Origin of the sequence: Leptospira soteropolitanensis, from assembly GCF_026151655.1 — a bacterium.
Lineage (GTDB): Bacteria > Spirochaetota > Leptospiria > Leptospirales > Leptospiraceae > Leptospira_A > Leptospira_A soteropolitanensis.
In genome coordinates this window covers 57,672-115,342 of the sequence record NZ_JAMQPN010000001.1, presented here as the reverse complement: position 1 = coordinate 115,342, position 57,671 = coordinate 57,672, and the positions used below count along the sequence as shown (strand labels likewise).

The following is a 57,671-nucleotide window of genomic DNA, read 5'->3' as shown; positions in this document are numbered from 1 at the left end:
ACCAAATCATATCTCCATAGAAAAATCTATTGCCTAGGGATCGATTGAAATTTATTTTTCTCTTACCGAAAGGAAACTTGTGGGAGGGTATTGCCACTGCACGCAGGAAGAGAAATATCATCGAAACGTGTTTCAGGACTTGTGCAGGTATATCAACGTGAATATCATCTACCAAGACATACCAACCCGTTTCCAGAAATTTTAGATGATACCATCTACAATCGAATTCTAAAAGATCCTAACTATTGGATCTCACAAGAATTAGAAGATAAAATCATTCAAACTGTCTCCCAGTCCCTCGATATATCTGGGATTTTATACCATTTAGGCACAGAAAGTCTCATCACCAATGCTTATGAATTGCTTCCTTTAGATGATTCTAGGATTGATTTGGGGGAGATGATCGAAAGACTCCCTATTTTAATTGGTCGCCTAACGAGAGTAGTTTATTTAAACGTAAAACCAACTTCAAATCAAAAAGTAATATTTGTATTTAAGTATTTACCGGAATACCAGGATAAATGGTATGATGCAGTCTTTTTTCAAGGTATGTTAAACGGCCTTGCCGTACTTTTTGAACTAAAAACTTTTACGATCCGAATGACTAAAACCAAACTTTTTGGAATCCATGTTTCTCACAAAGAGTTAGGAGAAGATATCCTTTTTGGTGCTGAGTCCAATGAATATGAAATGGAATGGGAAGAAGATAGTTTGTTTTTATCTCGTTCCCGTTTGACCAAGGATGATGTGAATCACCGGCATAGAGTTATGGTCACCTCCCGTATGGATTCCCAGTTGGAAGAAATTTCGATTGTGGATGTCAAAGATGTTGTTGGAAAGTCCCGTGAGTTAGCGATTGAAAATCGTGATTTGGAAGCTGCTGTAGAAGTATTAAAATCTTTCAAACAAGAGTTGGAGAAAAAACAACTTTCAATGGCAAAGGACTTAAAACTTGCCAAAAACATTCAAAAAGGTCTTATCCCAGAAATCATTCCGGACTGGAATGGAATCCAATTTTGGACTGCCTTTACTCCTATGCAAGAGGTAAGTGGCGATTATTATGATTATTTTCCATATAATATGGATAAGTTGGGAGTTGCGGTTTGCGATGTTTCAGGGCATGGAGTCCCTGCTGCTTTTATCACCGCCTTATCTAAGTTATTATTTTCCAATTTTAAAAAACCAAAACCTTCAGAAACTTTCAAATTAATCAATCGGGAACTTTTGGATTTGGTGAAACAACAAGGGTATACAACTTGTGTTTATGTTTTGATTCACGATGACTATAAAGTTTTGTATTCCGTAGCTGGCCATCCAAGACCTATTCTTTACCGAGCAAAAACCAAACAAGCTGAGATCTGCGAAGGAGATGGAACATTTCTTGGAATGTTTCCCGATGCCGGTGATACGTTCCGAGACCTTCAGATCCAACTAGAACCTGGTGATAAATTATTTTTATACACGGATGGCCTCACGGAAGCAGAAAATGATAAGGGAAAAGCTTTTGGAGAAGAGAAACTCATTCATATCATTGAATCTTGTGCAGAGAAATCCATTCAGGAAACTGTAGAAACCATTCTAACCAATCACAAAGAATTTACAATGGGCACAGACCCAATGGATGATATCACTTTGCTTGGACTTCAACTTTCTCCTATGCTTCCCGAATTTAATTTGATTAAGGCTAAGGGAGATGAGGCCTATCGTAAAAAACAATTTTCAGAAGCAGTCGTTTTTTATGAACAAGCGCACCAGATTTTGCCACGCGAATTAGACACACAACTTTCTTACGGGAAAGCGCTTGCATATAGTGGAAACTTTGAAAAAGCCATTAGTTTGTTGGAATCATACAATAAATTCAAAACCAATCATTTTAAATCACATTCCGTTCTTGGTTATTGTTACTACCAAGTCGAAATGTATGAAAAAGCAGAAATCGAATGGAAAAAAGCACATTCCATTAATGACTCTAACCTATCTAATTTATATAACTTGGCTCAGTTGTATCGAAAGTTAAATCAAAAGAAAAAAATGAAAGATGTAATTGAAAAAATGAAACGAATTGAAGAAACATATCTTCATATCCTACCACTTGAGAAGAAGTGGGAATCTTTACCTGATGAATAGAGTAAAAATTTTAATCCTTTCTTTTTGTTTTTTTCATTTTACCTTTCCCAAAGACCATAGTTTTCATTCTGATTTCGGATTGGAATGGTGTTACTTTGTTGGTTTTCTGGAGTCTGCTTCTGGGAATCAATATGGATATGAATTGTCTTTTTTTCGTTTAAAACTTTCTGATGATTCGGATTGGAGAGCGGAAATTTTTCCTGTTCATTTTGCAATTTCCGATTTTTCCAATAAAAAACATCAATCCTCACAGACCATTAAACGGAGTATAGGTGACTTAGCTGGTTATTCAGATCAATCCATTTATAGTGGAGACTATCATTTAAATATTATTTCCAAAGATAAGTTTCAGATTACAGCTAGGTCAACATCTAAAAATTTGAGTATCAATTTGGACTTACAAGGAAACGGAAAGGTTTTAGTTCATGGCAAAGATGGTATTTCGATTAAGTCGAACAGAAACCCCAATATCTTTTCGTATTATTATAGTTATCCGAGACTTATCACAACAGGACATTTAGTTCTGAACGGAAAACAGGAAACCATTGTTTCTGGAACTTCTTGGATGGATCACGAATGGAGCGAAAAAAAATCAAAGTCCTTACCTACACTTGCTACAGGCGAAACAGGTTGGGATTGGATTTGTCTCTCGGACAGTTTCGGTGGAGATTATGTTTTTTTTCGGTTTCGAGAATCTGACACATCTTTTCCTGAAATTTTTGGAACCTATCGAAATCCTGAAGGAAAAACTACTTACTGGAAAGAACCTGGTCAAATTCAAATGGAACCCATTGGGCCTTATTGGAAAAGTCCAGTTACAAAAATAGAATACCCACTCCACTGGAAAATCAAATATCCTGGTGGGGAATGGAAGGTTTCTCCCATTTTCAGTGAACAAGAGTTTGATGGAAGTAAAACCACGTCCACAATCTATTGGGAAGGTGGAGTGGAGGCCGAAGATCTAAGTCAAAAAAAATCAGCCAAAGGATATTTAGAATTGAAAGGTTACAAAAAGTCGAAAGACTGGTGGGAGTTTTAAGACATGTGGAAATATTTTCTAAAACGTTTTTTGCTTATCTTTCCTACTTTACTTGGAATCACTTTCCTTGTATTTTTGATCTCCCATTTTGCACCGGGTGGTCCACTCAATAGCGAAATTGCAAAACTAAAAGGTTCTGGTAATTTAGCTGGTGCTTCTACCAAACAAATTTCTCAGGAAGAAATTGAACTCATCAAACAAAGACTCCACCTAGACAAACCAGCACCAGTGGCCTATTTACTTTGGCTCAAACAAATTGTTCAATTTGATTTGGGTGAGTCAAGATTACACTCACGTAAGGTATCCGACCTCATTGTAGAAAAACTTCCCATTTCATTGTTCTTTGGTTTATCAGGTTTCTTTTTGACTTATTTAATTTGTATTCCTCTTGGAATTCAAAAAGCATTAAAGGAAGGGAGTCGATTTGATTTTATTTCTAGTTTTATAATCTTTTTCACGTATTCACTTCCTGTTTTTGCGTTTGCGATGTTACTTTTGTATTTATTTGCATCGGGAGAAGTTTTTTCTTTTTTCCCATTGGGCCACGAAGTTTCAGACTTTTACGAAGAATTGAGTTATTGGGGAAAGGTAAAAGACCGAATAATGCATATGTTTTTACCTGTGATTTGTTATGTGGTCGGAAGTTTCGCTGTTCTTACTCTACTCATGAAAAACAGTCTACTCGATCAAATTGCTAAAGAATATGTTAGGACCGCTGTTTCGAAGGGACTAAGTTTTTCGGATTCCATTTTTCATCATGCTTTTCGTAATTCACTCATTCCTATCGCGACAGGTTTCGGAAGTAATTTAACTTTAATTTTCTCTGGATCGTTGTTCGTTGAGTTGGTTTTTAATATCGATGGGATGGGTCTTTTAAGTTTTGAAGCTGTAAGAGAAAGGGATACAGATCTTATGATGGGGTTACTTTTAACTCAAAGCTTTCTCGGCCTAATAGGAAAGATAGTTTCTGACTTTTGTTATATACTCATTGATCCGAGGATTGACTTCGAATGAACTTTATTTCAAACCCGGCAAACGTTCGTAAGTGGGAAAAGTTTAAAAAAAATAAACGAGCTTATTACTCGATGTTAATACTTTTTTACACTTATATTTTGTCTTTGTTTTCTCCATTACTCATAAACAACAAACCGCTTTTTGTGGTATTTGAAGGAAGTGTTTCTTTTCCTATTTTTAGTTTTTACCCAGAAACAAAATTTGGCGGAAATAATTTAACAGAACCGAATTATAAAAAATTAAACAGACAAGAACAATTTACAAACACTTCAAACTATATGGTATTCCCACCCATTCCTTTTGGAGTCAATGAAGACAACTTAGATAGTTTAGAAGAAGGAACCAATCCTCCATCGAAACCAAACTTACGCCATTGGATGGGTACAGATGATAGGGGTAGGGATGTTTTTACGCGAATCATCTATGGGTATAGACTTGCGATGACTTTTAGTTTAATTCTGATCATTGTTGAGATTCTTTTAGCTTCCATTATCGGAGGGATCCAAGGATATTTTATGGGCAGATTGGATTTATTTTTACAACGAATCATCGAAATACTTTCTGCGATTCCATTTTTATATCTGATTCTAATCATGGGTTCTTTTTTTGGAAGAGGGTTTATGGTCCTTATTGTTACCTATGGTTCGTTGAGTTGGATAGGGTTAAGTTATTATATGAGAGGTGAGTTTTTAAAACTTCGTAATCAGCAGTTTGTTGATGCAGCAAAAACTTTAGGTGCCTCTTCGTTTTCCATCATTATGCGACATTTGTTGCCAAATTCGATTACACCACTTGTCACCTTCTTACCTTTTATTTTAATCTCTGCCATTTCCGTTCTTTCTGCTTTGGACTTTTTGGGATATGGTATTCCCGCACCGAATCCTTCCTGGGGTGAGCTGATCGGGCAAGGAAGAGAGAGGTTAACGGCATGGTGGTTGATCACCTTTCCTTCTGTGGCATTATTTTTAACGATTTTGTTTTCAGCATTTGTTGGGGAAGGACTCCGCGATGCATTTGATCCCAAAGATAAGGTGGCTTACGAATGAAAGAAATTGATAAAGCCATCCAAGTAAATGACCTTTCCATCCAAATCAAAACTGACGATGGAATTTTACCTATAGTTGATAATGTTAATTTTTATCTGGCAAAGGGCGAAACCTTAGCTCTTGTCGGTGAATCTGGTTGCGGAAAATCGATTACAAGTTTGGCACTCACAAAGTTGTTGCCATCCAATACCACATTGTATCCGACCGGATCAATTTTATTTGAAGAACATGATTTACTAAAAATGTCTTCTGAACACCTAATGTCTGTCAGAGGAAAAAAGATTTCTTATGTTTTTCAGGAACCTTTTTCAGCATTAAACCCACTTCATAAAATTGGGACTCAACTCACTGAAGGTTTTTTATTACATGGTCTTGGCACCAAAAAACAAGCAGAAGAAAAGGCAATTTACTTATTGGAAAGAGTAGGGATTACCGATGCCAAACTTAGATTAGGACAGTATCCAAATCAATTTTCTGGTGGTATGTTACAAAGAGTTTGTATTGCAATGGCACTTATGTGCGATCCTAAAGTTTTAATCGCAGATGAACCAACGAGCGCCATCGATGTTACCATCCAATTACAATTGATAGAACTACTAAAAGACTTACGAAAAGAAAATGGGATGTCAGTACTGTTTATTTCCCATGACATTGGACTTGTAAGTCATATAGCCGATCGGATTGCCGTGATGTATGCAGGACGGATCATTGAACAAGGAAGTGTAGGTCAAATCATTGATAACCCGAAACATCCTTATACACAAGCATTAATCGCTGCTTACCCAACACATGAAAACATTGGCAAAAAACTTGTGACCATTGAAGGAATTGTTCCTTCTCCAAAATCTTATCCAACTGGTTGTCGATTCCATACTCGCTGTAATGATAAACTTCCAATTTGTAGTGAGTCGATTCCAAAGGTTATTTCTTTATCTGATAACCAGTCAGTAGAATGTTTTTTATATGGAGGAAATGAAAGTGCTTAATGTAAAAGATTTGGTAGTTTCTTATAAACAATCCCAATCACTTTCTTTTTCTACTAAGCGTCTTGTTGCTGTGGAAGGAGTAAGTTTTACAATCCCAGAAGGAAAAATCTTAGGACTAGTTGGTGAATCAGGGTGTGGTAAATCCACAATAGGAAGGGCCATTTTGTCCTTATTACCTTTTGATTCAGGATCCATCCAATTTGAGAATCAGGAAATTAAAAACATTCCCAAAGAAAAATTAAAAGCACTCAAAAGGAAAATCCAAGTTGTTTTTCAAGATCCTTATTCTTCGCTAAACCCTCGTTTTACGATCGAAGAAATTCTTACGGAAGGTCTCCAAATACATTTTTCCAATCTTACGGCTTCGGAAAAAAAAGAAAAAGCAGTAAAGGCACTTGCAGAAGTCAATTTGCCTGCAGATATTTTACATCGTTATCCTCATGAGTTTAGTGGTGGGCAGAGACAAAGGATTGCCATTGCTCGCGCTTTAATTTTAGAACCAAGTCTAGTTGTTTGCGATGAAGCAGTTTCTGCTTTAGATATTTCTACCCAAGCACAAGTAATTAATAATATTTTGTTATTACGTGAGAAATTTGGTCTATCTTATTTGTTTATATCTCATGACTTGAACATAGTAAAACATGTATCGGATCGAATCGCTGTCATGTATTTAGGACAAATTGTAGAGGAATGTAGTCGTGACGAGATCTCACAAAAACCATTACATCCTTATACAAAGGCATTGTTCTCAGCTAGTTTTGATCTTAAAGATAGAACCAAAATTTCTCATCCTTTAGTTGGTGAAATTCCTAGTTTGATGAACAAACCACGTGGTTGTAGATTCCATACAAGATGTCCTATTGTTCAAGATATTTGTAAAATGGAAGAACCTGTGGAAACATTTCCTACACCAACACGTAGAGTAAAATGCCATTTCCCCTTGTTATAAAATTCTAATGAAATTAAGCTTTCGTGACAAAATCAAAGGCGTTGTCGGAAAAATTTTGCTGACTTCTATTTTTGTCGTTTCGATGACTATGTTTTTTATTCTGTATCCTCTTTTGGCGGATCCAGATTATTATAAAAAATTAATTCTGGATACAACAAACCAACTAACAGGACTAGAGGTGAACTACCAATCTTCGGAACCGGTATTTTTCCCTTTTCCTGGAATTGAACTGGCAGAAGTTACGGTTTCAAAAAATAACGACGAGTTGATTCAAGTTCACAAACTAAGGATCGAAGTTTATTATGGAGTTTTTGTTGGTAAACCTCTAGAAATAAAAAAGATATATCTTAACACGGGGACTGTCGAAATTGTCCGAGAAAAGGACGAATCCTTTCCACTTTTTGAACGAATTCTTTCTAAATCGGAATCTCCCCAAATTGAATCCCAAAAGCCTTCAGAAGAAGTAACAGACCAAAGAACTAAGTATTATTTCTCGAAAGTTTTTGCAAATTTTGTAAACCAAATCGAAATAAAAAACATTACGATTCTCTTTGAAGACAAATTATATTCTCGTAATGTCAAATTGTATCTTTGGGAAACCAGTTTTCAATTGGATCGAGAGATTAGAAATTTAGATGTTTATATCTATGGTAAGTTAAATGACGAGCCAATTTCTTTCAGTACAAATATGTCTTTTGTTACCGAAGAAATGAATTATGAATCGGCAAGATTGGAAGGTGAGTTTTCTTTTCAAAATTTAAAAGGAACAGATCTTCATGATATATTGATTATTTTTACTTATGGAGATCTGCGTTTTGTAAAAACTACAGGGAATATTCCTTTTTATAAAAGAGACGATGCAAAAATCTATGCAGTTGTAGATCGAATGCATATTAGAGATTTAGCTTTGAGAGATGGTAAAACTTTCGCTGATGGACAAGTTTCAACGATTATGAATTATGATATTCGCGAAGATAAGTTGTCTTTCGCAAATATTGTTGTAGATTGGAAAGGTAAATCAAAGTTAAACGGATCTGGTTATGTAAACTTTTTAAAACCACCTCTGTCGCCAACCATCTCATTTGAAGGAACTTCCGACTATCTGGATGTCCCTAGTATTATTAAAGTAATAAAAATCTGGATAGATCCTGATTTTGAAAAATCAATTTTAACAAGAGGTATTCCAAGTACTGGTTATGTGAACCGGATGAATGTTTATTTGAATTTTAATTTAAGAAATTTGAATGCTGGAGACTTTCATGCTGATTCTCTAAAATTAAATGTTCATTATGCTAAAAGAAAACTGAATATCACAAAATATGAATTAAAAGCTTATGAAGGATTTGCAACCGGAACCGGGCATTATCTTTGGGGAAAGAATGCGGGCCTCGAACTCAAAGGAAACATTAAAAATTTAGCAATAGCACCGATTTTATCCGATCTTTTTAAAATATCGCCAATTACTGGAAAATTAGATTCCGAATTTGTTTTGAATTCTCCTGCAGATACAGAAGATGCCCTAGTTAATAACTTACAAATTACTGGTAATATCAATGCCAAGAATGGTGAGTTATTAAGTTATACAAATATTTTGAAACCAATTAGTTCGATAGGAAGTGTAATTAATTTAAAAAAAGTGGATTTTAGCCGAGCGACACCGTATAACGAGTTAAAGTTTGATTTCCGTTACGCAAAAGAATCCATTGAAGTAACTAATTTTACTTTAAAAGCGGATGGGATTGCCGGTTCTGGTGTTGGCAAAATTGGTTTCAATAAAAACATCGATATGAAGTTCACCGTTGGTTTTCCAGGAGTGGCCGGAAGAGCGTTAAAACTTCCCATTATTTATAGAGGAACCTACGGAGTTTCAACCCCATTTATTGATCCTATTTGGCTTGGTTCAGTGTATGCAGGAACTATTTTTTTAGCAAGTCCCGCTGGTGCTGCTGTAGGTGGAATTGCTGGATCAGCCATGTCGGAGTATGTAAACAAAGCAGTGGATAATGTCACTGGTGGCGTGCAAAAAGGTTGGAATGGAATTAAATCTCTGTTTGGCGGAAAAGGCGAGGAAGGAAAAACGGAGGAATAAACTTATTTTGTTGATTGATAATGGTATTTAAACCTAAACTTTTATTCCTCTTCATTGCGAATAGGAATTCCTTCTTTTTTTAGAATTTTAAGTGCATTGGTAGAACCTGAGACCCCATCTCGAATTTTGTAATCAAAATCCATTTGTCCACCTACTTCTAATTCAGTGAAATGAAATCGTTTGGCCCAGGGAATCTCTGCAAGTTTCAAATCATGTGTTGTTAAAAATACAATAGTCTGTTTCTCCCGTAATACAGAAAGTATCTCTCTCGTGGCAATATAACGCTCTTTCGAATTAGTCCCTTTCAAAATTTCATCTAAAAATAATATAGGTACTTGATCTGAATGTTCCGCAGTTTGAATGATGGAAGACAATCTTCTTACTTCACTATAAAAAAAGGAAACTCCATCTTCCATAGAATCTTGAGAACGAATCAGCGTATGAATTTTGAATTTAGGAAATTTAAAATTCGAACCAAGCACTGGTGCACCAGAACCGGCAAGTAACAAAGACATGGCGATAGATCTAAGGTAGGTTGTTTTGCCACTCATATTTGACCCAGTAACAATCATTAAATCTCCTGGTTCCATTTTGGCGAGAGGATTGAACACACGACTGGATTTAGGAAGGAGGGGATGGACTAAACTATCGGCACAAAGGGGACCAGAATTGGATAGTTCCGCAAAACGAGCTTCCGGAAACAAAAATCCAAAATTCACAAATGGTAAAATGGAATCTGTCCTTACCATTTGAACTTGCAGTTCATTCCAAAGTTTTCCAAATTTATTTTTCCATTTCTCAAGTGCTTTTATTTTCCAAAGATCCCATAAACACAGAATGTTTAAAATAAGATGAGGTAAGGGAGAAATTAGTAACTCAGAAGAATCTCCGAGCGAGGAAATTAGACCAATCATTTGTTTGGTGGACTTTCTTTCTTTTGCCAAATAAATAAAGGTTTTTTGAAACCTGGAAGCGGCAGAAGATAAAGCTCTAATTTCTTTCCATTGTTTTAAGGAGTCGCGACGATAACTCACAAATAAAATTCCGTTGGTAAGAAGTAGGAATGGAATGAGTGGTAGGTCAAATAACAATCCCAAAACAATATAAAAGGGTGAAAGGAATCCCCAAATCGGGAAAAAACCCTTTAAAAACCTCCTTTTTTTCCAAAACGAATCTTCTGCATGTACTTGCGGTAAAGAAAACTTTTCATTCGGTTCCCCGTCCGGTACTAAAAACTTACGTAAGAGGTGGTAACCATAGGAAGATTTTTTTTTAAGAATATGTTGAATCTCCGAAGGATCTGAATGGAGACTTGTATTTTCGATTGGTTCTTGTAAAAATCGTTTGAGATAAGTTTCAAATCCAATCTCTGTGATGGTAGTATCATAAATTCCCAAAAAGCCTTGTTTGGTGCAAAGATCCAAATCAATCGAAAGAGGATGGTTCCGTACCGTTTCAGGGTACTCCCAAAGTTCTCTTGTTTTAATTTTTTTGAACTCACCCCGGAGTCTTGAAAGTTCTTCTAAAATAAAAAAGTTAGTTTTTTGGGCGTATTGGATTTGGTTTTTACGTTTGGAATATAACTGAACCAAATAAGAAAAAGGCAGTAGAATTAAGAGCGAATATATATACTCTTTCCAGGATTGGTGACTGAGATAACAAAATAGAAGTGTTGCTACAAATGAAAAAAAAGTTACAAACCTGAGAACAGAAACTTTCCTTAATCTTTGCGACAGGAATTGAATTTTGTTTTGGTAACGTTTGTTCCTGTGAGTTAGGAACAGGAAAGTTGGATTAGTGGAAAAGAGGTCGTTCGTAATTTTCTTCTTCCCTGCGAGAAATCTCTGTGTCGAGAACACGAATGAGACTTCCTAAGTCATTTAATCTCCATTTGTCGATGAGACGACCTTTTTCCCGACCAGAAAATTTATTCAAATACAGAGTCCCAAATAGGTCTTCCCCGTACTCATAAGCAACGAAACGCCCGCTTCGTCTGCCAGTAGAATTTTCTAATCGAATCGTCATGGACGAATACCAATAATCAGAGAAAAAAAAATAGTACAAGCAAAATTTTTTACTTCAGGATATTCATTTTCCGGCGATACATATATTGGGGAAAGGCTACTTACCACGGATGGTGGGAAACCTTAATAGACAAATACCCCAGAAACCGGAAAGCACGGAGGCTTGTATGGATTTCTATCCCGATATGAATTTGGAGTTTAAAAGCTCCTTTGTGAAGACCAACCAGTTTTTAGCCAATACACAAGACGAAACATTGCTCCCGCAAATGGGACTTGCGGCTCGTAATCTACTCAATCTCGAACAAATGACCAAACTCCGCGAAATTCGCAAACGACACCTGAAAAAAGGACGCCAACGCGAAGGGTTCCACTGGGATTAAATGCCTAAATTTCTCTTGACCATCTGAAAGTAGGGCCTATCATAAAGACCGCTTTTAGATGGAGAGATATGGCAAATAACCTAGCAGAAGTTTATAAGGAATCCGCAGAAAAATTCGGTCCAAGACCCGCATTCTGGTATAAGAATGCTCAAAAGGATTACCAAGCCTTAACTTACAAGGAACTTTACGAAGATGGGCTCGCATTGGCAGAAGCCCTCATTGAATTAGGCGTAAAGGCTAGAGAACACGTAGGTGTTCTTGCTGACAATCGTATGGAATGGATCATCGCCGATTGTGCGGTGTTAACTGCAGGAGCAGCCAACGTTCCAAGGGGCTCAGACATTACTGATTCTGAAATCGTTTATATTTTGAATCATTCTGAAGCCAAAGTGGTTTTCGTCGAAAATGATAAAGTTTACGAAAAATATAAAAACAACAAATCGCAACTGAAGTTGGTGAAAACCGTAATTATTATGGATAAAGACACCAAACTAAAGTCAGGTGCTGGAATCCTTCATTTTTACGATCTCCTGGAACAAGGGAGAGATTTGCGTGCCAAAGGGAAACGTGAAGCAGAGAAACGAATGGCCGGAATCAAACCGGACGATTTGTACACTCTCATTTATACTTCTGGTACCACGGGAATGCCAAAAGGGGTTATGCTCATGCATTCCAATATGATTCACCAAATGCATTATGTGGTTCCACGTGTTGCTAAAGTATCACCGGATGATCGTCTTTTGTCTATTCTTCCTGTTTGGCATATCTTTGAACGAGTTGTGGAATACTTTGCCATCATCAACGGTGGTTCTACTTACTACACAAAAGTAACGGAACTTCGTAATGATATCCAAAAAGCAAGGCCAACCTTTATGGCTTCTGCTCCACGTGTTTGGGAAAGTATTTATAACGGAATTTATACTCGTATCAACGATCCAAAACAAACTCCTCCTGTAAGAAGAGTTTTGTTTAAAGTTGCCTACTTTTTTTCAAAACATTACCATGCCGCTGTTCGTTTCCTCAAAGGTTGGGAAGTGGATTATGTAGGAAGAAATATTTTTCAATCCTTAGTGTTGTCTCTTTTATCTATCGTTAAGCTTTTGTTAACTGGTCCATTCACGGTAACTATCCTTTCGTTAATTGCTGCACAGTTTGGATTACCTGAAGAAAGTCCCCTTAAGACTCCACTTTATGTTCTCGCTGGACTAGGAGTTTTATTTAATTCCTTTACCTTAGATCGCATTGTGCTCGCAAAAATTCGTCAAGCGACAGGTGGGCATTTACGTGCTACTCTCTCTGGTGGAGGAGCACTTCAAAAACACGTGGATGCTTTCTTTATGGATATTGGGATTACAGTTCTTGAAGGTTACGGTATGACCGAAACTGGGCCTGTGATTTCCGCAAGAACCTTTGATCGTCCCATTATGGGATCTGTGGGTGATATTGTTCCCCTTAGCCAAGTGCAACTTCGTGATGATGCGGGAAATGTCCTTTGTCATATCGACGACAAAAAAAATATCATCTTCGGTAAGTTAGGTGTGAAGGGTGTGGTCCATATCAAGGGACCTCAGGTAATGAAAGGGTATTACAAAAATCCAGAAACAACTAAAAAGACTATCGTAGACAATTGGTTGAACACGGGTGATATTGGAATGATTAACTTCAAAAAGACACTGACTCTTACGGGTCGTGCGAAGGATACAATCGTTCTACTCGGTGGAGAAAACGTAGAGCCTGTTCCAATTGAAAATAAGATTGATGAATCACCGTACATCAAGCAGTCGATGATTGTGGGCCAAGACCAAAAAGTTTTAGGAGCCATCATAGTTCCTGACTTTGATGCACTCATTCCTTGGGCGGAAGAAAACGGAATTTCGGAAAAAGATCCCGAGAAATTAATCACCAATCCACGTATCGTTGACTTCTATAAAAAGGAAGTTCGTAATTTTAACAGTGTTAAAACAGGCTTTAAAAATTTCGAACAAGTCCAGTATGTAACACTCATCACGAAACCATTTGAAGTGGGAGATGAGCTTACTAACTTAATGAAAATGAAACGACATGTGATTACCGAAAAATACAAAGACAGAATTTTGGAACTCTACAAAAACAGTTAATATGACTCCTTTTGCAGAGATCTTTCATGGAGACCGCATCTTGGAAATCAAGATGCAGTCGAATGAAAAGAATACTTTTGATTTCGAAGCTTTTGTATTATTTGAACAAATTTTAAACAAACATGCAAACAATCCCAATTTGCGTGTTTTGCTTTTTACATCCGCACAAACTCAGTTTTTTTCGAATGGGATTGAACCCACTCTGATGTATGGAAAAACAGAATCCGATGTGCGTAAGTCCGTTGAACAACTGTTACGAACAGCCCAAACTTATTTCCACTTTCCTGTTCCTACTATTGCAGTGGTGAATGGGCATTGTATGGCGGCGGGCGCAGTGTTTGCGTTGTTCTCTGATTATCGGTACATGGTTGATAAAGGGGCAAGGATTGGGTTTTCGGAAGCAATTGTGGGACTCAACTTTCCTTCCATCCCAACCATCATTTTACAGGACTTGGTGGGTGTAAAAGTCACTCGAGACCTTTTATTCACTGGAAAACAAATCAAAGGCCCTGAAGCAAAAGAAATCGGACTTGTAGATGAATTATTTAGCGCCGAATCATTGTTTGCTGAATCCTTGAAGTTTGCCGAGTCACTTGCCAAACTCACAAACAATTCTAGCCGTGGAATGAAAACAGCTTTAAGAGAACCTTATAGAAAAAAGATGGAATCTTTATTCCAAATAGATGCTGACCTTTTTACAAAAGTCATTTTATCGCCTGATGGCCAAGAAGGATTTTTGTCATTAATTGAGAAACGTAGACCTAAGTTCATTACTTGAATTTAGGTTCTTACTTTGTTTGATACTTTCTACATTCTGAGTAAAATTCTAGTCGGGAAATTGGTTTCTTAAAACTACCCCATTGACTCCATCATCATATTAAAAAGTCTAATGATAGGGAGTTATATTTATGGCAGAAAATCATTATTACAACGCAAAAGATTTAGGAAAGTTTGGAGAAATTGGAAGAACCAATCCTGCCCTTGCTGATAAATTTTTTGGATATTACAATGCAGTGATGGCAGAAGGTGCTCTTTCCGAAAGAGAAAAAGCCCTGATTGCACTGGCGGTTGCTCATGCATTAAAATGTCCTTATTGTATAGATGCGTATACAACCACCTCACTTCAAAAAGGCGCAGATGAAGCACAAATGAATGAAGCCGTTCACGTGGCAGCTGCGATGGCCGCAGGTATCAATTTGGTTCATAGTGTCCAAATGCAAAACAAAATTGATGAACTTTCTTTTTAGTTTATGGATGTAACTGAACAACATTCCACCTTACGTTCATATAGTGGAAAATCGTTTCTTGAAACTGTTGGAAAATCTATTCCTGCAAGATCTTTGAAGGTTTTCCAAATCAATGTAGGACGTTGGTGTAACCAAGCTTGTCGGCATTGCCACGTGGATGCCTCCCCTATACGAACGGAAGTGATGGATAAAACCACTGTAGATCTATGTTTGAATTTAATATCCAAAATTCCTGAAATAGAGACAGTCGACATCACAGGCGGCGCTCCTGAAGGAAATCCAAATTTTAAATACCTTGTAGAAGAAGTCACTAAGCTCGGCAAACGAATTATGGATCGTTGTAATTTAACGATTTTAGAGGAACCTGGTTACGAGTGGCTATATGATTTTTTAGTATCTCATAAGGTAGAAATCGTCTCCTCTCTTCCTTCGGTAATAGAAAGTACCACTGACAACCAAAGAGGAAAAGGTGTATTTCAAAAATCTATCACCGCCTTAAAGAAGTTAAATGCACTTGGTTATGGAGCCACACTTCCAATTAACTTAGTTTATAATCCCAATGGACTTTTTTTAAGTTCAGGACAGGTGCAATTGGAAAGAGAATATAAGGAAACTCTATTTAAAAAATATGGAATTGTTTTTAACCAGTTGTTTTGTATCAACAACCTTCCCATCAATCGATTTCTAGCCTCTTTGGTAAGGGCTGGTAAATTTGAAATGTATATGGATACTTTGGTTAATGCTTACAATCCCGCCACTGTGTCAGGACTTATGTGTTTGGACCAAATTTCCATTGGTTTTGATGGTTCAGTTTATGATTGTGATTTCAACCAAATGTTAGATTTGAAATCGAGAGAAGTAAAACATATTAAGGATTTCGATTTGCAATCTTTCCTTAGCCGAGAGATTGTAGTAGCAAATCATTGTTACGGGTGTACTGCCGGTGCGGGATCCAGTTGTGGTGGGGAGATTGTTTAGATGTCGATTCAAAATGAAAAAGACCTTCAGGGCATTTTAAAAGCAGGGAAGTTTGTTGCAAAGGTTCGTGAACTTTTAAAACTTCTGGCAAAACCTGGAGTGTCCACTTTAGAGCTGGACAACGCAGCCAAACTGGAATTTGAAACCGCAGGTGCCTTTTCGGCACCTAAGTTTGATTATAAGTTCCCTGGGTATACCTGTATTAGTACCAATTTTGAAATCGCACATGGAATTCCCAAAAAAGAAATCATCCTAAAAAATGGCGATTTAGTTAATATCGACGTTTCTGCCAAATTAGATGGATATTATGCCGACACAGGAATTTCTTTTATTGTGGGAAGTGCAAATGAAACACTTCACAAGTTATGTGAAACAGCTATTGAAGGAACTATGCGTGCCACAGAACAGGCGTTTACTGGAAATTATCTACGAAACATTGGAAGAGAAATTCATTCTGCTGCTGTAGAAAACGGATTTACTGTTATTAAAAATTTAGCAGGTCACGGTACTGGAAAAAAACTCCATGAAGAACCACAAGTTTTGGTTTATGAAGAAAAACGCGACCAAAGGAAATTGGGAAACGGTCTTGTCCTTGCTATTGAATCTTTTATTTCTACGGGAAGCCAAACTGCCTACGAAGAGGAAGATGGTTGGACACTTGTGGCAAGTAATCGTCGTGGGGAGCTAAGTTACGTGGCACAGTGTGAACATACAGTTATAGTCCAAAATGGTAGGCCCATCATCGCAACACTTTGACTTTAGAAATCATAGAATCGGGTGCTCCGCTAGAAAATGCTAGAGGTGCCATTATCCTTTGGCCGAGCACCGGTGGCAATGCAAGATCCTTTCGGATACGGGATGGTGAGCTAGAAACACTGGGCCTTCGGCTAATCAGGTTTAATCCCCCTTCCCACGGAAATTCAAAAGGAGTTTATGATCCCAAAACCGCCATACAGTTGATAGATGGTTATGTGAAGAAAAACGGATACAAAAACAAAGATTTGTATGGAATCGGGCATAGTGGGGGAGGGGCAGCCCTTATGATGTATGCCAAAGAAGTTCGTTTTCAAAAGTTATTTTTACTATCTCCTATTTTGGATAGTGTTCTTAGTCTTCGGCATTTGTATGAATCAAATTCGATTGAAGAGTTTAGTCGGCTTCTTCTTTTGCCTGGACTTTCCGATGATTTGGCTCCCAACAAACAAATATTAGAGACTCTATCGAGTCCTGAGTGGTTAGAAACCGAAAAAGTAGGCCATCTTAAGGTTCCCATCCAAAACTCTAGAATCCGGTTAGAAGATTTATCTCTTTTTTTAAAGAATCTTTTTTTACCAGGATTTGTGGTAGATCCTTCCTTGATCCAGAAAAGAACCGATTATACAATCTTTCTTCCGAATGAGGATAAGTGGTTTCCCAAAGAATACACAACTAGATTTGCAAAAGAGAACGGACTTAGTTGTATCGAAATCTCAGAAGCACCGGACCATTTTTTTTCTAGTTCCTGGCTTAGGGTTTGGAAACAAATCAAAACAATTGGTTTTGAAAAGAAAGCTTCTGATTAAGGTTTTAAATTCTATTTAATTCGTTTACAAATGAACTAGAGTCATTTAGAATCTCCTTCTGTATCTTTAAACCAAGAGAATTAGGTTAGGTACAAAAGGAGGATTTGTGGAAACCATTTACTTTACACTCATTGGGTTTGCGTTATGGACTCTCGGTCTCGGTGTGTTTTTAACTTCTTATCGAAGTGTTTTGGTGTTAATTGGCAAAAAGAAATCGAATGAATTCCCTGCGGGGATCCAACATGGAACAGACTTTAACTGGAGATTGAATCGTGCCCATCTCAATAGTTTGGAAAACCTTCCAATTTTTCTAACGGTTGTGTATTTAACTGCAAGTTTTGGAAAAATAGATAGTTTTGCCAACCAAGCTGGAATTGTGATTATAGGAGCAAGGGTTTTACAATCCCTCACTCATCTAACATCTACTGGTGTTCTGGCAGTGAACATTCGGTTTACATTTTATATGATTCAAATTGTAACCTATATTGTTCTGTTGGTGCGTTTATTTTAAACACCTTCCCGTTTTAAATCTCGGCTCATTAAAGCTTTGACTACTTCTTTCGGATCTTTGTCTTCGTATAACATTCGATAGACTTCTTGGGTGATGGCCATTTCCACACCCAGTTTGTCAGAAAGATTTTTTGCAGAAAGAGTGGTTTTGACACCTTCTGCCACTTCATTCATAGAAGCTAAAATATCTTTTAGTTTCTCTCCCTTACCCAAACGAAAGCCAACGGTACGGTTTCTTGATCCTTCCCCACAACAGGTAAGTACCAAATCTCCCATTCCCGATGGTCCAAGGAAGGTCATAGGATCTGCACCCATTTTGATCCCCATCCTTGTGATTTCGTTTAACCCACGTGTGATGAGAGCAGCCCTAGTATTTTGACCAAAACCAAGGCCGTCGGCAACTCCTGCTGCTATGGCGATTACGTTTTTCAATGAACCACCCACTTCGACCCCAACCACATCGGGGGTCCAATACGTCCGGAAGTATGTAAAACTAAAGATCTCTTGCACTCGTTTGGCGGTAGCCTCGTTTTTGGAAGCAATGGATACTATCGTTGGAACCCGCCTCACCATTTCTTTAGCAAAACTAGGTCCTGAAAGATAAGAAAGCTGGGAGTGGAATTGGCCCGGTAGTTCTGATTCAAAAATTTCTGACACAAGTCTTAAGCTTTCGTTTTCGATCCCTTTGGAAGCAGAAACAATCGGCACTTTGGGAGGAATATGGTCTTTTATTTCTTTTAGAATCCCCGAAAGAGCATGGCTTGGGGGAGCCGAAACGATCATGTCCTTATCTTTTACAACATGTATGAGATTGGTATCCGCCTTTAATTTCTCAGGGAGCACCAAATCAGGCATATGTTTGGTGTTCATATGTTTTTCGTTGATGGATCTTGCTTGATCTTCACTTCGTGTCCAAAGGGTCACGTCATAACCCTTGTCCGCTAAAATACTACCTAGTGCAGTGCCAAAACTTCCGGCGCCAATGATACCAATCTTCATGAGTTCAGTATTCTAAATCTGCTTTCCAAAAAGGCAATAGAAAATAAAATTAAAATATGCTTTTAACGGATCTTCTCCGTTTCAATCCACTGAATCTCTTTTTGCCACCCAAAGTGGTCCCAAAGAGTAATTATAAAGTTACCTTACTTCTTGGTAGCTTACGAAAGGTCATAGCCACTGAGATCATTGCCGAAGATCCCGATTTAGAGAGTTTGGATGTTTCTTCTGCGAAGGGAGAAGTCATATTGACCGGAGTTTACCGAATGGGTTGGCTATGGATTGCTCGTTTTTTGAACGTAGAATCCATTCATTACCGGGTTCGTTTAAAACCAGTTTCCGTGAAAGATAACAGAGCCCGCTTAAAAATTGTCGGTTATAGGGTTTGGGATACCAAACCAAGGCGATTTGATTTTGTTAGGTGGTTTGGTAAAGTAGATCCTTTCCACAAAAAAAAGGTTTTTGAATCCATTTTGAATGCTGCCCCACATCTTTTATCGATTACTGGACTCCAGTGGGAAATTCTGTTTGATCTAAATTATTTTTTGAATTTGGTTCCTACCATTGCGGGCAAAATTGATATCCAATACATCATTGGTGACAACAACGAATTGTATATTTTTGTAAGATCTTCTACCATCCTAAAACCTCTCGTTGATTTTTTTGGACCTGAATATTTAAAGATCGATTATATAGAAGAAGATCGAGACATTCAGATGTTACTTTGGGAAAATGAATAAATGAAAATCATTTATCTAACGGATATCCATGATGGACTTCATGGTCTAAAACGAATTCTGCAAACTACTGAGGCAGATTTGTATTTGTTTTCCGGAGATATTATTTATAAGGCATTTTTTTCTTTTGATCGTATCATCGATTTTTGTGGAGTCCAGGAAGAATTATATTATTTGTTAACGGAAAGAAAAGACGATTCCACTCCTTTTGATTTCACAACACACGCCATTCGTTTTCCTGAAAAGTATTCCACGGCAGTTGTAGAAAAATCGCAAAAGTATCGAGATTTGTATAAACTCGCTGCCAAAACGATGAAAGAAAAATATGAAATCATCGAAAAACTAATCATTAAATATGCAAAGTCGCCTGTTTACTGTTTACCGGGAAATTATGATTTAGACCTGCAATACACTGAACTTTACCAACGCGAAGTTCATAGAAAAAGTTTTGACTTTGCAAATTTAAAAGTATCCGGTTATGGTGGTGCTCCCATTTGGACCTCTGGAATTCCTGAAAAACTAACCGTTGTTTTTCATGAGTATACAAAGAACGGAAAAAACTATAGTGAACCAGAAGATTTTTTCCGAGAAGAACTCCCTGATATTTGTTGGATTCATAATCCAGCCTATGGATATTTTGATAACATTCCTGGAGTAGGGAAATGTGGAAGCCAAGGGATTCGTCGTTATTTAGATGATGAATCACCTTCTCTTGTGGTTTCTGGCCATGTCCACGAAGATCAAGGAATTAAAAAAACTAGAAATACTGTTTTTATTAATCCATCTAACTTTGGTGCTGTGGACTCTTTACATGGATTTCAGGAAGGAGGATATTATGCTGAAATCATTATGGAAGGAAAAAGTGTGGTTCAATCCAATCTTTGTCAATTGAGGGGAGAAGATTGGCACACTCTCATTGAAGTGGATTGTTCAGAAAAAGATTTGAAGTTAATTTCACAAAATCCCATTTCCACAGTGAGTTCCGAAGATTACATTAGAGGTAATTAAATGGTTACCTTTCTTACGATTTGTGGAGTTCTGTTTACAGTAGCCTTTTTTTTGTATGCACTTTCTGCCGTTGACAACCAAAGTTTAGATAAAAAAGAAAAGGAACGTCTTGCCAAAGAAGGAAATTTACGGGTCGGGGATCCTAGAAAAGTTTATGGCAAAGAAAAAGATCCCAATCTTCCTAGGCTTCGCCTATGTCCTGTTTGTGGGACTGTATTAAACAAAAACGAATTTTTATATGCTGCCATTTCTGCTTATACTAACAGTGAAGGGAAAAAACAGGCCCAAATTTACGGATGCAAATATTGTTATTTGATTTTGGATTCAGAAAAAAATACAAACAATTCTTCTGAAACAAGTGACCACGGATTTGGACCTCCAAAACCCACGGATGAATTATGAAACAGGAACTTGATTTATCACAAAGTCTGTCTTCGTTAAAAGGGATTGGACCAAAAAGAAAATCTGTCCTTTTAGAACATGGAATCGCAACTTTTTTTGAACTACTGACATATTTTCCACGTCGTTACTTAGATCGTAACTTTACAAAGGATATTATTTTAAAACAAGGAGATATAGTTACTCTCCTAGGAACCATCGCTGATAGTTATATTGTTCATGGAAAAAAAAGCAGGTTACTTGTTGGATTCAGAACTTTAAACAATGAACGTATCAATTTGGTATTCTTTCGTGGTGTGAATTTTTTTCATAAGATTTTCACCGTGGACAGGAAAGTGGTGATCTCAGGAAAACTGGAGTATTTTAAAGGATATCAAATTGTCCACCCTGAGTATGAATTTTTATCAGACAAGGATGATCCAGAAGATTCCATTCATGCAGGACGTATCATTCCCCTTTATCCATCCACAGAGGCTTTGAAAGAAGAAGGTCTTGATTCTAAGGGACTACGAAAATTGATGTTTCAAGTTTTGGAAGGAGGCAATATCATAGAAAACCTCCCTTCAAAATTAATCAAAAAACGATCGTTAATCGGTCGTGATAAAGCCTTTCATGAAATACATTTTCCTGAAACTATGGAAGCTGTGCAAATTGCACGGAAAAGGTTTGCTTACGAAGAATTCTTTTATTTTCAACGACTACTTCTATACAAACAAAGAGAAAGACAAAAAATAAAACGGATGCTTTGGCCACTTCCCCAATCTCCCTCAAGAGAAAATTTGGAAAAAAATCTTCCTTTCGAATTGACGGAAGACCAAAAACTGGCTGTAAATACAATTCTCTCACAAACTAGTTCGGATTCTCCTGCCGCATTTTTGTTACAAGGAGATGTAGGTTCAGGAAAAACAATAACGGCCTTACTCATTGCTCTTCACTATATTGATAACCATATCCAAGTAGTATTTTTAGCTCCTACGGAAATTTTAGCCCGCCAACATTATCAAACTATTTATAAATTTATGGGGAATATGCCTTTTCTTGGCATTGAACTACTGCTTGGTGGAGAAAATAAAAAAACTCGTTCGGAAAAATTGGCCAGAATCAAAACAGGAGAGTCGAATATCATTATTGGAACACACTCCCTATTGCAAGAAGATGTAGCTTTTTCTGATTTAGGACTTGTTGTGATTGATGAACAACATAAGTTCGGTGTGGACCAAAGAGAAACCATACGCTCCAAAGGAAAAAATCCAGATATATTGGCGATGACGGCCACACCGATTCCACGAACCCTTTGTCTAACCTTATATGGTGATTTAACCTTAGTAAATATCAAAACAAAACCCAAAGGCCGTAAACCCATTGACACTCGTTGGTACAAGGAAGACCGAAGAAACGGAGTTTATAATTCGATTCGTAAGTATGTGAGTTCAGGAAGACAATGTTATATTGTATATCCATTAGTGGAGGAATCAGAAAAGGTAGACTTAGAATCCTGCACAGTTGCTTATGAGAACTTAAGTACCAATGTATTTCCTGATCTCAAAATTGGTTTGTTACACGGTAAAATGAAAAGTGCAGACAAAGATTCTGTGATGGAAAAATTCAAATCAGGAGAAATCCAAATCCTTGTTACAACCACAGTAGTGGAAGTAGGAGTTGATGTTCCCAATGCCACCATTTTGGTAGTAGAACATGCGGACCGATTTGGAATTTCCCAATTACACCAGTTACGTGGTCGCGTGGGCAGAAGTGATATAGAAAGTTTTTGTATATTGATGACTGGTGATTTTATCAGTGACGAAGGAAGAGATCGTTTAGAAGCACTTGTTGCATCTAATGATGGGTATTATTTAGCTGAAAAAGATTTGGCAATTCGAGGTCCAGGAGAACTGCTTGGTGTCAAACAAAGTGGTCTTCCTGAGTTTAAAATTGCCGATTTAGTTTCTGATCGGAGTTTGCTTGACGAAGCTAAGGAAGATGCATCCTCTCTTCCTTTAGATGATCCCAATGAAGCCGCAGAATTGAGTACAAGATTCAGCGAAGGCAAATTTTTATTTGCGAATTAGTCGTAAAAATTTTAATGAACTTAATTATGTTACGAACTAAATACATTACTTTGTTATTCGTTTCTTTATTTTTAGTATGCGGTGAAAAACCGGTTAAAACTACCGATTCTGATTTGTATTTAGGTATTGATAAAAGATCATATTTAACCGGAAAATTTAATTCTCCCGGGCCGTTAATGCCTGTTATATTAGAAGAAAATGGAAAGGACCATTTTCTTCGGCCTGACGTAAAAAAAGCCCTCCATCAGATGATCAATGACTTTGAAGATTCAAAACCATCCACATACAAACAACATATTTTTTTGGTTTCTTCCTTTCGAAATTTTAATCATCAAAAAGGAATTTGGGAATCCAAATTCACTGGTAAAAAAACAATGCGTGTTCCTATTAAAGGAAAATCTCCAGAAGAAATTATCAACTTGATATTAGAATTTTCTAGTGCACCAGGAACTTCTCGCCACCATTGGGGAACCGATTTTGATATCAATGCTTTGGATAACGCTTATTTCGAAGAAAATGGAAAAGGAAAAATTCTTTACGATTGGCTAATACAAAATGCGTCAAAATACGGATTTTGTCAACCTTACAGCCATTTATCGACAAGGAACAATAAAGGATACCAAGAAGAAAAATGGCACTGGTCTTATGCGCCAATTTCTAACAGACTCACAAAGGAATGGATCAAAGGATTTACAACCGGTGAGATTCAATTGACTGGGAGTTTTTTAGGAGCTGATGTTCTTGGAGACCGGGCTTTGGATTACGTAAGTTCCATAAACCCGGATTGCGAAAAAATTAAGACTCCTTCTTTATAAGTTTTTATACAGGTTCCACATACTCGAAAGTAGCGTTTCTGCATCACTATAAACAGGTTTCCAATTCAAAAGTTCTCTTGCTTTTGCAGAAGATGCGAGGAGTTTTGCTGGATCACCGGCTCGCCTAGGACCTGTTTTGTGAGGAATGGTTTTCCCAACAACTTTTTCCGAAAGGTCTGCCATTTCTTTGACTGAATATCCCGATTCCGAACCTAAATTTACTGTCAAACTTTCGTTTTTTGACATGATATAGTTTAGGGCTAAAACATGGGCCTTAGCTAAATCAGATACATGAATGTAGTCACGAACACAAGTTCCATCTTCTGTTTCGTAATCTGTTCCAAAAATTTCGTAACCATTACGAATTCCTGATGCCACTTCCATAATGATCGGTAACAGATTTGCAGGAGTTTTTTCGATTCCTTTGATCCTGCCTTTAGGATCATAACCCGCTGCATTGAAATAACGTAGTCGAGCTGATTTTAATCCCTTTAGTTTATCAAACCATTCCAAGTTTTCTTCAATACATAACTTTGTATAACCATAGTAGTTTTCTGGATTTAAAGGATGTTTTTCATCTATAGGAAGATATTTTGGAGCACCATAAACTGCTGCAGAAGAAGAAAAAACTATATACTGGCATCCGTATTTTACCATTGCATCTAACAAAGTAAAGGTTCCATTTAAGTTATTCATTGTATACTTAAGTGGGTCTGTCATAGATTCACCAGCAGCTTTCCAGGCAGCAAAGTGAAATACAGCATCTATTTTTTTTGCAAACGCTTGCTTTAAAATTTCAGGATTTTGGATTTCGCCTTTGATGAATTCGTTTCCAGGAAATAAATTGGCTTCGTTTCCCTTTTCCATGTCATCTACAATGAGAATCTCATGGCCAAGTTCCATCAGTTCTAATACAATATGACTTCCAATATAACCGGCTCCCCCGGTTACGAGAATTCTCATTCTACGTCCGATCCACCTGAAACAAAACGATGGTCTACCACTCCACGTTTGCTTGTTTCAAAGAATTCAATAATCTTTTGAACTTCTGGAGCAGGGTTTGGATCTTTTTTTAGTTCAGTAAGCGCTTGTTTGGTGTTCAGTCCACTATGATAAATGGTTTTATATACGCGTTTGATTGCCAAACGAACATCAGCAGAAATTCCTGCACGTTTCATTCCAACTACGTTTAAACTTACTACGGCACCTGGGTGTCCATCCACTGTAGCATAAGGAGGGACATCTTTCACTACCTTTGTAAGACCAGCTAACATTGCATAATCAGAAACTCTTACAAATTGGTGGACACCAACGGATCCAGATATAAAAACTTTGTTACCGATGATTACATGGCCCGCAAGCATAGTGTTTTGGACCATAATATTGTGGTCACCTACAATCACATCATGGGCAATATGAACATTACCCATAAGGTAGTTATGGTTACCAATCACTGTAGCTTTTCCTTCTACAGTTCCACGATGGAAAATGACGTTTTCACGCATGTGATTGTGGTCACCAATTTCTAAGTACGTTTTGGTTTCCGGTTTGAAGGCTAAATCTTGTGGTAATCCGCCGAAACTTCCCCCCGAAGATATTTTATTGAACTTACCAATTCGAGTTCCAGATAGGATCTTAACGTGGGATTCAATGACGGTTCCTTCGCCGATTTTGACATCTTTTTCGATGATACAAAACGGTCCAACTTCAACGGACTCGTGGAGTTCCGCCTTCGGATCGATGATGGCTGTGGGGTGAATTTTCATAGTGTTTTACAAAAAAAACCAATTCCGAAGGCCTGCAAATGATTTTTTAAAATGTAATTTACACGCTTTTCTTAGTCTGTTTACTTTTGATTGGATGGTGTAACTTGCTTATAGATTGGTCACGTATAGAATCTTTAGTAGATATGAATGATCCTGAGGATCAGGCCTGGTTAAAAGAGATGATCGCCTCTCTTTTGGAAAATATGGCGACTCGGGTTGAAAATTTAGGACGGCTTTTGGTATCCAAAGAACAAAAGGATTTGCAAGCAGAGCTACACCAAATCAAAGGAGTGGCTGCGAATTTTGGCCTGGCCGCCCTCTCAGAAGTGGTGATCAAAGCGGAAGGTTTCGCAAAAACCGGAGAAATAGACGCTTCAGTGGAAGAAGGAAAAAAAATCGCACCCATCTGGGAATCCACCAGACAAGAATTAGAAAAAAAGTTTTCCACATAAAAAAGTCTATTTCTGCTTAGTTTGCGGCTGACATTTCAACAGCCGCCTTACTACCATTATAGATACCTTCTATTGTATTTCTAATCACCGATTCATTCATCCGTAACAACAAATCTGATGATTCTGAGAAAATATGAATGAGTTCTTTTGCATGTATCACTTCCCTACATTCTACTGTGCCTTCACCAAGTTCTAAGGATCTAACGACAGAGGCGGCTTCATGGTCGCCGACGCGACGAATAAAAAGTTTGGGAACAGGATAAAAAGCAAGTTCTGATGGTTTCGTTACAAGGACATCAGTAATGCGAATGAGTTTTTCGGTGGCAGAAAAGGCCTCGGTATGAGATGGAAAATGAAATAAAACCACTGGTGGATTGTTTTCATGATCTTCTGAACGCAAAGGATGACGTTCTATAAAATGAATTAAATCATCCCAATTATCAATCGATAAATAAGGAATTTTTTGAACGATAAGAAAAGTTTCAATAGATTTTAATACTTTGGAGTGGTCTCCTGTGTTGATCCAAAACACTGCTTTTTTATTCTGTAAATGTTTCTTGGAGAGTCGAATCAAATCTAACACATAACCTTTCTGAGCACCAGCTCCCCCGATCGGAATGAGAAACCTTCTACATTTTTTCGAATCAATTCTTCGCACCCGATTTTCACTATCAGTAACAGCATTGGAAACTACATCTTCCGACACCCAATGACCTGCGACGGCAAGATTTTCTTTGGGAACACCCATCTGAATGAACTTCGTATAGGCAGAAGGTGATTGGACTAAGTTCAGCGCTTGTGGTACAAGTAAATAATACTGGGGATAATTATCACAAATGAGATGGATTGTTTTTTGAAATCCTGAAGCCACTGCAATCTGGCCATTTAACGGATATGTGGTGATTACGGAAGAGTCCTTCGGAATTCCATTCATCAGTCCTTTATATAATTCTGCTAACTGGCATGAAAGTTCTAAGGAAGTTAGATTTCCTTGGGACATAAGTGTTCCCCAAAGCCATTCCACAGGTCCTCCAATTTCGGCACTCAGTCTAGAAAAATAGCTATAACCAGAATCTATATCTGCAATTGCTTTAGTTTCAGGCGAATCGATGGCAAGTAGATCATGTAAGTAAGTGGGAATTTGTTTTTTTATCGAATGCGAATAAACGGAGAGAGCCATGCGGTGATGGCCGTATCCCATACGAATACTTCCCACTACTAATCGTTTTTGGATCGGATTTAGACCCTTGTCAGAAATCAGTTCCAAACCAGGGTATAATGGTGATGGGGTTGAAAACAATGGAACAGAAGAGCTGCCGATAGAATACTTTTTTTGTAGGATTCCTCGAATGAGACCTGCGGTTTGTTTAGATAAAAAGCTGGTTTCCAGGCCGAACATGGGTTCTCGATTCATTCAAGGAAGTCTATCGATCTTGGATTCTCTTTCAAGTGAAATTTCAATTCTTAGCTGACAGGTGACTAAATTTGCCTATTTTTGGTATCTATGGAACAAGTTTATATATTGGGCGGACTTAGATCTGCATTCGGTAGTTTTGGCGGAACTCTCAAAGATATGAGTGCCGTGGATCTTGGAGTAGAAGTCTCCAAAGCAGCACTTCAGAAAACTGGAGTGGACCCATCTCTCATTGAAGAAAGTATTTTTGGGAATGTCATTCCCACAGGCAAAGACGGAATCTATTTAGCGCGACACATTGGTTTGAAATCTGGAGTACCCATTGCGAGCCCTGCACTCACACTCAATAGACTTTGCGGTTCCGGAATGGAAGCTGTCATCCAAGCAGCCAAAAAAATTATGTTGGGTGAAGCACATACGGTTCTTGCCGGTGGTGTAGAATCAATGAGTAACGCACCTTATGTGGTTCGTAATGCAAGATTTGGTGTTCGTTATGGAAATTCTGAATTTGAAGATTCATTGGCGCAAGGTCTAACAGATATTTATGTGGAACTTCCTATGGGGATGACTGCTGAAAACTTAAGTGACCAATACAAAATTTCTAGAGAAGAACAGGATGAATGGGCTGCCACTTCTCAAGAAAGAGCCGAAGAAGCAACAAACAAAGGAATCTTAAAAGATGAGATTCATGCTATCACTATCAATGGAAAAAATCCAATTATATTTGATAAAGATGAGTTTATCAAAGGAAAAGCTGGCGCTACAAAGTTAGCAAGTTTAAAACCAGCTTTCAAAAAAGATGGAACAGTCACTGCGGGAAATGCATCCGGTATCAATGATGGTGCATCAGCTATGATTGTGGCTTCTGCATCCCAAGCAAAAAAACTAGGAAAAGAACCTTTGGCTATTGTGAAGTCTTGGGGACACGCTGGTTGTGATCCTGCAAAGATGGGAATTGGACCGGCCGTTGCTATCCCTGCTGCTTTACAAAAGGCCGGAATTAGTTTGAAAGATGTTGGTCTTGTAGAAGTAAACGAAGCCTTTGCTGCTCAATATTTAGCTGTTCAAAAAGAACTTGGGTTAGATCCAAAAATTACGAATGTCAATGGAGGTGCAGTTGCGATCGGACATCCACTCGGAGCTTCTGGGAACCGAGTGACATTGACTCTTGCATTAGAAATGCAAAGAAGAGGAGTCAAATACGGAGTAGCTTCCCTTTGTATTGGTGGTGGCCAAGGAATTGCTATCGTTTTAGAAAACCCCAAAGCATAGCCATCTAATTTAGTAACCTTCCGAGTAGTCCTTTTGGTACCTAACTTGCGGTGATTTCCGCAGTGAGGGTGGGGACATCTCGGAAGTAAAAAACCAATATCTGCTTAGGACTCAGTCGATTTCCGTCGATGTTAGAAGTAGTGCATGGATCCCCCCAGATTTCTTTTGGAAATGGACGTTTCAAGTGCTTCGAATCCTAATTGTAGCGGATAAATAAATGCATTCTGAAGTTAGGCGAAATCTTGAAAAAATCCGCACTGTGTTTCGCAGTAATTACCTATTAGCGGAGCTCGACGAAGCAGAGCGGGAAAGCCTACTACCATTTATCGAAGTACGTTTTGTTCGATTAGGACAAAACTTAATCAAAGCAAACGAAATGCCAGAATACATTCATTTTGTATTAACTGGTCGATTCGGAATGAAACAAAATAAAGAGGACCTAAGTTTAGGTAGGTATGCATTTGTTGAAGTGGGAGAATCAATAGGAGAAAGAATTACACTCACCAAAACTCCTTCAAAACATGATTATTATGCTCTCGAACCTTCTATTGTTTTATTACTTCCTTCCTCTCGTTTTTTAAAGTTAGTTGAATCTCATCCAGAAATTGCGGAAAAAGCAAAACACAGAGAAGACGAACAAGAAAAATTTCATTATGTACGTAAACTTAGTTTCTTTGAGGAACTTTCCCCAGAAGAGATTAAACTGATTCTTAAGTCCATTCAGTTAGTAAAAGTCCAGCAAGGAGATTTTATTTTTGCAGAAGGAGAAGAAGGAGACGCTGCTTACATTGTTCGATCTGGAAAAATTCAGATAAGGACAGAAAATCCAAGAAAGATTATCTCCATAATGCGTTCAGGGGATATCCTAGGTGAGATTGCTATTTTCAAACAACAAAAACGATTAGCAAGTGCAGTTGCGTCAGAAGATTCCGATTTATATAAAATCCCTGGTGCCATTTTCCGTAAGGTCATTGGTATTGAGAAAGGCAACAAACTTGAAGAAATTGTTCAATCGCGTTTGCTTCGTTATTCAACTTATAAAGCCAAGGAAAAAGAAGAGAATTCAATACGACCATTTATTTCGAAACGATTCGAAATCAGAAAGGGAACCAAAAAAATATATATTGAACAGGTTACAACAAACCAACCTACCTTAGTCGGACTTGTTTGCAGTGAACTTTCGTTGCGAACCTTTGATAAATCTCTTCCTAACAATTGGAAAATTAGAATTAAAAATGAACTAAATAGAAATATTGTTCCTGGAATTTTTGAATTAGCGATTGAATTAGAAAAGTTAGGTTTTTTAACCAAACAGCAGCATTTGTCTCCAGAACAATTGATCGAATTAGAAAATCCAGTTTTTGTTACAGACGATGAAAGTGTTCCTTGTTTGTTGTATTTGTATGATTCTGAATTAGATGCAGTTCTTATTTCGCATCCTATCAAAGGAGTCTATGAATTACCCATATCTCAGTTTTTGCAATTTTGGGATGGTGTGGTTTTACAATTCTCTCCGGCGCCACAGACAATGTCGGCCGATGTGAGTTTGCTAAGCTTTTTTAAAGAACTTCGAACTTTATTTAGTCCGAAACGTAGTGAAATTCGTTGGATCTTAGTTGCAACGATATTATCAGCATTATTGACATTGTCTTTACCGTATTTGATTCGTCAGGTGGTCGATCAAGTATTGGTTTTTTCTGATAAAAATTTTTTGTTCACATTGGTAACTGGAGTGGGGTTATCTATCCTTTTCCAAACTCTGTTTTCTTTATTTAAAAACCTTATCTCTATTGGGCTTATGCAAAGCCTGGAATATAACTATTTTGTGAGATTTTTTCAACATATACTCAATCTCACATTACCTGAATTTAGGAAATTTGAAACTGGTGATTTTACACAAAGACTAAAAGAGAATCAGAAAATATTAGAAATTACACAAAGATCTGGTTTGTTTTTAATTTTGGACTTAGTGACTCTACCGATTTATCTTTTTATTTTATTTCGATTGGATAGTAGCCTATCTTTTATTGGTATTTTGTTTGTCGTCGCATATTCATTGTTCGTCGTTCGTTCTGGTTCAAAAATCAAAAGATTACAAAAACATACTTTTGAATCTAAAAAGAAAACAACTTCCTTTTTTCTGTCTTTATTTGCAGGAATGCCACTTATTAAATCTTCGGCAATGGAAAGTCGTTATCTTTCTAAAGGGCTAAATGAAATTGCAAGAACAATCCTCACCAATTTACGAGTTGGAAAAAGGGTTCATGTTTTGCAATTGATGAGTAAGTTTTTTGAACAAATTGGACTTATCGCTGTAATTACATTTGGTGTTAGCGATGTTTTGGATGAATCGCTTTCGCTAGGAAGTTTTTTAGCTTTTTTGGTATTGTATTCTCTGCTCATGGAACCCATTGTTCGTCTTTGTCATTTATATGAAGATTTAAGTGAACTAAGAGAATCGCGAATGCGTTTGAAAGAAATTTATTCATTACCGGGTGAAATTGTCAGTCAACGTCCCTTTGGCGAACTTCCGAGATTAACTGGAAAAATAACATTAGATCATATTAGTTTTCGTTACTTAGAAACAAGTCCTGAAATACTATCCGATATTCATTTAGAAATAGAAGCCGGCGAAAAGATTGCTATTGTAGGTCGAAGTGGTTGTGGTAAATCTACTTTGATGAGAATTATGATGGGAACTTTAACTCCTACTAAAGGAAAAGTTTTTTTTGATTCATTTGATTTATCCACTTTAGATCCGGAAGAGGTAAGGATTCAGTTTGGTGCTGTAGAGCAAAATCCGATCCTTTTTTCTGGTAGCATATCAGAAAATTTATCTAAAAAAAATCCATCATTAAATAATGAATCTTTGTTAGCTGGTGCGAAATTAGCGTCGGTAGACCATTTTGTAGAAAGGTTCCCAATGAAATATGAAACTAAAATTGGAGAATCTGGTATTGGTCTTTCTGGTGGTCAAAGGCAAAGGTTAGCAATTGCTAGAGCTCTTGTTACAAACCCAAGTATTTTGTTTTTGGATGAACCAACTTCTGCTTTAGATTCTGAAACGGAATCACATATCCAATCTCAATGGGAAACAGTTTTTCAGGATAGAACTGTAGTTCAAATCTCACATAGGCTCCATAGTACAGTCAGTGCTGATAAAATTATTGTGTTGGATGAGGGGCGAATTGTCGAGATGGGAACTCATGCCGAATTAATTACAACAAAGGGTTTTTATTACCATTTATTCCCAACTTTAAGTGAAGGGGAAAAAGATGTTTAAAAAATTTAAAAATATAAAAGAAACTGATTCTAATTGGGAATCAAGGCATTCGGCATCCTATTATGATGAATTATTAAAACACCCTGCACCGAACTGGGAACGTAAAGGCATTTATTTAATCAGTATTTTCTTTCTATGTTTTGTTCTCTTTTTGGTATTTGGAAAAGTCGATGTAGTTGTGCAAGCGACTGGGTCGATTCGACCTAAAGGGAACTACTATGTAGTTGAAGCTTTAGAGACAGGAACGCTGACAAATCTGTATGTAAAATCTGGGGATTATCTCAAAAAAGGCGACCCCATTATGGAACTAGAGTTTTCTGAACAACAAATCGAGTTATCGAAAGACACGAATAACTTAGATTATGAAGAAAAGAAATTACAGCGATTAATCAGAAATAAAAAAGAAGCAGAGAAAATTTTAAAAAACTTAGCTTTTAATTTAGAGAATAATTCTGGCTCTGCATTGTCAGGTGGGGTCTTAAGTAAATTTGTAAGTTTAAAAAAAGCATATATGGATTTTCAAAATGGCGTCGGAGCAAAGTTTATATATGATCAAAGTTTATTAGAGTTTAATGAAGAGTTCGGAAATTTAAAGGACGAAATACAAAGAGAAGAAAATACTATTTCTAGCCTTAGAGGTGATACAAAATTAAAACGAGAAAGGGTAGCCAATGCAATTATGCGAATGCCTTTTTCTGGTATCATCGGCGAGCTTTCTGTAAATAACGTAGGCCAAAATATTATACGAGGGCAGGCAGTGGCTGCTTTAATGGAAGAAGGCCAACCATTAGAGGCCATTGTGGAAGTGAGCAGTAAAGATATTGGTGCCGTTCGTGTAGGCTTATCATCAGTAATTAAGGTTAAGGCTTTCCATCAAAACGATTTCGGTGTAGTCGAAGGAACTGTTTCGCAAATTATCCCTAATACAAAAGAAAAAGATTCTTTTTCAGTAATTTTAATTTTAGGAACACAAGATTTGAATCAAGATGGAAAAGAATTCAAACTGTTTCCTGGATTAAAGGTCGTTGCCGATATCGTAATAGATAGAAAAAGTATTTATCAAATATTGTTTCGTTTTGCGGATCCTAGGAATTAAAATTGAAGAATAAGATAGCAGAAATTCCTAAATCGCTACTTGAGGATGAGTTTTTATCTAAACTCACTTCGAATGATTTAAAAAAAATTCTCAGCTTATTCGAATTTAGATCTCTTGTAGCAAATGATAGGATTGGTGGAAATGAGTTTGAACCAACTCCACTCTTAATAGTAGAAACAGGAAGGGTTCAAGTAAAATTAAAGATAAATGAAAAAGAACTTTTGATTAAAACCTTAACAGAAGGTGCTTTTTATGGAGTCAGTGAGTTCTCTTCGGATTCTTTAAAAAAACAAATTTTTCAAGTAGAAGAAAATTCAAGGGTTCGTGTATTATCACAACTTCAATTCCTAAAGTTCATTGAGTCGGATAATAGCAGAAAAAAAATATGGATTGAACACAAGGAAAATGTCCAACTTCGTGATGAATTAAGAATCCATCCTTATTTTAGAAAACTTTCCAATTCCGAAATCCAAGAGTTATCTAAAATACTGGTAAAACGTAAGGTTTTGTCTGGACAAACTTTAATTAAGGAAGGAACAAAAAGTTCTTCATTATTTTTCATTCGCTCAGGGAGATTCAAAGTTACCAAATCAACCTGGCAAAAGGATTATTTTTCCTTTGTTGAAGCAGGATCAGTGTTAGGTGAGATGGGGGTATTGGAAAAAAAAGCTAGAAATGCAACGGTTACTGCAGTTGAGGAAAGTTATGTATATGAACTTTCTTCAACAGATGCAGAAGCATTTTTTAAAAAATCGGAAAGTCTATTGATTACCATTCGTTCTATTATGAGTGAAAGAAAACTAAACTTAGGAGATGGTACTGAAGAAGATACTATTGGAACATTTTCTATTTATGAAGAAGACAGGTTTCATTATTTACCGAAATTAAAATTTCCCCCACCCATTAGAAATCAGATACGATTTCCTTTTTTATTTCAAGACGGTAAATCTCAGTCAGGTGATGCATGTCGCAAAATGATTTTTCGATATTGGGGCTTTTCATTTGCCGATTACGATGCAGATCCAACTTTTCCTGACTTTGATCCAGATATCAGACCAAAACATTGGAAAACTAGTTTTGGCGAAAATAAGGGAGAATGTTACTTTGTTAATTGGAAAGATCATGAACTCGAACTAAATAACATTCCGACAATTGGATTTATTGAAAATGCAAGATACGTTATCTTAAAATCGTTTGAAAAAAAAAGAGTAAATATTTTTGATCCAGAATTTGGGGAGATAAGCCTTTCACGCGAAGAGTGGGAGCAGAAATCTTCCGATATAGTTATATATTTCATTCCCAAAATCAAACCTGAATCGAAGTGGGAGTTGAGGAATCGGTTCTTTTCAGGTTTGGCAGAATATTTTTTACCTGCGATCAAATATTTAAAAGCAGGCATTATTGCAAGTTTTGTGATTAAAGGTTTGGAAGTTTTTATTCCATTAGTAAATTTATATTTAATCGACGCAGTTCTCCTCCAAGAAAATAAAGAATTTTTTCTACCCGTTATCTTTTCCGTTGTTTTACTTAGTTTTTCTCAATCTTTTCTCGCTTATTTCAGATCGAATGTGATTTTTTTTACAAGTAATCGAGTAAATCAAACAATTGCTATTCGGTTCTTAGTAAAATTGATTTCATTGCCAATTTCCTTCTTTGAAAGAAACAGAAAAGGGGAAATTTTAAACCGTTGGGAAGAAATTGAATCTGTTATTTCGTTTTTCTCTGACCAAGGAGCAATGAAGTTCTTTGATTTACTTTTTAGTTCTTTAGTATTTGTAATCTTTCTTTTTCTATCTCCAGTTTTGCTTATGATGATTATCTTGTTAATTCTACCTGAGATGTTGATCTTGCATGCACTAACTCCTAAGATTGTCGAAGAAACAAAGAAAGAATCGTTGAAGAAGTCGGAAACGCTGAGTTATTTTATCGAAACTATTAATGGATTTGAGACTATCAAAAATTTAGGAGCTACTTATTCACACCGTTGGGATTTTGAAAAACGACTTACCTCTCAATTAAATTCGGAGGGGAAAAAATTATTTTATTCCAACTTGCTTTTTACAAATACAGAATTTTTTAAACAAATGACTGTAGTAGTTGTTATGTTAGTTGGTAGTATTTTGATTTTGAAAGATCAGATGTCACTTGGGACCTTGTATGCGATCATCGGTTTAGTTGCTTATATTCGCAATCCGATTGTTTCGTTATATGATGATTTTTTGAAATTTCAGAAAGCTAATATATCCTGGAATAGGTTGCGCAGTTTTGAATCGCTAGATAGTGAAATCACTGATAAGGATAATCTCTTCAAGGTGGATCTTCCAGAAGTAAAGGGAAACATTGAGTTTAAGAATTTGAGTTTTTCGTACGACAGTTTAAAACCGGAATCAGGTATCCGTAATTTAACATTAACAATTCAAGCCGGTAAAAAAATTGCTTTTGTCGGTCGAAGTGGAAGTGGTAAGTCCACGATTTTAAAATTAATACTAGGTTTGTATCAACCGCAAGATGGAGAAATTACTATTGATGAGGTATCTTTGAATGAAATTTGGCTTCCTAGTTTGCGAACTAAAATTGGAGTTATTTTTCAAGAGAATCCCTTAATTTCCGGAACGGTTAGAGAAAATATATCGATCACTAAACCAGAAGCGACACTTAGTGAAGTAGTGGAGGCTTCAAAACTGGCTTGTATTCATGATGACATCGTCAAACTCCCGCTTGGTTACGATACAGAAATTTCTGAAAAAGGATTCGTTTTCTCTGGAGGCCAAAAACAAAGGTTTTCTTTGGCTCGTTTATTTCTACAAAAGCCAAACCTCTTGTTGTTGGACGAGCCGACAGCTTCTCTTGATAAAGAAACAGAAGCTAGAATTCTGTCTCATATAAATACAGTTTTTGCAGGTGCAACGATCATCACGGTGGCCCATAGATTAGATACTATCCGCAATTATGATCAGATTTTTGTATTGGAAAGAGGAAAATTGGAGAGCAAAGGAACTCATCGTGAACTACTTTCTAAGGGTGGAATTTATCAATTACTTCATTCCAAACAGGAAGCAATCCGATAATTGACTTAGTGATCCGCTTTTTTCTATATATACTTTTCAGTTTTGTTACATTTTTTTGGGTCTCCAATATACTTTCGGAAACTGTAGATTTTTACGACTTGCCTAAGTTAGTTGGCGAGAAGTCATACGAATTGAAATTGAAAGAAATGGAAATCGAACGGAAAAAAATTGATATTGATTCCAGAAATTTACGTTATTTGCCCTCCGTTAATTTAGAACATTCTCCTTTTTTCGAAGCATTGAGAGGTGATGGATACAATAGAAAGGGATGGAATACTAGTTTAAATTTAAATTGGAATTTTCAAGACCAGGGAAACACAGTTCTCACCAATATGATTTTGGAATTGGAATATGAGCGATTGTTGTTAGAATATCGCGCTTTATACCAAAAAGAATTATTTGATCAGGCATTTCAATATGCTGAAACATTAAAACTATTGGCATTTTATGATTATGATTTTTCTAACGAATCTGATGCTGATAAACAATTCCAAACGGTTCAGAAACTTTACAAACAAGGAATAGAATCATATTTAGTTACACAAAACTCCAAAGTGGATTATTTTTTTTATAAGTACAATGCTGTTAAATCTAGATTAGACCAACAAAAGAGTCAGTCAATATTTAGAAGAAAGTTTTTATTAAAGGAAGTTGCCTTAAAACAAATTCCTGCGCGTGAATATAAAATCCTTCCATTGGAAACTACGCTAGCTGAGTACGAAAAAAATCTTACAAATCTAAATTTTGATATTATTTTGACAATCAATCAGGTGAAGATTTTAGAAATCCAAAAAATGGTTCGCTTTAATGAGTTGTGGGTTCCTGATTTTTTTGTAAATGTCTACAATCAAACGAGTCGTGAATCTTATTCCGGTTTGAGTGGAACTTGGGCCAACTCAATGGAGGTGTATGATTATAGTAGAAATGATTTTAGTCGTTATGCTAGATCCTCCGATGCAGATTTTAACGTAGGTGGAAATTTTGGATTTCGTTTTCCTTTATTCAATCGTTGGTTGTCAAAAAATGAATTTGATAAATCAAAAATTGAAATCAAGTTAGCAAAATCCCAATCACAGTTTTTGCGCGAAAACACGGGATTGTATCTTTTTGAATTGATCCAACAACATAACAATTTAGTCGAATTGTACGATATTTCGAGAGAAAGTAAACGTATCGCAGAAGAAAACTATCAAATCATGGAAAAAGCATACAAAACTGGTTCAGCTTCCATTATTGAACTGCAAACGGTAGATAGGCGACTTCGTGACGTTATGCGAAACGAAATTCAAAACAGATATGACCTGATACAGTTAAGACTTCAAATTGGTCTCCTCTTGGGAGATACAATGAAGTTTTTAAATAACTAAAGATCTGTAGGTCGGACTTTCGTTTCCGGATTATTCAATTCACCAATCTCACACCTTTCTTTTTTCCATTGATCTAAAATTTCATCCGCTTTGACTTTATTTTTATAATGTATATAAGGTGTTGTGAGAATTGGTATAAGAAAGACAGGAGACAAGGCAGAATGGAGTAGGGAAAGAGTGACTACTAGTCCGAGAGTTAAAACATTTTCATCAAATACTTCCGTTACTTGCCGCTTGGTTTGGTAATAATATGCTAAACAATCGTCTGTATGGTTAGCTGGATTAAAGGGAATACTCACACATCCAACGAAACTGACTAAATTGAATATTATAATGATTCTGATAAATTTTGGATACATGTTCTAACAGCTTCTAAATTCGTTTCTTCAATCATTCGATGAAAATTTCTGACTTTGTAAAGTCCATACAGGAATTCGCTCGTTTTCCCTTTTCTGGTAATGGTTTCTTCTTTCAGAAGGGTTTTATTCTTATATAACTGATACTTAAAATCGACAGTATACTCGCCTTCCCTAAGTTGGATGGGCCATATTCCAGTGAGTGGCCAAAGTGCAGGCCAAGTATACCACCAATTGTATTTATCGTGAAAGTCTGTTTTCATCTCCACATCGATTGTATAATATTCGGATGTAGTTTTAGGATCGAGTTCCGTGGAAATTGTTTGAAATATGCCAGAAGATGTTAGGTGACCTTTGAAAGCTGTTCTCCATGCATCTGTATAGACTCCTCTATCGGCAGAAAGTATTTCAAACTTTCCAATCACTATAGGTAGGTTAGATTGTGTCCTGCTCATATTTCCATTTGGTGATGGCGGTGGAACTTGGCGTAAATCTACGGAACAATGAATGAACAAAAGAAATGGGATAAAGTAGGTAAGAAGTCGCATTTTCAGTTGCATAGTGTAATAGATAATGGTAAACTGATCAATCAATTTTCTTGTATTTATAGATTTGAATATGCTTTTCTATTTCTTTATCCAATTTATATTCTTTGGGCACAAAAACTGGGGTAAGTTGGTTTTGGAACTGGTAAAAAACAAAATAATCTGCGGAGTATGTTTTGTTTGATAAAAATAACTGAACCTGATTTCGGTTAGAAAGGTATTGCGGAATATTCGATACGATCGATTTACCTTCTAATAGGTTACGAAGTATAGACACATCTTTTGTTGATAAACCTGGATTCATAAATTCCCTTTTATAAGAATATGTTTTGGAAAGGGGGCCAAACCAAACGAATAAAGCAATAGATACTAATAGAGAAGTGAAACAAAATAGATATTTTTTTTTCCTATTAAATGTTTCTACGATTTCGATAAAGCAAATAAAAAGGATGGGAACGGCTATAAAGCTGTGATGAGTGAATGGTGTTTTATTTACCTCATAAGAGGAGAGGATAGAATAAAAAAGATACGGTAACAAACAAAGGATCAGTTTATTTTTAAATTGTAAAAATAAAAACGGTAAATTAAGAAACAAAAATAGATATGGAAACAGATGTAAATTTTGTAAGGCACCGATTGGGTTTTTGTAACGTTCCCAGTGGGTTGGTATAGAAAGATTTGTAATAGAATCTTGCATTTTGCTTAAAAGAAAGATAGAAAACAAAAAATAAAGTAAGGATAGAGTTCCTATGAATAAACTTTCTTTTGGATTCTTTCGCAATATTACTAGAGCAAATATTATCCAAACCAAAGCACATTCTTCTTTTACAAGCAGACTCAATGCAAAAAAAAGAACCCAATACTTCGATTTTTTTTTCCAGAAGTAATAGAATAAGAAAAAAAGTGGAATCCATAATACTTCAGGATGGAAATCAAAAATTTGAATCCAATAAATAGGAAGAAATAAAGTGTAAAGGAAAGGATAAACCAGATGGTAGGATTTTTCCCATTTGTAAAATGGAAAGATCAAAATAGGGATACTTAAAACCAAGGCTTGGAATATAAGCAAACTTTCAACATACGGAAAAAGATAGTATAACAGATATAAGGGGTAAATAAACCAATTGATATGATCGGCAAAATAATGGTGATTGTTACCGTCGACACCGAGGGATGTGATTGCCTTCCCCTGATGGATTAAATTATAAAATAGGTTTTCGAAAAGTCCAATATCCACTCCCGCACCCATATGTTGGTAACGAAAAATGGATCTTTCCGATAAAAAATAAAATACCACCAACCATAAAAGAAAGGAAGGTAGGTGGTAACGTAGTCGTTTCATTTTATTTGGTAAAACTACCGGTTAGGGCCGCTTCTGCACATTTCATTCCATCGATAGCGGCGGAAACAATTCCACCTGCATATCCTGCACCTTCTCCACAGGGAAATAACCCTTTGATTTGAATGTGTTCTAATGTAACGGGGTTTCTCGGAACTTGAATGGGAGAAGAAGTTCTTGTTTCCGGTGCATGGATGATGGCTTCATTTGTGAAGTATCCTTTCATCGATGACTCAAATTCTTGGAATCCTTTTTTTAAAGAATCGGTTATGAGTGGAGGCAGTAATTCTGATAATGATACAGAAACCAGTCCTGGTGTGTAAGACGTCTTTGGAAGGTCATTAGAAATTTTATTTTTTGTAAAATCAACCATTCGTTGTGCAGGAGCTTTTTGTGTACCTCCATTCATAGCAAAAGCCATTTTTTCGATTGAAGATTGATATTGCAGAGCAGAAAATACACCATAGGATTCAAATGATTTGAAATCATCAATTCGAAGTTCTACGACGATTCCAGAATTAGCTGTGGGTCTGGAACGTTCCGCACTTGACCAACCATTAGTAACAACTTCACCAGGTTTAGTGGCACAAGGAGCAATCACTCCGCCAGGACACATACAGAAACTATAAACACCTCTTCCATTGATTTGTTTAACAAGGGAATATTCGGAAGCAGGAAGAAGCGGATTTTTGACATCACAATGGTATTGTATTGAATCAATCAAACTTTGTGGATGTTCTACTCGAACTCCAATGGCAAGAGGTTTTGTTTGGATTTGAATTCCTTTTTCATAGAGAAGTTGGAACATCTCTCTACCGGAATGGCCCGTCGCAATGATGACGTTTTTTGCCATCCACTTTTCTCCAGAGTGAGACTTTACTCCGGTAATAGAATTTCCTGAGAGAATTAAATCTATAATTCGAGTTTTAAAATGTATTTCTCCACCTGCTGCGAGAATGCATTCTCTGATATTTTGAATGATGCGAGGAAGTTTGTTTGTGCCAATATGTGGATGTGCATCAACTAATATTTGTTTTGTTGCGCCAAAAGTTACCAAATATTCTAAAACTTTTCGAACGTTTCCTCGTTTTTTGGATCTAGTATAGAGTTTTCCATCGGAATAAGTTCCAGCTCCTCCTTCTCCAAAACAATAATTAGAATCTTCATTAACTATATGATGTACGTTTATACCACGAAGGTCTTCCACTCTTTCTTTGACATTTTTTCCACGTTCCAAGATGATCGGTTTTTTTCTTAACTCTAGTACTCGTAAGGCGGCAAAGAGTCCTGCAGGACCAGCTCCAATGATGATTACTGGTTCTTCTAGGGCCACATTTGGGAAATGAGGAATTGGATACTCGAGAGGAATATATTCTTCATTGATATAAACATCCAATTGTAATTGGAAAACTACATTTCTTTGTCTTGCATCAATGGACCGAGAAGTACATTCAATATGTTTTATATCAGATTTTGGAATTTTGTTTTGTTTGGATACAAACTGCAACAAATGATCTGGATTGGATGCAATCTCTGGAGTGACTCTTACGTTTAGTTCTAGTTTCAAGGTTAAATTCGTAATCTAAATTTCTAAATTAAATAATAATAGAAAATAAGGAGATAACTTACAATCCCTGGATTGTGAGATTATTGATTTAGACTTTTTCTCATTAAAGATGCAATCGCTTTTTCATTTTCTCCGGACATAGAATTTAGATTTGCGATCACAAGATTTCGGCGTTCAATCGAATGATTTTGGCTTAGTTTCTGTTTCCCTTCGATGTGAGTGATTTTGATTTCAAAAGGAACAATCCCTTTTTTTAATCCTTCTGTATAGTTTGTATCTACAGAATTAATTTGGTATTTAGAATCTTTTGGTTCAAAACGATTGACTAAGGTTATCAAACTTTTTTGGATTTTTTCGGGATCATCCACAATATTTAAGATTCCCTTCACATGCACTGCAGTAAAATTCCAAGTGGGAACAGCTCGGTCTGTTTCATACCAAGCCGGCGAAATATAACAATGTGGACCAGAAAAAATACAAAGAACTTCTTTTCCCACACTTTCCTTTTGTGGGTTTGGTTTTGCAAAGTGACCCACTAAACTTTGTTTGTCGTCTGAAAGTAAGAGAGGCAAATGTGTTGCTTCCATCCCGCTTTTCGATTCAGATACTAAAATTGAAAAGGGATTCTCTTCGATAGATTGGTAAATGAAATGGGTTTCCATTTGAAAATGTTCCGGGATGTACACTATGTCCGTCTCCTAAGTTAAACTGACTTCCAGAAATAAGTCAAAAATTCTGTTTCTTGTTCAAAACCTTCATTTTGATACAATGCACGAGCTTCTTTATTATGAGCCGAAGTAGAAAGTTCTAATCCTTTACCCGAATTTGTTTTGGTAAAGGTTTTTGCTTCTGCTATCAATTGTTTGGCGATCCCTTGTTTGCGGAATTGATTTTTTACATAGAGGTCATTTAAAATATAAGATCTTTGCATCGAAATAGAAGAAAACACTGGATATAGTTGTGTAAATCCTGCGATTTCGCCACTATTCGGATCTTCTGCTACAAAAATAATTGACTGTCCATGTTCCATTCTGTCTTGCAGAAATCGGTTTGCGCCTGTTATGTTGGTAGCTTGTCCATAGAATTGTCTGTATTCATCGAATACAGAGGAAATTTTGGATACGTCTTTATAGTTCGCTTGTCTTATTTTCATATTTTGGTACCAATGAGAAACAAATTACTGATAAAATTGCTGTGACCGGTGTTGCCAGTAAAGTTTCTAAATCGGTGACGGCAACTAGATTCCCAATTGTGTTAAGTAAAAAAATAGTTCCAATAAATCCAAAAACGATTCTGATCCAGATGGGCACCAAACCTTGGTTTAAGTATTGGGTATACTGAAAACTTGACCATAATAAGAATGCATTTACGATAAGAGAAACAGATTCCATCAAATACATTTCTTCTACATTGCTTAGTCTTCCGCCCCAAAGGTATTGGAATGGAATCACTTGTAATAAAGCTAAGATATGAAAGATCATCGTCATTGAAAATAAAATGATTAAGATTCTGCTTGTTACGGTCCTAATTTTTTTGGATGGATTCCACATACTATTTTCCTTTGGTTTGTAAGTAATAAACATAGTCAATTTCTGGAGATTTGCCACCTAGTTGGGTGATAGCGGCAGTGATTTGTCCTCGGTGATGAGTTCTGTGATTAAAATTATGTTGTATGACATCAGAAAAGTTAAGTTCTGCTTCAAATCCTCTCATGGTTTTATAACGAAAGAGACTATCCCATATCGAACTATCTAGACTTGTGAGCCACGAATTCCATAATTCTAAACTTTGTATCATTCGACTTTTTAATGTTTGACGATTAAGCTCAAGTTCTTCTGCTAAAGAGGATGGGACGTAGACTTCTCCGATAAGTCGTGAATACCATACTTTCTCCACAAGTAACAAATGGTTGAGTGTTCCATGAATGGATTTAAAAAATAAACCTGCATCTTTTTTGTAATCTTCATCCGAGAAGGTATCGATCGAGTCATACAAAAGATTTGTGGCCCAAATATGATAAGCATTGTTTCTCAAGAAAAAATCTTTCATAGTGAAAGATTTTTCTGAGTGATCCGAGAAATCAATGACTAATTTAAATCTAATATTTATCCTTCAAGTTCTGTTTCATTTTCTAATAAATAAAAAAACTAATCAGAACTGTAGCAATTACTACGATCCACGAAGGAGTTTTCCAATATTCCAAAAACAAAAAACCGGAGATGGCAAGAGCAAAATCTTTTGGGGAGAGAATGGCACTTGTCCAGACCGGCTGATAAAGGGCGGCGAGTAGTATTCCTACAACGGATGCATTGATTCCTAACATGGATTTACGAATGTTTGGATTGTTTCGTAGTTTCTCCCAAAAAGGTAAAACACCGACAATCAAAAGAAAGGAAGGTAAAAAAGCAGCCACCAAACAAATGATAGCTCCTAGCCATCCACTTGGTTCTACACTAGATACAGCTCCTAAATAACTACTAAAAGCAAACAATGGACCTGGGATTGCATTGGAGATTCCATAACCAGCAAGAAAAAGATCATTATTCACCCAACCGGAAGGAACAACTTCTGATTGCAAAAGCGGTAGTACGACATGGCCACCACCAAAGACGAGTGCACCGGCTCGATAAAAACTATCAAATAGTTTGATTGTTTGGTTTGGATAGATTTCTCTTAAGAAAGGAAGAACCAATAATAATGCAAAAAATAGAATTAAAAATAAATAACCAATGTTATTATTTCCTTTGTGTAAAGGTTCATGTGGAAGTTCAGAAGAAGATTTAAGAAAAAAGATCCCAAAGATTCCAAAAAAAAATAGAATCAATATTTGTAAAAAGGCAGAACTGAAAAAAAGCAAGATAACGCTTGTTATTATGGCAATGGTGATTCGTTCTTTATCTGGGCAAAGTTTTTTTCCCATACCGAGGATGGCTTGTGCGACCACAGCTACAGCAACCACTTTTAATCCATGAAGCCAATGGTTGTGCGCATTCATATCCATCTTTGAAATTCCAAGTCCAAAAAGAATTAGAACTATAGCAGATGGCAATGTAAAACCAATCCAGGAAAGGATCGAACCGAAAATCCCCGCTCGGGAAAGTCCAATGGCCATCCCCACTTGGCTACTGGCAGGTCCAGGTAAAAATTGGCAAAGGGCAACTAAGTCAGCATAGGCATGTGCACTAATCCATTTTTTTTTGGTAACATATTCATCATGAAAATAACTCAAGTGAGCGATTGGTCCACCAAACGAAGTGCAGCCGAGCTTTAGTGCAGTAAAAAAAACTTCAAAATATTTCATGAAATTTCAATCCTAAATACAATTCCTTGGAATTTGATTGTGAGTTTGATAAGGCTAATTAAGTATTTCACCGATTAACTCTTTTAATTTTATTTTTGCTGCAACCAATTCTTTTTTTCCTTTAGGTGTGATGCGGTAGAATTTACGTTTTATTTTTCCCAATTGTTCTGTTCTGGATCGCATGAACCCTTTGTCTTCTAAACTTTTTAATAGAGGGTATAAAGAACCAGGACTAATTTTGTAACCATGTTCCTTTAGTTCTTTCATCATCCAAACACCGTAAATTTCTTCCTTTTCACTGTGATGTAGAATATGAATTTTGATGAAACTGGAAAAAAATTCATTAATTCGCATTCAGAATCAAATTACGATATCGAAATTAGATAGTCAAATCTAAAAAATCAATCTACAACCGACCGCGCTTTTCGCTTCAATCTTTCCCATTTGTTTTTTTAATGAAAATGGATTTCATAAGGAAAAGATTTCCGCTGCAATCGCTGGCGCAGGGAAAATATTATGATCAAAAAATTAATTAAACCAATTGAAAGAGGGAATTTGTCTTTTGGTTTTGGAATTCATCTTTGTTTGGGAAATGATTCCAGAGGTCTGCCGTTTCTTTTTTTTCTGGAAAGTTTGTATATAAAATATCAAAAGAAAATCGCCTTACATCGTAATTGCCTTTGTGGATCAGATGGGCTGAAAACACCAATAAATCTCCCGGATTGTGAGGGATTAAAAATTGATTGGAAATTTCTTCGTGATTCTTTTTTCCTTCTAATTCCAAACGAATCTTTCTTTCTTCTTCGGTATCCCAGCGTTTGTGAGATCCAGGTACCAAGCAAATCCCTGGATCCGGTTCTAAGGGAATGCGAAAGTGCCAAACAAAATCTCTTTGAATTCTTTCGAATTGTTTTTCTTCCGAGATGCCCATGTATTGGATGTCCCTGTGCCAATAGGGAAGTTTATTAGGATCTTCTGGATTAAAAAATATTTGAGTATTAAGAAAGTACATTGGCTCATCGAATACAACCTTACCAATTTCTAGTAAGGCATCAGATCCAATGAATTGAAAAAGTATTTCTCTATCCTTTTTGTCTTTTGTGAACTTTGTGGAAGTAAGATAAGCACTATTTATATTTTTAGGATGATTCAGTTCTTTCGACCATTCGGCATTGGAACGAAGGAGGATTTCTTTTAGTATTCTAATTTTGTTTAGTGGAATGTAATTGGGAAACAGATAATATCCCAATTTTTCTAATTGGCTTTTAGCCTTTGTATCAATGTTTTGCATGTATAAAAAACTTAAATTTGTTTTTCCATATAGTAATGAGAGGGAATGATTCCTTCCCAACCCAAAGGGTGTCTTGTTTCTTTGATTTCAAAACCTAAGTTTTGGTAAAGGGAAATCGCTGGTTTATTCTCTGCCGAAACGTCCAAAGAAATAGTTTTATGTTTTTTATTATTTGTGATCATATATTCGATCATTTTTTTTGCGATTCCTTTGTTTCTTTCCGTTTCCGAAACTGCAATATGACCTAAATACAAACATCCTGATTTGGGCGGTTGGATGATGGTTTCTGTTTTGAGTCCCCTTGCCATTACTTTTGGTGCTTTCCATTTGTATACAGAAAGGATACGAAGGGCTGTGCCTGCAGTTAATGTTAAAAAACTAGGTTGAGTATAAGACAAGATGGAACCTACCACTTTGCCATTAAGTTCTGCCACATAATGATTGGTATACGATACAGTGTTTCCTCGTTTTACGTAAGATAAGGTTAAAAAGTTTAAAGGAGTTTTTTTACCTTCTGCAAAAACAAAGGTCCATGCTTTCGGTCCAGATGAATAGATAAGAGGAACGATTGTTTCTACATCGGTTGGTTTTGCAGCACGAATGGTTAGGTTTGGATTTTCCATAAGATAAAAAAGTGAATCCTTAAATTGAAATCTATCTAAATTTTTTTATGATTCACTTGGCACGTCAATAGAGAATTCAAATCCTGCGCCCCGGATCAAAGCGGAAATCCTTTCCTGAAAGGAAAGATTGTAGCGACGAGCCGGAGATGTGCGCCCCAAAAACATAATTTCTAAAACGTAAAGGAAGCAAATGCATTGATAAGCTCTCTTGTGGCAAGCTGGGGTCCATTTAAATTTTGATGAAAGGGTTTTCCATATTCAAAACCAAATCGGACACCTTGGAGAATTCCACTTGTGACAAGAAAGTTAACACCAATGAGAAGGTCACTTCGCATTCCGCCTTGACGATAAGGGTCGTTTTGTGGGTCCATCTTTGGATCTAAAGTTGCATCCATTCCTTGTAGGTTTAGCCACCTTTGTTTTGCTACACGAAGAGAAATCGAAGTACTTTCGTGTACAAGAAATGACAGCCATCCTGAAATTTCGTATCGATTTCCGAATCTGTAGTTGTTATCATTTTTTCCGATTCGTAAGCTGGCTTGTGATTGTGCACCCCAAGAGAATTTCTTATAATTACCGTTATAAGATAGTTGTGGAAGTAAACTATAAGTTCCAACGCCGGGTTGCATATTGTATGGAACTTTTTGTTTTCCCATCATAGGCATATTGTCCCTTTCATCAATGGAACCTGTGGGAAGAGAAATTCCCATCCCTGTAAAAAAATTCTGATGTTCCGTTTTTATCAATCGATAAGCGGTGCTAAAACTTACATCGCCAATCCCGGCTGAACTCATGGGTGCCTTGTCAAAATTACTGGATAACATCGTCATTTTATTTTTAACTGCAGGAACCATAAACATAATCATCCATTTGTCTGAAATAGATGTCATAGCACTCACCATATTCATTTCCATGACCATATCGGTTGGCACTGACATATAGTTGTACTTGTTAGCTGATAGAATAGGCAAAGTAGTTCCTATTGGAGAATTGGTGATTAGACTGCCTGATGGCATGGCGACTGTAGGATCAGTAAAAGGAAAATACAATGTACCAAGATCACTGAGTCCAGTGGTTCCTGATTGTAAACCCCACATCTTCATTCCCATATAACGATAATCAATCATCCACTTTCCTTTTTCGTGGATATGTGGGTTCATAATACCTGCCGGTGCCAACATGTCGGCTCGGTTGTGGTGTTCATGCCCTTCATGACTTGAATGATCATGATCCGAATGGTCTTCGTTAGTTAGTCCATTGGGAGCGAAGTTTGACATATCGGCTTCATCTGTATTTGGTGAAACTTTGTTAGTTTCACTTATTTCTTCTTTTTTGAACGAAGTGGAGGCCTGTTTATTGTTTATCTCTTTGTTCGGTGAAGAAGTTTCTATAGAGATATTTGTTTGTAGTTCGGTTCCATCAGAAAAAACAAAACGAAAGGGAATCGATTCTTTAAATTTTAAAGGAGATTTGATTCCAAAAAGCATGATATGAAATCCTCTAGGAGTAAGATGAGTCATACCATTTTTGGGAATAAAAATTTCGGAAACAGGAATCATTTTCATACCTGTTTCGGATGGTAACATTGTATATAACTCGACTCGGTCGGCTATATTTGATTTTGTTTGGACTAGTTTTTTGTCGAAGTTTGTTCCGTTGTTTAAAGTGAGATAAACAACAGAAGTTGAGGAAGAAGTATATTTGATATAAGCATTTTCAATTTTAACCTCTTTAGAAAGGAGAGGAGTGGTAATTAGAAATAAAAATAGTATGTGTTTGAGTTTCATTTTTTTATTTTTCCTTTTCCAAAAAATCATACTGGCTACTTAATTCACCAGTATGACAAGTGTTTGGAGAGAGAATTTACATTTCTGTATTTGATACGATGGAACCAACTGTGAAAGAAGTAATGGTAACTCCGTTCAATACAAAACCCAATCGATTTCCGCCTGTATATGCAGGAACATTCATCATTTGCATGATTGGATAGTAAGACATAGATCCTCTTTCCGTATCTGTGAGTTCCGAACAAGGTTTGTTGAAACCATTTAAGAATCTTGAGCCTCCCATTGTGTATTGAAAGTCTAGACAAAACGTATGAGTTGTTCCGGTCGTTGGAATTGGTGCAGAAACAGAACCACCTTTTCCAGTATTACTAAAAACATCAGAAGCATTTTTATATTGAGTTTGTGCGCCAGCGATCAAACGATAAGTAGGGCCACTTAAGGGACTACCTGTTCCATAAGCAATAACATCAATTGTGCTTGATGCTGAGTTCATAATAAAAGAAACTTCGATATTAGTTCCTCCTTTGTTTGTGGTTAACATCACGTCATTAGTAGTATACAGAACAGAGGAACTACTTTGACCTGTGGCCCCTTTTGTTACTCCGTTTTGAGTCAGACCTAAACCATTAAAACCAGCATCGTCACAAGCCGAGATAGAATATTTTGTACGGGGTTTACTTTCTACTTGTGTGAGATTACTTTTGATTGCTGCTGTAGTGGAGATGGAGCAACCAGGATTTGTATTTGCTGCTACAAGTAGTGCTAAAAGATTTGATGCATTATTCTCATCCGTTTTTTTAGCGATACTACAATTGAAGACTGTCAAACAAACTAGAGAGATAGACAATAAATTCTTAAACATAAAATTACCTATTTATAATATTCCAAGGGCTAAACTTTTCATAGAGTTCGCCTAGTTGCATTGAAATCATTCCTAGAAAAAGGAACAAAACCTTTATGTGGTTTTAGGAATGGAGTTGCTTTGGCGGTTTGTAAGGTAAATATGCGAATCCATTCAATAAGTGGGTATCTGGTTGGAACGCAAATATGATTATATCATAAGTAATCACGGGATTAAATTTTGTGTCTGTAGCAAAGCTCGGGTTCATTGATTGTGATTGGAGAACCTTTGTTGCCGATTTTTTTTTCGCACAGGAACATGAATGAGGACCAGAGCCTTTTGTTAGGTGGCAAACGATTCTTTTGGAATGAGGTGAATCCTCTTCTTTATGGATTTCGTTTTTGGAACCGTGGTTGCAATGACAAATCATAGAAAGGCGGTACATAGACTGGGCAAGTAATCCAGTTTCCAAAAATAGGATTTTACCTATAAAGGGAAGTAAGATCAAAACCGAGGCTATTTGTAACCAACGTTTCATGATGATTGTATATCATTTTACAAGGCACCTCTTAGTTTTTCAATGATCTAAATCAAGTGCACTCAAATAACTCAATTGATATAAATCATACTCTAAAAATTTCGTTTTTGGAATCGTTTAAAAGCTATGTATAGTGGGATGCTGACCCATAAACTTAGAAACAAAATAGTAATGCCGAACACACCGTACAGTCCTAATTGCCTTAATAGTAAGGCACCAGAAAATCCTAGCAGGGCAGAAGAGCTGGTTTGTAAAATTAAAAGAATTCTAATTAAGTCGATCGGGTTAAGTAAAATAACGATTAGAGAGGGAATTTCTATTGGATAGTCACCTAAATACAAACTAAAGATAAAAACAAGGGCATCGAAAAAGATAAAGAAGTACAACCAAACCAAAAGAGAAACAGTTAAAACAATTTCTCCCCTTCGAATCAAAGAAGAAACTAAAAACGCTAGTGCTACAAAGATTGCTGTTAAGAAAATTCCAAAAACGAGTAACTCAGAAAATAAAAATAGGAATTTAGGTTCATTTGAAAAAAGAAAAAACCCAGGAATACCTAAACCGAATAATAATCCGAGGGAAAGTGATACCGTGATTCCTAAATACTTGCCCAAAAAAAGAGAACTTCTACTTACGGATTTAGAAAGTAATACTTCAGCAAAAGGCATCGATTCTAAAAATGACATTCCAGAAAATGTAATAGCGAATAAAGGAATGACAATGAGTGTTAAGTTCATTGTGCTTACGAGCAATCGGATTCCATTCTGATCTCCAAAAAAACTTAAGATCATCATCACAAGGATGAGAATTCCTGAGTAAATGAATACCCATCGACTTCTGATATTTTCTTTGATTTCAAAAAATAAAATTTCTTTCATGGCTTTGTTTTGTATTCCTCATTCCAGAAATTCATTAGTGCCTGATCTAAATCAGTTTTGTTGTTTTTTCTGAGAAAATTTTCCGGAGAATCATCAATCAGAATGGACCCTTCTGATAAAAGAAGAAATCTGTCGGCTAACTCTTGTAACTCTTTTAATATATGAGTTGAAAATATAACAAGAGAACCTTCTTTTTTCTTTTCGGACAAAAGAGACTTTAATAAATGGGAGATATATGGATCTAAGCTTGCAGTGGGTTCATCGATCACATACAGATCTTTTTTGGAAGAAAAACACTGGAGGATGCTGATTTTTTGTTTGGTTCCTCCCGATAGAGATCCAATTTTTTTATCCATGTGGTTATTTAACTCTAAAATTGATAAAAGGTTTTGAAATCGTTCTTCTTCTACTGGTTCTAGTTTTTTAAAAAAAGAAATTAGTTCTCTCACTTTGATATTTGTTGGGAAACGAGGTGTTTGTGGCATATAACCGATGGTATGTGGTTTTCCATTTTTACTTTGAAATAAAATTTCTCCTGCGATCGGTTGGACCAATCCAAGAATTCCTTTGATAAGAGAACTTTTACCAGAACCATTGGGGCCAATAATGGATAGAATTTTCCCTGAATCTGTTTGGAAATTTACATTTTTGACCGCAACAGAATTTCTCCCATAACTGATGGTAAGATTTTTTACTTCTATCATATTCTTTCCTTCATCCTTGGATGTTGGTCTTCAAATTCAATTGGTGTCACTATGGGAAAGGCTTTTTCAATTCCTTGTAAAAAGAGTACTACTGGAGATTCATAAAGTACCATAAGGAATGGATACACGGCAATCCAGTATCCAAAAAAATGAATGGTTTTATGTGGTATATCTCCAATTTGATCTTTATCTAGATCATAACCTTCATAGTGATCCCAATAATTTTTAGAAAAAATATTGGTTGTTGATTTTGTATTGGTGCTAATATCAAAAACATTTTTTATAAAATTGTTATCTATGATTTTGTTATAATCTGTATTTCCAAGAATTTTGATTCCCCATCCATTGTTGATAAAATCATTGTTTTGAAAATTAATATTGGTAATCCCGTCAGCAAAAACGGCAATTGTATTTCCTTCAAATCGATTTTTGGAAAGGGTACTATCTGCAATATCTTTGAGTAAAATTCCATTCGAACTTTCTCCCCAATTATCCAAAAATTTATTTTCTTCCATTGTGATGTCTTTGCTGTACATGACTGCGACACCAGCCGAATTATTTTTGAAAATGTTTTTGTTAAATTGGTTATGATTGGAAAACATAAAATGCATCCCATAACGAATGTTTTCTTCGGATTCATTTCCTTCGATTTCTAAATGTTCGGAGAATTCTAAATAAATTCCATCGCGGTGTTTTTTTAATTTGTTCCCAATGATTTTGTTCTGACTTGCCGACCATAGGTGAATTCCATTCCCACCTAGAACTTCGTTTTCTGCATTTCCAATAGATGTATTGTTTTTCAGTGTGCAGTTTGTGGTTTCGGCTAAATAAAATCCATAAACGTTATCTTCTAAACTTAAATTTTCGAAATAACAATCTTTTACTTTTTCTGTGTGAACCCCTGCAAATTCACTTAAATCGGAGATTCCACTTCCAATGACTTTCAAATTTTGAATGCGTACACCATTGGCATAAACTCCCAATACATGTTTTTCTTTCAGTCCATCAATCACCACACCATTCTCACCAATGATGGAAATTGATTTGGTGATGGGTAAAAAACCTTCTTTATAGATCCCTGGTTGGATTTTGATTGTATCTCCATTTTGAGAAAGTGTAATTGCATCCTTTAACGTTTTTATCGTACAATTTGTACATACGAAAATTGTTTTTGAAAATAGAGAAGTCGTTGGAAGTATGGAGATTAGGAATATAGGCAGAATGTAAAGATTGGTTTTACAAGTACGGAGGATAAGGTAAAAAGATCGATTCAGTTTATGATTCGAATTTTTTGTATGGTGAATCTGCTTCTTATTGAAAAGGAATGGTGTCTTCATGAGTTTTAAAAGCGGCAAGTCCCGCTCCCATTGGAGAACGAATTTTATCGGAATGGAATATGATGGCTTCGTCTTTTGGGATAAATTCTTTTGTATCTAAATAATTAGTAACCCAAACATTTTTTATTTTTAGATCTTTTTGTTTCTGAAATTGTTCCATACATTCAATGGCATCAAAATGATATCTTTTGCCTTTGTATGTAATGAGTTGGGTGTGGAATCGCATATCTACAATCGACATAGAACAGTGGCTACATTTTACTTCGCCCACAGTCAAAGGTTCTGGGCGAACTTCCCCACAGCCTATGAATGCGACTGTGAGGAAAATGCAAATAAGTTTGAAACTCTTAAGCTGCATTTATTTTTTTCCTTCTATTTTCATCCCAGAGAATATAAACTAGTACGACGAGACTTAATCCAAGAATCATACCACCATAAGATGGATAACTGCAAGCAGTAATATTTAGCATTACCTTACAGCCAAGTAGTGGTGGTTGGTAAGCCATTCCTTCCACTATGATTGGTGCTTCTGGATTTAAGTTGTGTCCATAGTTATACTCCCATCTCCAAAAATCAGAAAGTCCAACAAGTCCTACGATGACCAAATTAATAATCCCGAGAATTGCCATCCCCACTTTGGGATAGAGTTCTGTGATAAATGCACCAAAGATCAGATAACCAAGAACATACGGCATAAAAAGAAGTTCTGGAATGGATTCCGAAACAATTTCCTGCATACCAATGTAGTGGTTTAGAAGATTGATGTTTTTGAGATCATAAGGTGTCGCACCTGTGATTTTGTTAATCCAAATCTGCATTCCAAGTCCTTCTGGATACTGCGGAGCCGCAATGGATATGGACCAAATAGGGATTAAATATACCAAGAGGAGAACCAAACCGACCCCTAAGATTAGGAGTCGGTTTTTTTTACTTAACGTTTGGAAAAGTAAAGTTTTCATATAGGTTATGGATTTACGCGGATGTACTGTTGCATCTCTTGATGAAGTGCAGAACAGAAATCTGTGCAATAAAAAGGATACACTCCCGGTTTTGGAGCTACCCATTTGAAGGTTCTTGTTTCACCTGGCATAATGAGAAGGTTAGTCATGTTAGGTGCTCCACCGATGGCAAATCCATGAGGAATGTCATAATCTTGTTCCAAGTTGGTTACATGGAAGTATAGAGTTTCCCCAGTTCTTGCTTCAATGATATCCGGTTTGAAATGGGAACGAATCGCAGTCATGTAGATATGGATTGTACTTCCAAGTCTAACGATTCTTGCGTCGTTTTCATTTTTAGTCGCATATGGATGTTTGTTTTCCTCTAGTGGGTAGAGTTTTGCAGTTTTATCCATAATTAATTTTGCTGGAATCATTTGTGAATAGTGTGGTTCCCCTACAGTAGGGAAGTCTGACAACAACTCTGCTTTTCCAGAAGAGATATCATAGAGCTGCGCACTTTGAGGTAACTCCATACCAACAGGTAGATATCGATCTTTTGTAATTTTGTTCATGGCAATGAGATACTTACCATAAGGTTCAGTCGAACTACCACCAACAATCGATAAGTGACCTACACTGTAATAAGCAGGTAAATGTTGTACTACTTCCCAAGTTCCTAGTTTCCATTTGACTACTTCTGAACTTACGAAACAAGAAGTATAAGCATATCCTTGACCGTCGAACTCAGTGTGTAATGGACCAAGGCATGGTTTTTGTACTTCACCAGCAAGTGTGGATTCATACTTAAGAACGGGGATTCCTTCGATTTCAGTCGAGTGATGTTCTTTTTTGTCTTTTACTTCCATCATTTTGCTAAATGAGTGAACTGGAATGACTGATGCTAACTTTCCACCACCAACAATGTATTCTCCAGTGGAATCAACGTCAGTTCCATGTGGACTTTTAGGTGTTGGCATGTAATACATCATACCCGGACAATCTTTTGGATTTAACATCTTTACACCGCTTAACTTTGTTGAAACGGCAGGTTTGTTTTCTTCTTTGAAATTGTTTACGTATTCACCGCCAAAATTGTAAGCCTTTCCTTGGTCTTTACATTCTTTGGCACGAACCCAGTTGAATGCTAAAATAAAGTCTTTGTCTTTTTTAGAAGCACCAACTTCCAACATTTTGTGAGCTTGTTCCGAGTTGTAACTACTGAAGAAACACCAGTCATGGGATTTCTTTTTGCCACAATGAGATAAGTCATAGTCGAATCCAGGTACAAGAACTTGTAATTCGATGGAAAGTCTTCCTGTGTTTTTATCCACTTTTACCATAGTGACAGTTCCTTTGAACCCACCTTTGGAAAAACTATCGATCGCTACACTTGCTTGTGGAACTGGAACCGAGAATCGTGTTGCAGCCATCAAATACTCTGTGTTTTCAGTTGCAAATGGGGAAGCATGGTTACCTGCAGTGTTTGGGATTTCCAAAATCTCTTTTGTTTCAAAAGATTTCAGGTCAATCCTTGCAAGTCTTGGTGTGTTATTTGCGTTAAGGAACATCCAACGACCATCTTGTTTACCATCTGTCATAGATGCTTCTACGTGATGGCTATCATCCCAAGGCACATAACCATGAGTTGTTTTTAACATGTCTTTGGTTTCTTCATCAAATCCATATCCGTTTTCAGGAAAAACGGAGAACACTGGAATGATTTTGAATAACCTTGCAGATGGGATTCCATACACAGACATCTGGCCACTAAATCCACCAGACAAAAAGGCGTACACTTCGTCCTTTTCTCCCGGAGCCACATACACTCTGGAAGCAGCATCGGACGCAAGCGTAGCCGTTGCAGCACCTTTTTTGCAATTCGGAACGAATGCAAAAAGAGCGATTCCAAGTGTAACAAGTATTAAATTTGATTTTTTTAACATATCGTTACCTATTTTAAATCCATCTTACGGAAGTATTCGAGGATCTCTCTCGCTTCTTCTTCCTTTATGTTTTGAAAAGTCATTTGAGTTAAGTGTTCACCGAGTAACTCTTGTCCAATAGGATCTTTTTGAGTCATCTCAATTGGGTTTAGAATCATATTCATAATCCATTCTGGAGTTCTGCGGAGTGTTACATCTTGAAGCGCAGGTCCTACAACCTTTTCTTCAAATTTGTGACAAGCGGAACACTTGGCTTCAAATTGTTTTTTACCACGGTCTGCCATAGCCTGGTCTAATGCACCGATGGTAACTGATTTTACCGGCCCAATTCCCTTGGAACTAGCGTTAGATGTTGGTGTTTCCTCAGTTTTTTCTCCTCCACAGGATATGATTGTCATTGTTACGAAGAGTCCGAGTAAAACTCCGAACTTCATTCGGAAAGACACTCCGTTTATTTTTGAAAGGTTCATTTTAAATACTCCTTGGTATTTGATTACTTATCATTTCTTTGCAGGAGGTAGTATAACCGAGTCTACTACATGAATGATTCCGTTTGCTGCTGGAATGGACGCAACAATGGTTGCACCATTGATCATTACCTTTCCATTTTTTACGGAAACTTTTGTGTGACCTCCATTGGCCATTCCGAGTTCATCATCTTTGCCGGTGAACTCAGACTTCAAAATGGATTCAGTTAGGTTACCCACTACCACATGGTATTCTAATATGTTTTTTAATGCGTCTTTTTGACTTGGTTTAAGAAGATCATCCACTGTACCTGCAGGTAACTTTGCAAATGCATCGTTTGTTGGTGCGAACACAGTGAACGGTCCTTGGTTGGCAAGGGAATCCACGAGGCCCGCAGCTTGAACAGCCGCGACAAGGGTTGTATGGTCTTTGGAACCTACAGCAATTTTTAGCACATCCTGTTGTGATTTGTCATCTGCAACCGCTGAAATCCCTTTGCCCGCATCGGAAGAATCTGATTTTCCGCAAGTGGCACCGACTAGCGAGAGACAGGTGACAATCGTGATCATTGTGAATTGAAAAATTTTTTTGTTCATTGGATACCGCCCACTTATTGGTTCACCTTCCATTGAATGTCAGAAAGATAGATTCTGAATTGATCTAGATCAATTTGGTTCGAATCATTTGTGTTGATAATTGTCAATTAGAGGAAGGAGCAAACGAAGTATGGTCGTATAAAAATGCGAGGAAGCGATTCTAGGACGTATCTCTCCCGGTTTAGGGCTAGTGAGAAAAAAATTAGAATGATTCTTATTTTATTTTTGCTTTACTGGAATCCATAGTTCCAAAGTGGTTTGGATTATTCACTTGTCCTCTTGGGGTGCTGAAAAAACCTGAAAGAACGAGGTTTTCTCATGGTCACACAGTGGGATTCGAAATACGAAACGAATATTTCCGAGATTGATTCTCAACATAAAAAACTCTTTCGATTGATCAATAATATTGAAACAGTTTACGATGAAAACAAAGAACATCTTTCTGCAAAATCCAAGATCCTTGTGGATGCGGTTTCTGAGTTAGAGGACTATACACTTAGTCATTTTTTAATTGAAGAACGAGTGATGGAGTTAAACCAATATCCAGAACTAGAAGCACATAAAAAACAACACGACCGTTTCACAGACAAAATTTTAGAATTAAAAAATCGACTGACTACAGGAAACCTTCTTTCCAATGATGAGGAACTCAATCAGTTCTTTGGAGACCTTCTTAAGTTTTTACGTGCTTGGCTTACAAATCATATTCTGCAAGAGGATATGGATTATAAACCATATATAAAATTTAATATTTAGAGTTTTACGTTATACTTTGTTCATTCAAAGTATAACGGGTATTTAGATAT

Annotated in this window: 58 protein-coding genes (2 of these 58 cut by a window edge); 27 read left to right on the top strand and 31 right to left on the bottom strand. The window is 36.6% G+C overall.

Features of this window, described 5'->3' with window-relative positions:
* Positions 1 to 10, bottom strand: the beginning of a protein-coding gene (locus ND811_RS00550; RefSeq protein WP_265350853.1) for a hypothetical protein. The gene continues 446 nt to the left of window position 1, outside the view; the window shows 10 of its 456 coding nt (coding positions 1-10); its start codon is at positions 8 to 10; its stop codon lies off the left edge, out of view.
* Between the two features lie 131 nt (positions 11 to 141).
* Here ND811_RS00550 and ND811_RS00545 point away from each other — a divergent pair, with 131 nt between their 5' ends.
* The 7 genes from ND811_RS00545 to ND811_RS00515 are packed head-to-tail and all read left to right on the top strand — an operon-like array spanning position 142 to position 9,250.
* Positions 142 to 2,127 carry a SpoIIE family protein phosphatase gene (locus tag ND811_RS00545; protein WP_322113439.1) on the top strand — a complete coding sequence of 662 codons (1,986 nt, stop codon included), beginning with the start codon at positions 142 to 144 and terminating at the stop codon, positions 2,125 to 2,127.
* A complete protein-coding gene (locus tag ND811_RS00540; RefSeq protein WP_265350855.1) occupies positions 2,120 to 3,166 on the top strand; it encodes a lipocalin-like domain-containing protein in 1,047 nt (348 codons plus the stop codon). The genes ND811_RS00545 and ND811_RS00540 overlap by 8 nt, the downstream gene beginning before the upstream one ends.
* 3 nt (positions 3,167 to 3,169) lie before the next feature.
* Positions 3,170 to 4,180 (top strand): ABC transporter permease subunit, encoded by a 1,011-nt coding sequence (locus ND811_RS00535; protein WP_265350856.1) that lies wholly within the window; start codon positions 3,170 to 3,172, stop codon positions 4,178 to 4,180.
* Positions 4,177 to 5,226 carry an ABC transporter permease subunit gene (locus ND811_RS00530; protein WP_265350857.1) on the top strand — a complete coding sequence of 350 codons (1,050 nt, stop codon included), beginning with the start codon at positions 4,177 to 4,179 and terminating at the stop codon, positions 5,224 to 5,226. The genes ND811_RS00535 and ND811_RS00530 overlap by 4 nt, the downstream gene beginning before the upstream one ends.
* A complete protein-coding gene (locus ND811_RS00525) occupies positions 5,223 to 6,212 on the top strand; it encodes an ABC transporter ATP-binding protein (protein WP_265350858.1) in 990 nt (329 codons plus the stop codon). The genes ND811_RS00530 and ND811_RS00525 overlap by 4 nt, the downstream gene beginning before the upstream one ends.
* Entirely contained in the window at positions 6,205 to 7,161 is a 957-nt protein-coding gene (locus ND811_RS00520; RefSeq protein WP_265350859.1) for an ABC transporter ATP-binding protein, read from the top strand. Before ND811_RS00525 ends, ND811_RS00520 begins: the two co-directional genes overlap by 8 nt.
* Positions 7,162 to 7,168: 7 nt before the next feature.
* On the top strand, positions 7,169 to 9,250 hold the full coding sequence (locus ND811_RS00515) for an AsmA family protein (RefSeq protein WP_265350860.1): 2,082 nt from the start codon (positions 7,169 to 7,171) through the stop codon (positions 9,248 to 9,250).
* 41 nt (positions 9,251 to 9,291) lie between these two features.
* Here the strand turns inward: ND811_RS00515 and ND811_RS00510 are convergent, their stop codons facing one another.
* The gene (locus tag ND811_RS00510; protein ID WP_265350861.1) at positions 9,292 to 10,842 is read right to left on the bottom strand and encodes a MutS-related protein; all 1,551 of its coding nucleotides are present in this window, start codon (positions 10,840 to 10,842) and stop codon (positions 9,292 to 9,294) included.
* A 202-nt stretch (positions 10,843 to 11,044) separates the two neighbouring features.
* The gene (locus ND811_RS00505; RefSeq protein ID WP_012476097.1) at positions 11,045 to 11,275 is read right to left on the bottom strand and encodes a hypothetical protein; all 231 of its coding nucleotides are present in this window, start codon (positions 11,273 to 11,275) and stop codon (positions 11,045 to 11,047) included.
* A 166-nt stretch (positions 11,276 to 11,441) separates the two neighbouring features.
* Between ND811_RS00505 and ND811_RS00500 the strand changes: the two genes are divergently transcribed.
* The 8 genes from ND811_RS00500 to ND811_RS00465 all read left to right on the top strand — a co-directional run bounded on the left by ND811_RS00500 (position 11,442) and on the right by ND811_RS00465 (position 18,069).
* Positions 11,442 to 11,654, top strand: a complete 213-nt coding sequence (locus ND811_RS00500; protein ID WP_265350862.1) for a hypothetical protein — start codon at positions 11,442 to 11,444, stop codon at positions 11,652 to 11,654.
* Between the two features lie 68 nt (positions 11,655 to 11,722).
* On the top strand, positions 11,723 to 13,771 hold the full coding sequence (locus tag ND811_RS00495; protein WP_265350863.1) for an AMP-dependent synthetase/ligase: 2,049 nt from the start codon (positions 11,723 to 11,725) through the stop codon (positions 13,769 to 13,771).
* Position 13,772: 1 nt separating this feature from the next.
* Entirely contained in the window at positions 13,773 to 14,549 is a 777-nt protein-coding gene (locus tag ND811_RS00490) for an enoyl-CoA hydratase/isomerase family protein (protein WP_265350864.1), read from the top strand.
* 130 nt (positions 14,550 to 14,679) lie between these two features.
* Complete coding sequence (locus ND811_RS00485) at positions 14,680 to 15,018, top strand: arsenosugar biosynthesis-associated peroxidase-like protein (protein WP_012387371.1); 339 nt, start codon at positions 14,680 to 14,682, stop codon at positions 15,016 to 15,018.
* 3 nt (positions 15,019 to 15,021) lie between these two features.
* Entirely contained in the window at positions 15,022 to 15,996 is a 975-nt protein-coding gene (gene arsS / locus ND811_RS00480; RefSeq protein WP_265350865.1) for an arsenosugar biosynthesis radical SAM (seleno)protein ArsS, read from the top strand.
* The gene (map, locus tag ND811_RS00475; protein WP_265350866.1) at positions 15,997 to 16,752 is read left to right on the top strand and encodes a type I methionyl aminopeptidase; all 756 of its coding nucleotides are present in this window, start codon (positions 15,997 to 15,999) and stop codon (positions 16,750 to 16,752) included.
* Positions 16,749 to 17,558, top strand: a complete 810-nt coding sequence (locus ND811_RS00470; protein ID WP_265350867.1) for an alpha/beta fold hydrolase — start codon at positions 16,749 to 16,751, stop codon at positions 17,556 to 17,558. The genes map and ND811_RS00470 overlap by 4 nt, the downstream gene beginning before the upstream one ends.
* 106 nt (positions 17,559 to 17,664) lie before the next feature.
* Positions 17,665 to 18,069: an MAPEG family protein gene (locus ND811_RS00465; RefSeq protein ID WP_265350868.1), complete on the top strand. Its 405-nt coding sequence runs from the start codon at positions 17,665 to 17,667 to the stop codon at positions 18,067 to 18,069.
* Here ND811_RS00465 and ND811_RS00460 read toward each other — a convergent pair.
* Entirely contained in the window at positions 18,066 to 19,067 is a 1,002-nt protein-coding gene (locus ND811_RS00460) for an NAD(P)H-dependent glycerol-3-phosphate dehydrogenase (protein ID WP_265350869.1), read from the bottom strand. The two genes, ND811_RS00465 and ND811_RS00460, sit on opposite strands and share 4 nt — an antisense overlap.
* Positions 19,068 to 19,123: 56 nt before the next feature.
* Between ND811_RS00460 and ND811_RS00455 the strand changes: the two genes are divergently transcribed.
* The 5 genes from ND811_RS00455 to ND811_RS00435 are packed head-to-tail and all read left to right on the top strand — an operon-like array spanning position 19,124 to position 24,092.
* On the top strand, positions 19,124 to 19,804 hold the full coding sequence (locus ND811_RS00455) for a hypothetical protein (protein ID WP_265350870.1): 681 nt from the start codon (positions 19,124 to 19,126) through the stop codon (positions 19,802 to 19,804).
* Entirely contained in the window at positions 19,805 to 20,809 is a 1,005-nt protein-coding gene (locus ND811_RS00450) for a metallophosphoesterase family protein (protein WP_265350871.1), read from the top strand. It abuts the gene before it with no gap.
* Positions 20,810 to 21,211: a hypothetical protein gene (locus ND811_RS00445; protein WP_265350872.1), complete on the top strand. Its 402-nt coding sequence runs from the start codon at positions 20,810 to 20,812 to the stop codon at positions 21,209 to 21,211.
* Complete coding sequence (recG, locus tag ND811_RS00440) at positions 21,208 to 23,277, top strand: ATP-dependent DNA helicase RecG (protein WP_265350873.1); 2,070 nt, start codon at positions 21,208 to 21,210, stop codon at positions 23,275 to 23,277. Before ND811_RS00445 ends, recG begins: the two co-directional genes overlap by 4 nt.
* Before the next feature lie 14 nt (positions 23,278 to 23,291).
* Positions 23,292 to 24,092, top strand: coding sequence for a M15 family metallopeptidase (locus tag ND811_RS00435; protein ID WP_265350874.1), 801 nt, complete (start codon positions 23,292 to 23,294; stop codon positions 24,090 to 24,092).
* On the opposite strand, the gene galE is transcribed toward ND811_RS00435, so the two are convergent.
* Both galE and lpxA read right to left on the bottom strand, forming a co-directional pair.
* Positions 24,087 to 25,055, bottom strand: coding sequence for a UDP-glucose 4-epimerase GalE (galE, locus tag ND811_RS00430; protein ID WP_265350875.1), 969 nt, complete (start codon positions 25,053 to 25,055; stop codon positions 24,087 to 24,089). The genes ND811_RS00435 and galE overlap by 6 nt on opposite strands.
* Positions 25,052 to 25,858, bottom strand: a complete 807-nt coding sequence (lpxA, locus tag ND811_RS00425) for an acyl-ACP--UDP-N-acetylglucosamine O-acyltransferase (RefSeq protein WP_265350876.1) — start codon at positions 25,856 to 25,858, stop codon at positions 25,052 to 25,054. The genes galE and lpxA overlap by 4 nt, the downstream gene beginning before the upstream one ends.
* Positions 25,859 to 26,001: 143 nt before the next feature.
* Here lpxA and ND811_RS00420 point away from each other — a divergent pair, with 143 nt between their 5' ends.
* Positions 26,002 to 26,310 carry an Hpt domain-containing protein gene (locus tag ND811_RS00420; RefSeq protein ID WP_265350877.1) on the top strand — a complete coding sequence of 103 codons (309 nt, stop codon included), beginning with the start codon at positions 26,002 to 26,004 and terminating at the stop codon, positions 26,308 to 26,310.
* A 16-nt stretch (positions 26,311 to 26,326) separates the two neighbouring features.
* Here ND811_RS00420 and ND811_RS00415 read toward each other — a convergent pair whose 3' ends face one another.
* Positions 26,327 to 27,724: a DUF6938 domain-containing protein gene (locus ND811_RS00415; protein ID WP_265350878.1), complete on the bottom strand. Its 1,398-nt coding sequence runs from the start codon at positions 27,722 to 27,724 to the stop codon at positions 26,327 to 26,329.
* 90 nt (positions 27,725 to 27,814) lie between these two features.
* Here ND811_RS00415 and ND811_RS00410 point away from each other — a divergent pair, with 90 nt between their 5' ends.
* From ND811_RS00410 to ND811_RS00390, 5 genes are all read left to right on the top strand, one after another.
* On the top strand, positions 27,815 to 28,996 hold the full coding sequence (locus ND811_RS00410) for an acetyl-CoA C-acetyltransferase (RefSeq protein ID WP_265350879.1): 1,182 nt from the start codon (positions 27,815 to 27,817) through the stop codon (positions 28,994 to 28,996).
* A 217-nt stretch (positions 28,997 to 29,213) separates the two neighbouring features.
* The gene (locus ND811_RS00405; protein ID WP_265350880.1) at positions 29,214 to 32,279 is read left to right on the top strand and encodes a peptidase domain-containing ABC transporter; all 3,066 of its coding nucleotides are present in this window, start codon (positions 29,214 to 29,216) and stop codon (positions 32,277 to 32,279) included.
* Positions 32,272 to 33,375, top strand: a complete 1,104-nt coding sequence (locus ND811_RS00400) for a beta-barrel domain-containing protein (protein ID WP_265350881.1) — start codon at positions 32,272 to 32,274, stop codon at positions 33,373 to 33,375. The genes ND811_RS00405 and ND811_RS00400 overlap by 8 nt, the downstream gene beginning before the upstream one ends.
* A gap of 2 nt (positions 33,376 to 33,377) precedes the next feature.
* Positions 33,378 to 36,443, top strand: a complete 3,066-nt coding sequence (locus ND811_RS00395) for an ATP-binding cassette domain-containing protein (RefSeq protein ID WP_265350882.1) — start codon at positions 33,378 to 33,380, stop codon at positions 36,441 to 36,443.
* Positions 36,444 to 36,451: 8 nt separating this feature from the next.
* Complete coding sequence (locus tag ND811_RS00390; RefSeq protein WP_265350883.1) at positions 36,452 to 37,810, top strand: TolC family protein; 1,359 nt, start codon at positions 36,452 to 36,454, stop codon at positions 37,808 to 37,810.
* Here the strand turns inward: ND811_RS00390 and ND811_RS00385 are convergent.
* The 23 genes from ND811_RS00385 to ND811_RS00275 form a co-directional block, all read right to left on the bottom strand.
* Positions 37,807 to 38,169, bottom strand: coding sequence for a hypothetical protein (locus tag ND811_RS00385; protein ID WP_265350884.1), 363 nt, complete (start codon positions 38,167 to 38,169; stop codon positions 37,807 to 37,809). The two genes, ND811_RS00390 and ND811_RS00385, sit on opposite strands and share 4 nt — an antisense overlap.
* On the bottom strand, positions 38,139 to 38,714 hold the full coding sequence (locus ND811_RS00380) for an LBF_2127 family putative lipoprotein (RefSeq protein ID WP_265350979.1): 576 nt from the start codon (positions 38,712 to 38,714) through the stop codon (positions 38,139 to 38,141). Before ND811_RS00380 ends, ND811_RS00385 begins: the two co-directional genes overlap by 31 nt.
* A gap of 37 nt (positions 38,715 to 38,751) precedes the next feature.
* Positions 38,752 to 40,053: a DUF2079 domain-containing protein gene (locus ND811_RS00375; protein WP_265350885.1), complete on the bottom strand. Its 1,302-nt coding sequence runs from the start codon at positions 40,051 to 40,053 to the stop codon at positions 38,752 to 38,754.
* Position 40,054: 1 nt separating this feature from the next.
* Entirely contained in the window at positions 40,055 to 41,617 is a 1,563-nt protein-coding gene (locus ND811_RS00370) for an NAD(P)/FAD-dependent oxidoreductase (RefSeq protein WP_265350886.1), read from the bottom strand.
* Between the two features lie 80 nt (positions 41,618 to 41,697).
* Positions 41,698 to 42,303 (bottom strand): FMN-binding negative transcriptional regulator, encoded by a 606-nt coding sequence (locus ND811_RS00365; RefSeq protein WP_265350887.1) that lies wholly within the window; start codon positions 42,301 to 42,303, stop codon positions 41,698 to 41,700.
* Between the two features lie 17 nt (positions 42,304 to 42,320).
* The gene (locus ND811_RS00360) at positions 42,321 to 42,770 is read right to left on the bottom strand and encodes a GNAT family N-acetyltransferase (RefSeq protein ID WP_265350888.1); all 450 of its coding nucleotides are present in this window, start codon (positions 42,768 to 42,770) and stop codon (positions 42,321 to 42,323) included.
* Complete coding sequence (locus ND811_RS00355; RefSeq protein WP_265350889.1) at positions 42,745 to 43,167, bottom strand: hypothetical protein; 423 nt, start codon at positions 43,165 to 43,167, stop codon at positions 42,745 to 42,747. The genes ND811_RS00360 and ND811_RS00355 overlap by 26 nt, the downstream gene beginning before the upstream one ends.
* 1 nt (position 43,168) lies before the next feature.
* Positions 43,169 to 43,666, bottom strand: coding sequence for a DinB family protein (locus tag ND811_RS00350; RefSeq protein ID WP_265350890.1), 498 nt, complete (start codon positions 43,664 to 43,666; stop codon positions 43,169 to 43,171).
* Positions 43,667 to 43,748: 82 nt separating this feature from the next.
* Entirely contained in the window at positions 43,749 to 44,918 is a 1,170-nt protein-coding gene (chrA, locus tag ND811_RS00345) for a chromate efflux transporter (RefSeq protein WP_265350891.1), read from the bottom strand.
* Positions 44,919 to 44,972: 54 nt separating this feature from the next.
* A complete protein-coding gene (locus tag ND811_RS00340) occupies positions 44,973 to 45,272 on the bottom strand; it encodes a PadR family transcriptional regulator (protein WP_265350892.1) in 300 nt (99 codons plus the stop codon).
* Between the two features lie 178 nt (positions 45,273 to 45,450).
* Positions 45,451 to 46,209 carry a phytanoyl-CoA dioxygenase family protein gene (locus ND811_RS00335; RefSeq protein WP_265350893.1) on the bottom strand — a complete coding sequence of 253 codons (759 nt, stop codon included), beginning with the start codon at positions 46,207 to 46,209 and terminating at the stop codon, positions 45,451 to 45,453.
* Between the two features lie 11 nt (positions 46,210 to 46,220).
* Complete coding sequence (locus ND811_RS00330; protein ID WP_265350894.1) at positions 46,221 to 46,832, bottom strand: GNAT family N-acetyltransferase; 612 nt, start codon at positions 46,830 to 46,832, stop codon at positions 46,221 to 46,223.
* A gap of 170 nt (positions 46,833 to 47,002) precedes the next feature.
* Positions 47,003 to 48,619 (bottom strand): copper chaperone PCu(A)C domain-containing protein, encoded by a 1,617-nt coding sequence (locus ND811_RS00325; RefSeq protein WP_265350895.1) that lies wholly within the window; start codon positions 48,617 to 48,619, stop codon positions 47,003 to 47,005.
* A gap of 76 nt (positions 48,620 to 48,695) precedes the next feature.
* Positions 48,696 to 49,481 carry a hypothetical protein gene (locus tag ND811_RS00320; protein WP_265350896.1) on the bottom strand — a complete coding sequence of 262 codons (786 nt, stop codon included), beginning with the start codon at positions 49,479 to 49,481 and terminating at the stop codon, positions 48,696 to 48,698.
* Positions 49,482 to 49,584: 103 nt separating this feature from the next.
* Positions 49,585 to 49,998, bottom strand: coding sequence for an LIC_11090 family protein (locus ND811_RS00315; protein WP_265350897.1), 414 nt, complete (start codon positions 49,996 to 49,998; stop codon positions 49,585 to 49,587).
* Positions 49,999 to 50,090: 92 nt separating this feature from the next.
* Positions 50,091 to 50,876, bottom strand: coding sequence for an ABC transporter permease (locus ND811_RS00310; RefSeq protein ID WP_015681559.1), 786 nt, complete (start codon positions 50,874 to 50,876; stop codon positions 50,091 to 50,093).
* A complete protein-coding gene (locus tag ND811_RS00305; protein ID WP_265350898.1) occupies positions 50,873 to 51,580 on the bottom strand; it encodes an ABC transporter ATP-binding protein in 708 nt (235 codons plus the stop codon). Before ND811_RS00305 ends, ND811_RS00310 begins: the two co-directional genes overlap by 4 nt.
* Entirely contained in the window at positions 51,577 to 52,917 is a 1,341-nt protein-coding gene (locus ND811_RS00300) for a nitrous oxide reductase family maturation protein NosD (RefSeq protein WP_265350899.1), read from the bottom strand. The genes ND811_RS00305 and ND811_RS00300 overlap by 4 nt, the downstream gene beginning before the upstream one ends.
* Positions 52,892 to 53,275, bottom strand: coding sequence for a nitrous oxide reductase accessory protein NosL (locus ND811_RS00295; RefSeq protein WP_238777203.1), 384 nt, complete (start codon positions 53,273 to 53,275; stop codon positions 52,892 to 52,894). Before ND811_RS00295 ends, ND811_RS00300 begins: the two co-directional genes overlap by 26 nt.
* Positions 53,265 to 53,876: a hypothetical protein gene (locus ND811_RS00290; protein ID WP_265350900.1), complete on the bottom strand. Its 612-nt coding sequence runs from the start codon at positions 53,874 to 53,876 to the stop codon at positions 53,265 to 53,267. The genes ND811_RS00295 and ND811_RS00290 overlap by 11 nt, the downstream gene beginning before the upstream one ends.
* A 5-nt stretch (positions 53,877 to 53,881) precedes the next feature.
* Positions 53,882 to 55,801, bottom strand: a complete 1,920-nt coding sequence (gene nosZ / locus ND811_RS00285; RefSeq protein ID WP_265350901.1) for a Sec-dependent nitrous-oxide reductase — start codon at positions 55,799 to 55,801, stop codon at positions 53,882 to 53,884.
* 8 nt (positions 55,802 to 55,809) lie between these two features.
* Positions 55,810 to 56,271: a c-type cytochrome gene (locus ND811_RS00280; protein WP_265350902.1), complete on the bottom strand. Its 462-nt coding sequence runs from the start codon at positions 56,269 to 56,271 to the stop codon at positions 55,810 to 55,812.
* Positions 56,272 to 56,301: 30 nt separating this feature from the next.
* Positions 56,302 to 56,898, bottom strand: a complete 597-nt coding sequence (locus ND811_RS00275; RefSeq protein ID WP_322113433.1) for a fasciclin domain-containing protein — start codon at positions 56,896 to 56,898, stop codon at positions 56,302 to 56,304.
* A gap of 285 nt (positions 56,899 to 57,183) precedes the next feature.
* On the opposite strand from ND811_RS00275, the gene ND811_RS00270 reads away from it, so the two are divergent.
* The gene (locus tag ND811_RS00270; RefSeq protein WP_265350904.1) at positions 57,184 to 57,621 is read left to right on the top strand and encodes a bacteriohemerythrin; all 438 of its coding nucleotides are present in this window, start codon (positions 57,184 to 57,186) and stop codon (positions 57,619 to 57,621) included.
* 20 nt (positions 57,622 to 57,641) lie between these two features.
* Here the strand turns inward: ND811_RS00270 and ND811_RS00265 are convergent, their stop codons facing one another.
* Positions 57,642 to 57,671 carry the 3' portion of a hypothetical protein gene (locus tag ND811_RS00265; RefSeq protein WP_265350905.1) on the bottom strand. It continues 384 nt past the right edge of the window, so 30 of the gene's 414 nt are visible here — the last part of the coding sequence; its start codon lies beyond the right edge, outside the window; it ends in the stop codon at positions 57,642 to 57,644.

What these genes read in the sequence shown, in the direction of transcription:
- ND811_RS00540 (WP_265350855.1), top strand. Translation starts at nt 2,120, where the DNA reads ATGAATAGAGTAAAAATTTTAATCCTTTCTTTTTGTTTTTTTCATTTT.
- ND811_RS00535 (WP_265350856.1), top strand. Translation starts at nt 3,170, where the DNA reads ATGTGGAAATATTTTCTAAAACGTTTTTTGCTTATCTTTCCTACTTTA.
- ND811_RS00530 (WP_265350857.1), top strand. Translation starts at nt 4,177, where the DNA reads ATGAACTTTATTTCAAACCCGGCAAACGTTCGTAAGTGGGAAAAGTTT.
- ND811_RS00525 (WP_265350858.1), top strand. Translation starts at nt 5,223, where the DNA reads ATGAAAGAAATTGATAAAGCCATCCAAGTAAATGACCTTTCCATCCAA.
- ND811_RS00515 (WP_265350860.1), top strand. Translation starts at nt 7,169, where the DNA reads ATGAAATTAAGCTTTCGTGACAAAATCAAAGGCGTTGTCGGAAAAATT.
- ND811_RS00505 (WP_012476097.1), bottom strand. Translation starts at nt 11,275, where the DNA reads ATGACGATTCGATTAGAAAATTCTACTGGCAGACGAAGCGGGCGTTTC.
- ND811_RS00500 (WP_265350862.1), top strand. Translation starts at nt 11,442, where the DNA reads ATGGATTTCTATCCCGATATGAATTTGGAGTTTAAAAGCTCCTTTGTG.
- ND811_RS00495 (WP_265350863.1), top strand. Translation starts at nt 11,723, where the DNA reads ATGGCAAATAACCTAGCAGAAGTTTATAAGGAATCCGCAGAAAAATTC.
- ND811_RS00490 (WP_265350864.1), top strand. Translation starts at nt 13,773, where the DNA reads ATGACTCCTTTTGCAGAGATCTTTCATGGAGACCGCATCTTGGAAATC.
- ND811_RS00485 (WP_012387371.1), top strand. Translation starts at nt 14,680, where the DNA reads ATGGCAGAAAATCATTATTACAACGCAAAAGATTTAGGAAAGTTTGGA.
- arsS (WP_265350865.1), top strand. Translation starts at nt 15,022, where the DNA reads ATGGATGTAACTGAACAACATTCCACCTTACGTTCATATAGTGGAAAA.
- map (WP_265350866.1), top strand. Translation starts at nt 15,997, where the DNA reads ATGTCGATTCAAAATGAAAAAGACCTTCAGGGCATTTTAAAAGCAGGG.
- ND811_RS00460 (WP_265350869.1), bottom strand. Translation starts at nt 19,067, where the DNA reads ATGAAGATTGGTATCATTGGCGCCGGAAGTTTTGGCACTGCACTAGGT.
- ND811_RS00455 (WP_265350870.1), top strand. Translation starts at nt 19,124, where the DNA reads ATGCTTTTAACGGATCTTCTCCGTTTCAATCCACTGAATCTCTTTTTG.
- ND811_RS00450 (WP_265350871.1), top strand. Translation starts at nt 19,805, where the DNA reads ATGAAAATCATTTATCTAACGGATATCCATGATGGACTTCATGGTCTA.
- ND811_RS00445 (WP_265350872.1), top strand. Translation starts at nt 20,810, where the DNA reads ATGGTTACCTTTCTTACGATTTGTGGAGTTCTGTTTACAGTAGCCTTT.
- recG (WP_265350873.1), top strand. Translation starts at nt 21,208, where the DNA reads ATGAAACAGGAACTTGATTTATCACAAAGTCTGTCTTCGTTAAAAGGG.
- ND811_RS00435 (WP_265350874.1), top strand. Translation starts at nt 23,292, where the DNA reads ATGAACTTAATTATGTTACGAACTAAATACATTACTTTGTTATTCGTT.
- galE (WP_265350875.1), bottom strand. Translation starts at nt 25,055, where the DNA reads ATGAGAATTCTCGTAACCGGGGGAGCCGGTTATATTGGAAGTCATATT.
- lpxA (WP_265350876.1), bottom strand. Translation starts at nt 25,858, where the DNA reads ATGAAAATTCACCCCACAGCCATCATCGATCCGAAGGCGGAACTCCAC.
- ND811_RS00420 (WP_265350877.1), top strand. Translation starts at nt 26,002, where the DNA reads ATGAATGATCCTGAGGATCAGGCCTGGTTAAAAGAGATGATCGCCTCT.
- ND811_RS00415 (WP_265350878.1), bottom strand. Translation starts at nt 27,724, where the DNA reads ATGAATCGAGAACCCATGTTCGGCCTGGAAACCAGCTTTTTATCTAAA.
- ND811_RS00410 (WP_265350879.1), top strand. Translation starts at nt 27,815, where the DNA reads ATGGAACAAGTTTATATATTGGGCGGACTTAGATCTGCATTCGGTAGT.
- ND811_RS00405 (WP_265350880.1), top strand. Translation starts at nt 29,214, where the DNA reads ATGCATTCTGAAGTTAGGCGAAATCTTGAAAAAATCCGCACTGTGTTT.
- ND811_RS00400 (WP_265350881.1), top strand. Translation starts at nt 32,272, where the DNA reads ATGTTTAAAAAATTTAAAAATATAAAAGAAACTGATTCTAATTGGGAA.
- ND811_RS00385 (WP_265350884.1), bottom strand. Translation starts at nt 38,169, where the DNA reads ATGTATCCAAAATTTATCAGAATCATTATAATATTCAATTTAGTCAGT.
- ND811_RS00380 (WP_265350979.1), bottom strand. Translation starts at nt 38,714, where the DNA reads ATGCGACTTCTTACCTACTTTATCCCATTTCTTTTGTTCATTCATTGT.
- ND811_RS00375 (WP_265350885.1), bottom strand. Translation starts at nt 40,053, where the DNA reads ATGAAACGACTACGTTACCACCTACCTTCCTTTCTTTTATGGTTGGTG.
- ND811_RS00360 (WP_265350888.1), bottom strand. Translation starts at nt 42,770, where the DNA reads ATGAAAATAAGACAAGCGAACTATAAAGACGTATCCAAAATTTCCTCT.
- ND811_RS00355 (WP_265350889.1), bottom strand. Translation starts at nt 43,167, where the DNA reads ATGTGGAATCCATCCAAAAAAATTAGGACCGTAACAAGCAGAATCTTA.
- ND811_RS00350 (WP_265350890.1), bottom strand. Translation starts at nt 43,666, where the DNA reads ATGAAAGATTTTTTCTTGAGAAACAATGCTTATCATATTTGGGCCACA.
- chrA (WP_265350891.1), bottom strand. Translation starts at nt 44,918, where the DNA reads ATGAAATATTTTGAAGTTTTTTTTACTGCACTAAAGCTCGGCTGCACT.
- ND811_RS00340 (WP_265350892.1), bottom strand. Translation starts at nt 45,272, where the DNA reads ATGCGAATTAATGAATTTTTTTCCAGTTTCATCAAAATTCATATTCTA.
- ND811_RS00335 (WP_265350893.1), bottom strand. Translation starts at nt 46,209, where the DNA reads ATGCAAAACATTGATACAAAGGCTAAAAGCCAATTAGAAAAATTGGGA.
- ND811_RS00330 (WP_265350894.1), bottom strand. Translation starts at nt 46,832, where the DNA reads ATGGAAAATCCAAACCTAACCATTCGTGCTGCAAAACCAACCGATGTA.
- ND811_RS00325 (WP_265350895.1), bottom strand. Translation starts at nt 48,619, where the DNA reads ATGAAACTCAAACACATACTATTTTTATTTCTAATTACCACTCCTCTC.
- ND811_RS00320 (WP_265350896.1), bottom strand. Translation starts at nt 49,481, where the DNA reads ATGTTTAAGAATTTATTGTCTATCTCTCTAGTTTGTTTGACAGTCTTC.
- ND811_RS00315 (WP_265350897.1), bottom strand. Translation starts at nt 49,998, where the DNA reads ATGAAACGTTGGTTACAAATAGCCTCGGTTTTGATCTTACTTCCCTTT.
- ND811_RS00310 (WP_015681559.1), bottom strand. Translation starts at nt 50,876, where the DNA reads ATGAAAGAAATTTTATTTTTTGAAATCAAAGAAAATATCAGAAGTCGA.
- ND811_RS00305 (WP_265350898.1), bottom strand. Translation starts at nt 51,580, where the DNA reads ATGATAGAAGTAAAAAATCTTACCATCAGTTATGGGAGAAATTCTGTT.
- ND811_RS00300 (WP_265350899.1), bottom strand. Translation starts at nt 52,917, where the DNA reads ATGAAGACACCATTCCTTTTCAATAAGAAGCAGATTCACCATACAAAA.
- ND811_RS00295 (WP_238777203.1), bottom strand. Translation starts at nt 53,275, where the DNA reads ATGCAGCTTAAGAGTTTCAAACTTATTTGCATTTTCCTCACAGTCGCA.
- ND811_RS00290 (WP_265350900.1), bottom strand. Translation starts at nt 53,876, where the DNA reads ATGAAAACTTTACTTTTCCAAACGTTAAGTAAAAAAAACCGACTCCTA.
- nosZ (WP_265350901.1), bottom strand. Translation starts at nt 55,801, where the DNA reads ATGTTAAAAAAATCAAATTTAATACTTGTTACACTTGGAATCGCTCTT.
- ND811_RS00280 (WP_265350902.1), bottom strand. Translation starts at nt 56,271, where the DNA reads ATGAACCTTTCAAAAATAAACGGAGTGTCTTTCCGAATGAAGTTCGGA.
- ND811_RS00275 (WP_322113433.1), bottom strand. Translation starts at nt 56,898, where the DNA reads ATGGAAGGTGAACCAATAAGTGGGCGGTATCCAATGAACAAAAAAATT.
- ND811_RS00270 (WP_265350904.1), top strand. Translation starts at nt 57,184, where the DNA reads ATGGTCACACAGTGGGATTCGAAATACGAAACGAATATTTCCGAGATT.